General features: G+C 67.0%; 55 protein-coding genes (1 of these 55 running past the window's edge). 28 read left to right on the top strand and 27 right to left on the bottom strand.

The window, feature by feature from the left end; all coding sequences use genetic code 11:
* The 6 genes from B0T44_RS09710 to B0T44_RS09685 form a co-directional block, all read right to left on the bottom strand.
* On the bottom strand, positions 1-351 hold the 5' portion of the coding sequence (locus B0T44_RS09710) for an MspA family porin (RefSeq protein WP_077116916.1). 324 nt of this gene lie to the left of the window's left edge; only the first 351 of its 675 coding nucleotides appear in the window; the start codon lies at positions 349-351; its stop codon lies beyond the left edge, outside the window.
* Positions 352-828: 477 nt separating this feature from the next.
* Positions 829-1,026: a hypothetical protein gene (locus B0T44_RS09705; RefSeq protein WP_077116917.1), complete on the bottom strand. Its 198-nt coding sequence runs from the start codon at positions 1,024-1,026 to the stop codon at positions 829-831.
* A complete protein-coding gene (locus tag B0T44_RS09700) occupies positions 1,023-1,517 on the bottom strand; it encodes a MogA/MoaB family molybdenum cofactor biosynthesis protein (RefSeq protein ID WP_217697495.1) in 495 nt (164 codons plus the stop codon). Before B0T44_RS09700 ends, B0T44_RS09705 begins: the two co-directional genes overlap by 4 nt.
* A 59-nt stretch (positions 1,518-1,576) precedes the next feature.
* Positions 1,577-2,824, bottom strand: coding sequence for a S1C family serine protease (locus B0T44_RS09695; protein ID WP_077116919.1), 1,248 nt, complete (start codon positions 2,822-2,824; stop codon positions 1,577-1,579).
* Positions 2,825-2,969: 145 nt separating this feature from the next.
* On the bottom strand, positions 2,970-4,412 hold the full coding sequence (locus B0T44_RS09690; RefSeq protein WP_245839339.1) for a HAMP domain-containing sensor histidine kinase: 1,443 nt from the start codon (positions 4,410-4,412) through the stop codon (positions 2,970-2,972).
* 95 nt (positions 4,413-4,507) lie between these two features.
* Positions 4,508-5,194 (bottom strand): response regulator transcription factor, encoded by a 687-nt coding sequence (locus B0T44_RS09685; RefSeq protein WP_077116921.1) that lies wholly within the window; start codon positions 5,192-5,194, stop codon positions 4,508-4,510.
* 366 nt (positions 5,195-5,560) lie between these two features.
* Between B0T44_RS09685 and B0T44_RS09680 the strand changes: the two genes are divergently transcribed.
* The 6 genes from B0T44_RS09680 to B0T44_RS09655 are packed head-to-tail and all read left to right on the top strand — an operon-like array spanning position 5,561 to position 11,149.
* On the top strand, positions 5,561-8,581 hold the full coding sequence (locus tag B0T44_RS09680) for a sensor histidine kinase (protein WP_077116922.1): 3,021 nt from the start codon (positions 5,561-5,563) through the stop codon (positions 8,579-8,581).
* Entirely contained in the window at positions 8,578-8,988 is a 411-nt protein-coding gene (locus B0T44_RS09675) for a roadblock/LC7 domain-containing protein (RefSeq protein ID WP_077116923.1), read from the top strand. The genes B0T44_RS09680 and B0T44_RS09675 overlap by 4 nt, the downstream gene beginning before the upstream one ends.
* A gap of 7 nt (positions 8,989-8,995) precedes the next feature.
* Positions 8,996-9,370, top strand: a complete 375-nt coding sequence (locus B0T44_RS09670; protein WP_077116924.1) for a DUF742 domain-containing protein — start codon at positions 8,996-8,998, stop codon at positions 9,368-9,370.
* Positions 9,360-9,983, top strand: a complete 624-nt coding sequence (locus B0T44_RS09665) for a GTP-binding protein (protein ID WP_077117042.1) — start codon at positions 9,360-9,362, stop codon at positions 9,981-9,983. Before B0T44_RS09670 ends, B0T44_RS09665 begins: the two co-directional genes overlap by 11 nt.
* On the top strand, positions 9,976-10,818 hold the full coding sequence (locus B0T44_RS09660) for an MHYT domain-containing protein (protein ID WP_077116925.1): 843 nt from the start codon (positions 9,976-9,978) through the stop codon (positions 10,816-10,818). Before B0T44_RS09665 ends, B0T44_RS09660 begins: the two co-directional genes overlap by 8 nt.
* Before the next feature lie 25 nt (positions 10,819-10,843).
* Positions 10,844-11,149, top strand: a complete 306-nt coding sequence (locus tag B0T44_RS09655; RefSeq protein WP_081511854.1) for a hypothetical protein — start codon at positions 10,844-10,846, stop codon at positions 11,147-11,149.
* 581 nt (positions 11,150-11,730) lie between these two features.
* Here the strand turns inward: B0T44_RS09655 and rpmF are convergent.
* From rpmF to mrf, 3 genes are read right to left on the bottom strand one after another with little or no spacing between them, the layout of a single operon-like run.
* Positions 11,731-11,904 (bottom strand): 50S ribosomal protein L32, encoded by a 174-nt coding sequence (gene rpmF / locus B0T44_RS09650; protein WP_077116927.1) that lies wholly within the window; start codon positions 11,902-11,904, stop codon positions 11,731-11,733.
* A 1-nt stretch (position 11,905) separates the two neighbouring features.
* Positions 11,906-12,184: a type B 50S ribosomal protein L31 gene (locus tag B0T44_RS09645; RefSeq protein ID WP_077116928.1), complete on the bottom strand. Its 279-nt coding sequence runs from the start codon at positions 12,182-12,184 to the stop codon at positions 11,906-11,908.
* Positions 12,184-13,509 (bottom strand): ribosome hibernation factor-recruiting GTPase MRF, encoded by a 1,326-nt coding sequence (mrf, locus tag B0T44_RS09640; RefSeq protein WP_077116929.1) that lies wholly within the window; start codon positions 13,507-13,509, stop codon positions 12,184-12,186. The genes B0T44_RS09645 and mrf overlap by 1 nt, the downstream gene beginning before the upstream one ends.
* Before the next feature lie 114 nt (positions 13,510-13,623).
* On the opposite strand from mrf, the gene rpmB reads away from it, so the two are divergent.
* The 5 genes from rpmB (at position 13,624) to B0T44_RS09615 (ending at position 15,565) form a co-directional block, all read left to right on the top strand.
* Positions 13,624-13,860 carry a 50S ribosomal protein L28 gene (gene rpmB, locus B0T44_RS09635; protein WP_077116930.1) on the top strand — a complete coding sequence of 79 codons (237 nt, stop codon included), beginning with the start codon at positions 13,624-13,626 and terminating at the stop codon, positions 13,858-13,860.
* 14 nt (positions 13,861-13,874) lie between these two features.
* Complete coding sequence (gene rpmG, locus B0T44_RS09630; RefSeq protein WP_077116931.1) at positions 13,875-14,045, top strand: 50S ribosomal protein L33; 171 nt, start codon at positions 13,875-13,877, stop codon at positions 14,043-14,045.
* The gene (gene rpsN / locus B0T44_RS09625; RefSeq protein WP_077116932.1) at positions 14,045-14,350 is read left to right on the top strand and encodes a 30S ribosomal protein S14; all 306 of its coding nucleotides are present in this window, start codon (positions 14,045-14,047) and stop codon (positions 14,348-14,350) included. Before rpmG ends, rpsN begins: the two co-directional genes overlap by 1 nt.
* A 32-nt stretch (positions 14,351-14,382) precedes the next feature.
* Positions 14,383-14,637, top strand: a complete 255-nt coding sequence (rpsR, locus tag B0T44_RS09620; protein ID WP_043657579.1) for a 30S ribosomal protein S18 — start codon at positions 14,383-14,385, stop codon at positions 14,635-14,637.
* Between the two features lie 469 nt (positions 14,638-15,106).
* Positions 15,107-15,565, top strand: coding sequence for a hypothetical protein (locus B0T44_RS09615; protein WP_077116933.1), 459 nt, complete (start codon positions 15,107-15,109; stop codon positions 15,563-15,565).
* A gap of 315 nt (positions 15,566-15,880) precedes the next feature.
* Here B0T44_RS09615 and purH read toward each other — a convergent pair whose 3' ends face one another.
* The 6 genes from purH to sucC all read right to left on the bottom strand — a co-directional run bounded on the left by purH (position 15,881) and on the right by sucC (position 23,199).
* Positions 15,881-17,443 (bottom strand): bifunctional phosphoribosylaminoimidazolecarboxamide formyltransferase/IMP cyclohydrolase, encoded by a 1,563-nt coding sequence (gene purH, locus B0T44_RS09610; protein WP_077116934.1) that lies wholly within the window; start codon positions 17,441-17,443, stop codon positions 15,881-15,883.
* Entirely contained in the window at positions 17,440-18,087 is a 648-nt protein-coding gene (gene purN / locus B0T44_RS09605; RefSeq protein WP_077116935.1) for a phosphoribosylglycinamide formyltransferase, read from the bottom strand. Before purN ends, purH begins: the two co-directional genes overlap by 4 nt.
* Positions 18,088-18,152: 65 nt before the next feature.
* Positions 18,153-19,838: a cell division protein PerM gene (locus tag B0T44_RS09600; RefSeq protein WP_139347816.1), complete on the bottom strand. Its 1,686-nt coding sequence runs from the start codon at positions 19,836-19,838 to the stop codon at positions 18,153-18,155.
* A gap of 71 nt (positions 19,839-19,909) precedes the next feature.
* On the bottom strand, positions 19,910-20,887 hold the full coding sequence (locus tag B0T44_RS09595; protein WP_077116937.1) for a DUF5336 domain-containing protein: 978 nt from the start codon (positions 20,885-20,887) through the stop codon (positions 19,910-19,912).
* Positions 20,888-21,071: 184 nt separating this feature from the next.
* Entirely contained in the window at positions 21,072-21,986 is a 915-nt protein-coding gene (sucD, locus tag B0T44_RS09590; protein WP_077116938.1) for a succinate--CoA ligase subunit alpha, read from the bottom strand.
* Between the two features lie 46 nt (positions 21,987-22,032).
* A complete protein-coding gene (sucC, locus tag B0T44_RS09585) occupies positions 22,033-23,199 on the bottom strand; it encodes an ADP-forming succinate--CoA ligase subunit beta (RefSeq protein ID WP_077116939.1) in 1,167 nt (388 codons plus the stop codon).
* 566 nt (positions 23,200-23,765) lie between these two features.
* Here sucC and B0T44_RS09575 point away from each other — a divergent pair.
* Positions 23,766-24,965, top strand: a complete 1,200-nt coding sequence (locus B0T44_RS09575) for a M23 family metallopeptidase (protein ID WP_077116940.1) — start codon at positions 23,766-23,768, stop codon at positions 24,963-24,965.
* Between the two features lie 177 nt (positions 24,966-25,142).
* On the opposite strand, the gene B0T44_RS09570 is transcribed toward B0T44_RS09575, so the two are convergent.
* Complete coding sequence (locus tag B0T44_RS09570; RefSeq protein ID WP_077116942.1) at positions 25,143-25,568, bottom strand: hypothetical protein; 426 nt, start codon at positions 25,566-25,568, stop codon at positions 25,143-25,145.
* Between the two features lie 57 nt (positions 25,569-25,625).
* Positions 25,626-28,229 carry a DNA helicase PcrA gene (gene pcrA / locus B0T44_RS09565; protein ID WP_245839658.1) on the bottom strand — a complete coding sequence of 868 codons (2,604 nt, stop codon included), beginning with the start codon at positions 28,227-28,229 and terminating at the stop codon, positions 25,626-25,628.
* A gap of 393 nt (positions 28,230-28,622) precedes the next feature.
* On the opposite strand from pcrA, the gene B0T44_RS09560 reads away from it, so the two are divergent.
* Positions 28,623-28,922 (top strand): chorismate mutase, encoded by a 300-nt coding sequence (locus B0T44_RS09560; RefSeq protein WP_077116945.1) that lies wholly within the window; start codon positions 28,623-28,625, stop codon positions 28,920-28,922.
* A 127-nt stretch (positions 28,923-29,049) separates the two neighbouring features.
* Here the strand turns inward: B0T44_RS09560 and B0T44_RS09555 are convergent, their stop codons facing one another.
* A complete protein-coding gene (locus tag B0T44_RS09555) occupies positions 29,050-30,504 on the bottom strand; it encodes an NAD-dependent succinate-semialdehyde dehydrogenase (protein WP_077116947.1) in 1,455 nt (484 codons plus the stop codon).
* 112 nt (positions 30,505-30,616) lie between these two features.
* Between B0T44_RS09555 and pgi the strand changes: the two genes are divergently transcribed.
* Positions 30,617-32,263, top strand: a complete 1,647-nt coding sequence (pgi, locus tag B0T44_RS09550; RefSeq protein ID WP_077116949.1) for a glucose-6-phosphate isomerase — start codon at positions 30,617-30,619, stop codon at positions 32,261-32,263.
* A 96-nt stretch (positions 32,264-32,359) separates the two neighbouring features.
* Here pgi and B0T44_RS09545 read toward each other — a convergent pair whose 3' ends face one another.
* Entirely contained in the window at positions 32,360-33,814 is a 1,455-nt protein-coding gene (locus B0T44_RS09545) for a hypothetical protein (RefSeq protein WP_077116951.1), read from the bottom strand.
* Between the two features lie 9 nt (positions 33,815-33,823).
* Positions 33,824-34,585, bottom strand: coding sequence for a crotonase/enoyl-CoA hydratase family protein (locus tag B0T44_RS09540; RefSeq protein ID WP_077116953.1), 762 nt, complete (start codon positions 34,583-34,585; stop codon positions 33,824-33,826).
* A 75-nt stretch (positions 34,586-34,660) separates the two neighbouring features.
* Between B0T44_RS09540 and B0T44_RS09535 the strand changes: the two genes are divergently transcribed.
* The 4 genes from B0T44_RS09535 to B0T44_RS09520 all read left to right on the top strand — a co-directional run bounded on the left by B0T44_RS09535 (position 34,661) and on the right by B0T44_RS09520 (position 38,841).
* Positions 34,661-35,272, top strand: coding sequence for a TetR/AcrR family transcriptional regulator (locus B0T44_RS09535; RefSeq protein ID WP_077116955.1), 612 nt, complete (start codon positions 34,661-34,663; stop codon positions 35,270-35,272).
* Between the two features lie 20 nt (positions 35,273-35,292).
* Positions 35,293-36,909 (top strand): acyl-CoA dehydrogenase family protein, encoded by a 1,617-nt coding sequence (locus tag B0T44_RS09530; RefSeq protein ID WP_077116957.1) that lies wholly within the window; start codon positions 35,293-35,295, stop codon positions 36,907-36,909.
* Positions 36,910-37,232: 323 nt separating this feature from the next.
* Positions 37,233-37,763: a potassium channel family protein gene (locus tag B0T44_RS09525; protein WP_077116959.1), complete on the top strand. Its 531-nt coding sequence runs from the start codon at positions 37,233-37,235 to the stop codon at positions 37,761-37,763.
* Positions 37,764-37,965: 202 nt separating this feature from the next.
* Positions 37,966-38,841, top strand: coding sequence for an Fpg/Nei family DNA glycosylase (locus B0T44_RS09520; protein ID WP_077116961.1), 876 nt, complete (start codon positions 37,966-37,968; stop codon positions 38,839-38,841).
* Here the strand turns inward: B0T44_RS09520 and B0T44_RS09515 are convergent.
* The 5 genes from B0T44_RS09515 to cobF form a co-directional block, all read right to left on the bottom strand.
* The gene (locus B0T44_RS09515) at positions 38,834-40,402 is read right to left on the bottom strand and encodes a carboxylesterase/lipase family protein (protein WP_077116963.1); all 1,569 of its coding nucleotides are present in this window, start codon (positions 40,400-40,402) and stop codon (positions 38,834-38,836) included. The two genes, B0T44_RS09520 and B0T44_RS09515, sit on opposite strands and share 8 nt — an antisense overlap.
* Positions 40,403-41,863 (bottom strand): dihydrolipoyl dehydrogenase family protein, encoded by a 1,461-nt coding sequence (locus B0T44_RS09510; RefSeq protein ID WP_077116965.1) that lies wholly within the window; start codon positions 41,861-41,863, stop codon positions 40,403-40,405.
* Between the two features lie 4 nt (positions 41,864-41,867).
* Complete coding sequence (locus tag B0T44_RS09505) at positions 41,868-42,113, bottom strand: DUF2630 family protein (protein WP_077117046.1); 246 nt, start codon at positions 42,111-42,113, stop codon at positions 41,868-41,870.
* A 10-nt stretch (positions 42,114-42,123) separates the two neighbouring features.
* Positions 42,124-42,402 carry a hypothetical protein gene (locus tag B0T44_RS09500; protein ID WP_139347817.1) on the bottom strand — a complete coding sequence of 93 codons (279 nt, stop codon included), beginning with the start codon at positions 42,400-42,402 and terminating at the stop codon, positions 42,124-42,126.
* A 126-nt stretch (positions 42,403-42,528) separates the two neighbouring features.
* Positions 42,529-43,269: a precorrin-6A synthase (deacetylating) gene (cobF, locus tag B0T44_RS09495; protein ID WP_077116969.1), complete on the bottom strand. Its 741-nt coding sequence runs from the start codon at positions 43,267-43,269 to the stop codon at positions 42,529-42,531.
* Between the two features lie 247 nt (positions 43,270-43,516).
* Between cobF and B0T44_RS09490 the strand changes: the two genes are divergently transcribed.
* The 6 genes from B0T44_RS09490 (at position 43,517) to B0T44_RS09465 (ending at position 47,936) form a co-directional block, all read left to right on the top strand.
* Entirely contained in the window at positions 43,517-44,323 is an 807-nt protein-coding gene (locus B0T44_RS09490) for a thymidylate synthase (RefSeq protein ID WP_254893670.1), read from the top strand.
* Positions 44,320-44,844 carry a dihydrofolate reductase gene (locus tag B0T44_RS09485; protein ID WP_077116973.1) on the top strand — a complete coding sequence of 175 codons (525 nt, stop codon included), beginning with the start codon at positions 44,320-44,322 and terminating at the stop codon, positions 44,842-44,844. Before B0T44_RS09490 ends, B0T44_RS09485 begins: the two co-directional genes overlap by 4 nt.
* Before the next feature lie 146 nt (positions 44,845-44,990).
* Positions 44,991-45,317, top strand: a complete 327-nt coding sequence (locus B0T44_RS09480; RefSeq protein ID WP_077116975.1) for a cupin domain-containing protein — start codon at positions 44,991-44,993, stop codon at positions 45,315-45,317.
* Positions 45,318-45,369: 52 nt separating this feature from the next.
* A complete protein-coding gene (locus B0T44_RS09475; RefSeq protein WP_077116977.1) occupies positions 45,370-46,407 on the top strand; it encodes a Dyp-type peroxidase in 1,038 nt (345 codons plus the stop codon).
* The gene (locus B0T44_RS09470) at positions 46,404-47,204 is read left to right on the top strand and encodes a family 1 encapsulin nanocompartment shell protein (RefSeq protein WP_077116979.1); all 801 of its coding nucleotides are present in this window, start codon (positions 46,404-46,406) and stop codon (positions 47,202-47,204) included. The genes B0T44_RS09475 and B0T44_RS09470 overlap by 4 nt, the downstream gene beginning before the upstream one ends.
* A 201-nt stretch (positions 47,205-47,405) precedes the next feature.
* Entirely contained in the window at positions 47,406-47,936 is a 531-nt protein-coding gene (locus tag B0T44_RS09465; protein ID WP_077116981.1) for a hypothetical protein, read from the top strand.
* 173 nt (positions 47,937-48,109) lie between these two features.
* Here B0T44_RS09465 and B0T44_RS09460 read toward each other — a convergent pair whose 3' ends face one another.
* On the bottom strand, positions 48,110-48,742 hold the full coding sequence (locus B0T44_RS09460) for a TetR/AcrR family transcriptional regulator (protein ID WP_077116984.1): 633 nt from the start codon (positions 48,740-48,742) through the stop codon (positions 48,110-48,112).
* Between the two features lie 68 nt (positions 48,743-48,810).
* Between B0T44_RS09460 and B0T44_RS09455 the strand changes: the two genes are divergently transcribed.
* From B0T44_RS09455 to B0T44_RS09440, 4 genes are all read left to right on the top strand, one after another.
* Positions 48,811-49,371, top strand: coding sequence for a peroxiredoxin-like family protein (locus tag B0T44_RS09455; RefSeq protein WP_077116986.1), 561 nt, complete (start codon positions 48,811-48,813; stop codon positions 49,369-49,371).
* Positions 49,371-49,844: an anthrone oxygenase family protein gene (locus tag B0T44_RS09450; protein WP_077116988.1), complete on the top strand. Its 474-nt coding sequence runs from the start codon at positions 49,371-49,373 to the stop codon at positions 49,842-49,844. The genes B0T44_RS09455 and B0T44_RS09450 overlap by 1 nt, the downstream gene beginning before the upstream one ends.
* The gene (locus B0T44_RS09445) at positions 49,841-50,449 is read left to right on the top strand and encodes a YHS domain-containing protein (protein ID WP_077116990.1); all 609 of its coding nucleotides are present in this window, start codon (positions 49,841-49,843) and stop codon (positions 50,447-50,449) included. Before B0T44_RS09450 ends, B0T44_RS09445 begins: the two co-directional genes overlap by 4 nt.
* 232 nt (positions 50,450-50,681) lie before the next feature.
* Positions 50,682-51,518, top strand: a complete 837-nt coding sequence (locus tag B0T44_RS09440) for a hypothetical protein (protein ID WP_077116992.1) — start codon at positions 50,682-50,684, stop codon at positions 51,516-51,518.
* Between the two features lie 171 nt (positions 51,519-51,689).
* On the opposite strand, the gene B0T44_RS09435 is transcribed toward B0T44_RS09440, so the two are convergent.
* The coding region (locus B0T44_RS09435) for a non-ribosomal peptide synthetase (RefSeq protein ID WP_139795320.1) at positions 51,690-57,671 on the bottom strand (5,982 nt) is incomplete at its 5' end.

Raw genomic sequence — 57,671 nt, 5'->3', positions numbered from 1 at the left:
CAGCTGCGAAGCACCATGTGTGGACGAGTTGTTGGTGCCGTCAGCACCGGACGGGCCGTTGCTCGGTCCGACTTCGCCCTCCGGCGTCACCGTTACGTCGGCGATCGCGTTACCTGATACCCATACGACACGACCTGCGCCGTTGGCCGCCATGGACGGCGAGATCAAGGCGTGCTCCCCTATGCGTGTCAGCGTCACCCCCGGCCCGGCGCGATGGCCGTCCGGCAACGGCACGAAGGTATCGGCGTTGGCTGCACCGGTCGACAGCAGACCGATGGTGACAGCTGCGGCAGCTCCGATGCCAGCGACCCGGGCCTGGTTTCGCCCGATCGTGGCGCGATTCTCGCTCATACTTCCCTCATCAAATTGTGAACAGCAAACTGCAACCCTCGAGGCCGGACAAGTCCTCTCGGGCCGCGCTCAGTATGTCTCAGATTCGTTTCCTGCGTGTAACTACTTGTTATTCCGGTGCAGCACCGTTACCGCAAGGACCCGGCAGAACATCCCTCTGACCAGCCGTTTGCGCAGGCCAACCGAACATTGCCCGCGGGTAACAGAACGGGTAACTCCCGCTCCAACACTGCGCAAGTGATACAAATCACACAGTTAAAAATGCACATATTACCGCGCATGCATAAATGGACTTCGCCATTCCAGCTACCCCCGAAGCGGGAAAACAGACCGCGAAGTGCCACAATAAAATACGATCTACACCGTACGAAAGCGAGACGGGTCGAATGCAGATCGCTGCCACACGCCCAGCGCAGCGCCGGGGCGAACACCCCGGTCGCCAGCAGCGCAGCACCGGACGCGGCGGGCCGCCGCCTGCTAACCGCCGTGCCCGTGATGTGGTGGGACCTGAGAGCGCAGCCAGTTGTCGGAATCGCCGCCGGAAGGCCGGTCGTCACCGCGTTCGTCGGCCGTGGTTCGCGGCAGCACTTCACCGAAGATCCGGTCCAGACGCGCGGCGTCCCCCGCCCGGCGGTATGCCGTGCGGGGGACGTCGGAAGAATCCGGGTTGCTCACTCGTCCAAACCGGAGAGCTCACCGATCACGCGGCTCGCCAGCGGACCGAGGGTGGCCATACCGTCGCGGATCGCGGCGCGGGAACCCGGGAGATTCACCACGAGGGTGCTGCCGGAAACCCCGGCCAGCCCGCGGGACAGACCCGCATCCAGGGAACCGGCCACCCGCCCTGAGGAACGCAGCGCCTCGCTGATACCCGGCAATTCACGGTCGAGCACCGGAGCGGTCGCCTCGGGCGTCACGTCACGCGGCGACATACCGGTGCCGCCCACGGAGATCACCAAATCGACGCCGCCGATCACCGCGGTGTTGAGCGCGTTGCGGATCGCGACCTCGTCGGCCTGCACCGACACCGACGCGTCCACCAGGAACCCTGCCTCGGTGAGCAGTTCGGTGACCAGCGGGCCGAGCGAATCCTCGCCGCCGTGGGCGGTCCGATCGTCGACTACCACGACCAGAGCTCGTCCCGCGACAGCAGCATCGATATCCATGGTGCTCACCGTAGCGCCCACGCCGAGCTCAGGTCGCCATCCCCCGGTAACCAATTGCATCAGCGGCCCCCTTCCGCGGCAGCGGCGGCGAGGGTTACCTCGACCGTTTTGGCGTTACCGCCTTGTTCATCGGTATACGTCACCTTCACCTTGTCTCCTGGTTGTCGGGAACGAACGGCGGCGACGAGACCGTCGCCGGATTCGATGGAACGGTCGTCGAGCTTGGTCACGATCACACCGGGCGGGATCCCGGCCGTTGCGGCGGGCCCGTTCGGCATCACATCCAATACCCTTGCCCCGCGCAGCGTTTCGTCGCGCTGCACGGTCAGGCCGATCTGGGCGTAGGTCGCGTGCCCGTGCTCGATCAGCTCCTCGGCGACCCGGCGGGCCTGGTCGACCGGGATGGCGAAACCGAGACCGATCGAACCGCTCTGCTGGCCACCCAACCCGGACGAGCCCATGGTCGCGATGGCGGTGTTGATGCCGATGAGCTTGCCTTCGCTGTTCACCAGCGCGCCGCCGGAATTGCCCGGGTTGATGGCGGCGTCGGTCTGGATCGCGTCGATCACCGGATTCGGCACGGTCGGATCGCCGCCGCCCTCGCCGGTTGTCGACACCGGGCGGTTGAGCGCGGACACGATACCGGTGGTCACGGTGCCCGCCAGGCCCAGCGGTGAACCGATCGCGATCACGGGCTCGCCGACCTGCAGATCGGCGGAGGTGCCGAGTTCCACCGGGGTCAGACCGGTTTTCCCCTCGGCTTTGATGACCGCCAGATCCGATACCGGGTCGGCACCGACCATTCTGGCCGGTGCGGTGCTGCCGTCGGCGAAACTCACCTGCATCCGTGCGTTCGGCCCACCACCGGCGGCGACATGATTATTGGTCAGGATCAGCCCGTCGGAGGACAGGATCACCCCGGATCCCTCGCCTTCGGCGCGATTGCTGGCCACCTTGATCATCACCACCGCGGGCAGCACCCGCTGCGCGACCTCCTGCACCGAGCCCGCCGGTGCGGCGGCGGCGTTGTCGATCGCCGGTTTCGGCACGTCCAGCGCGTTGGTCACCGGGGCGGAGCCGTCGCCCGAGCCCGCGACCAGCGCGCCGACAACACCCCCGACACCACCGCTGACCAGGGCGAGCGCGGCGGCACCCGCGACGAGCCCGGTGCGCAGCGGGCGGCGGTGCGGCGGCTCGGGCGGGCCCTCGGGTGAATACGGCGGCGGTGTCACCGCCGGGTACGGCATCGAGGGCGGCACCGCGGTATGGTCCGGCCCCGGGGGCCGGTGGGTGAAATCCTCGGTCATGGTTTCTCGTTTCTTCTCACGTCCACCGTCCACAGTTGCGGTGGCGACTGAGAGCTGACTGAGACCGTGCTTTCAGTTTTCTGCGTATCACGAGCGGTGACAACCCCGGGCCTGCGGAGGTCGCGATCCGACGCCGAGCACGCGGTCACCGATTCACCTCACCCGCGCCGGGTGACGATACCGACCCCACCTCGCCCGGCAACACGATCCGGATGAGTGCGCCGCCGCGCGGTGAGGTGTCGATGGTGATGGTGCCACCGTGTTTGGTCACCACCTGTTTGACGATGGCAAGGCCGAGACCGGAACCCGGCATCGAACGTGAGGCCGTGGTCCGGTAGAAGCGTTCGAACACCAGCTCCCGCTCGGCGGGTTCGATACCGGGCCCCGCGTCGCCGACCGAAACTTCGAGCAGCCCCCGGCCGACCTCGGTCATGGCCACCCGGACCCGTTCGCCTGCCGGGCTCCATTTCGCCGCGTTGTCGAGCACGTTCAGGATGGCGCGCTCCAGCGCGGCCTCATGCCCGTAGACGAACCACGGCCGCAGCTCGGCGACGAAATCGATATTGCCGCGCCGCCGCCGCACCCGTTCCAGCGCCCGCTCGGCGACCTCGCCCAGGTCCACCCGCTCGTACACGGTTTCCGGCGCGTCCTCGCGGGCCAGATCGACCAGATCACCGACCAGGGTGGACAGTTCTTCGATCTGGGCCATCACATCCGCGCGCAGTTCGGCCATATCCTCGTCGGGCAGCTGCGGTGCGCCCGGACGGCTGGACGCGATCAGCAGTTCCATATTGGTGCGCAACGAGGTCAGCGGGGTGCGCAGCTCGTGCCCGGCGTCGGCGACCAGGCGGCGCTGCCGGTCCCGGGATTCGGCGAGCGCACGCAGCATGGTGTTGAAACTTTCGGTCAGCCGAGCCAGTTCGTCATCGCCGGTTACCGGGATCGGTGTCAGATCGTCGGTACGGGCGATACGTTCGGTGGCCGCGGTCAGCCGGGCGATCGGACGCAGCCCGGTGCGACCCACCGCGGTGCCCGCCGCGGCGGCGAGCACGACCCCACAGCCGCCGACCACGAACAGCAGCCAGGCCAGCCGGTCGAGTACCTCGCGGGTCGGTTCCAACCGCTGAGAGATCACCAGCGTCACACCGGAATCCATGCGCCGCGCCAGCACCCGCTGGTTGTTGTAGGTGCGCAGCGATGTCTGCCGCTTACCCTGGGCGACCTCGATTTCCTCGGTTCCGATAGGCGGTTTCGTCGGCTGCGGCGGCATGTACACCGGCAGACTGCCCGGTTGAGTGGACGGCGGCGACGATACCGAGAACGGATAGATCAGCGCGACGCCGATATCGTTGGAGAACAGCGTCGCGACACCGAGCGACTGGAAGGCCATATTGTCGATATCGCCGCTGATCATGGTCGCCGACCTGGCCCGCAGCTGGGCATCGACCGCGCCGTAGAGCGCACGGGCCACCATCGCGTAGGCCGCGATCGAGGTGACCGCGACCGCGATCGCCACCACCGAGGCAGCCAGCAGGGTGACCCGCCAGCGCAGTGAGACGGTCCGGGTCAGCGGGGTCGGCGGCCGCATCGTGGCCGGCTCGTCCGGCCACGATCTGCCGAGTGTCGCGACGGTGGGGCGTTTTGCCGCCGAACGTGGGGTGCGGGCCATGGTCGGCTACCTGGCTAAGGCGGTGTTTCGCGCAGCACGTAGCCGACGCCGCGGACCGTGTGGATAAGCCGGGGCTCGCCGTCGGCCTCGGTTTTCCGGCGCAGATACCCGATGTAGACCTCGAGCGCATTACCCGATGTCGGGAAGTCGTAGCCCCAGACTTCCTCGAGAATACGGCCGCGGGTCAGCACCCGGCGCGGATTGGCCATCAACATTTCCAGCAGTGAGAACTCCGTGCGGGTCAACGAGATCGCCCGTGCTCCGCGCGAGACCTCCCGGGTCACCGGATCCAGCGACAGATCCGCGAACCGCATCGCCTCCGATGCCTCGCCCTGATCCGGAGCGCGGCGGCGCAGTAGTGCGCGCAACCGAGCAAGTAATTCCTCCAGCGCGAAAGGCTTCGGCAAATAGTCGTCGGCACCCGCGTCGAGGCCTGCGACGCGTTCGGAAACCGAATCCCGGGCGGTCAATACCAGAATCGGCAGATCGTCACCGGTACTACGCAACCTACGGCATACTTCCAGACCGTCCAGCCGCGGCATCATCACATCGAGTACGAGTGCATCCGGACGCTGACCGGTTGCCTTCTCCAATGCGTCGACGCCATCGACAGCGAGGTCGACGGTGTAGCCGTTGAAGGTCAGCGATCGGCGCAGTGATTCCCGGACGGCGCGATCGTCGTCGACTACCAGAATGCGCATGTCACCAGTTTGACCACATCGACTGAGAGCCGACTGAGAGGGTCCCCGCGGCGCGCCGGATGGCGACCCGCGCGCGGGCGCGGTTTGCCCGACCGGGTGCCCATGTCACGACCACTGACTGTGACCAGCACATTTGTCCCTTTGCCGGGAAAACGTGCTAACGGGCGGCAAAAGGTATGAAAGGTGTTCCTGGCACCCATATTCGAGGTTTAACGGGCGGACTGCCGGATTGCCGTTGCCCCCGCTGCACGGTATGTTCCGAGCGGTAAAAAGTAGACCTCTGGTTCGTTCTCCGCGGTGTGAATCGAAATCGAGAACAGCCGCGCATGGCCGAGGTCGATCGTGATGCGGAGGCGACAGAGGCGGATGGAAGCACCGCGACCCTGGCAATTCAGCCTGTCCAACTGGTCGGTCACCCGCAAGGTCGGCATCGTGCTGGTGCTGCCGGTGCTACTGGCAGGCGTTTTCGCGGTGCTGCGAATCAACAACGAACTGCGCACCCTGGAGCTGCTCGACGCGGCCACCGAACAGGCCATCATCATCCGCCCGATCATCGCCTACGGCGCCGCGACCGAACAGCTCGCCGTCACCGCCACCGCCACCTGGGGCAGCCAGGGCGATCCGCAGGCCGATGCCGCGCTGGCCCGTTTCGATCAGGCGCTGGCCGATCTGGAGACAGCGGTGGAACGCAGCGCGGTCGCCCCTGAGGTCACCTCGGAGCTCTCCTCCGCCCTCGCCATCGGCACCACGATGCGCAACAGCCTGCGCAGCGGTTCACCGACCATGGTCGGCGATCAGGCCGACGAGATCGCGGTGCGTATCGGTAACGCGCTCGCGCTCTCCCCCTCGGTCGAAGACCTCACCATTCAGCGCTACTTCCTGCAGCTGACCACGATTCACAACGCCCGCCGACTGCTGACCACGCAGCGCATGGTGATCAGCTCCCCCGAAGCGGCGCGAAATCCGAGCATGCGGCCCCGGGTGCTGACCTCCGCGGGCGGCGAGCTGGTCATGATCTACCAGTACGGGCAGATCCTGCCGGATCTGGCGGGCAATATGCGCCCGCTGCTGGACGCGGTTCAGACCCGGTTGGCAACGTTCAGCCAGAACACGGCCGATCCGGCGAACAACCCGGCGGTCCTGGATTCGCTTCAGATCAGCTCGAACACCTACGACGTCACCGCCGCACAGTTGATGGACGTTATCGACAGTTCCCTGAAAGACAGCACCATCACCGCGCAGAACAGCGCGCTGCGCGAGACCGCGATCGTCATCGCGATGCTGCTCGCCGGCCTGGCGCTGGCGCTGGCGGTGGCGCGCACCCTGGTCGTCCCGGTGCGCAGGCTGCGGCGCGACGCGCTAGAGGTCGCGCATGTGATGCTGCCCAACGAGCTGTCGGTGGTGCGCGGCGGCGGCGCCACCCCGGAGATCACGCCGGTGGCGGTGCACAGCACCGACGAGATCGGTCAGCTGGCCCGCGCCGTCGACGAAATGCACGAACAGGCGCTGAACCTGGCAGCCGAACAGGCGCGACTGCGAGTGCAGATCGGCAACATGTTCGAAACCCTGTCCCGGCGCAGCCAGTCGCTGGTGGAACAGCAGCTGTCGCTGATCGAGGAACTCGAGCACGACGAGGACGACGGCGAACGCCTGCAGAGCCTGTTCCGGCTCGACCACCTCGCCACCCGGATGCGCCGCAACGGCGACAACCTGCTGGTGCTCGCGGGTACCGCGCTGCGCCGCGGCCAGCTGCTCCCGGTGCCGCTGTCGGATATGTTGTGGAGTGCGGTTTCCCAGGTCGAGGACTATCAGCGGGTGGAGATCGGCACCGTTCCCGACGGTGTCGTCGCTGGTGAGCCCGCCGTCGATATCGAGCATCTGCTCGCCGAGTTGATCGACAACGCCCTGCGCTACTCCCCTCCGTCCACCCCGGTCGCGGTATCGGTGTCGCGCGCGGTTGATGGCGGCTATCTGATCGAGATCACCGACCGCGGTCTCGGTATGTCCGCCGAGGACCTGCAGGCTACCAACGCCCGGCTCGCCTCCGGTGGTGAGGTCACGGTCGAAACCGCCCGCCGGATGGGTCTGTTCGTCGTCGGCAGGCTGGCCAAGCGCCATACCATCACCGTCGGCCTGCGCCGCACCTCCACCATGGCCCAGCAGCCCGGTATCACCGCCAGCGTTCATCTTCCCGGCGCGTTGGTCGCCCCGCCGATGGACGACAACCTGGACACGAAAACGTTCACCGGCCCGATAGAGCCGCTGCCGCAGCCGCGCACACTGGTCCCCGTCCCGAACCTGCCGCAGTCGGGGCCGACGCCGCCCACCGGTCCGTCCGGGGAGGTCAAGCCGTTCGGGCTGACCAGTTCGGGCCTGCCGCAGCGACGTCCGATAACTCGCCCTGCGGATGCCTCCGACCAGTCGTCCGGCACCGCCACTCCCGCAGGCGGTGTTCCGGTGAACCAGGGCGGCAACGGAGTGGATTCCGGCCCGCTGCCGCTGCGCCGGACCGACGACGGCGACGGCCCGGAGGGACCACGCACCGTCCAGTTCGGTCCGGCGACGCCCCTCCGCGGCCGTGATCCCCTGACCGGGCCGAACCCGGTGGTTTCCCGCGAGCCGGACGAAGAGCCGACCGGGCTGTGGGCCGAAACGCACAAAACCGAGGCCTACGCTCTGCCCGGCTTCCCACCCAAGGGCGAAGAACCGGAGCCCGGCGATTCCCCGGACATTCCGCATACGGCTCCCCCCGCCGAGCCCGACGCCGATCGCGAACCGGTACAGCGGACCACCGCACTGTCCGGATTGCCGATCCGCAAACCGGGCTTCGACCGGGACGAACCCGCTGCGGCGCCAGCGCCAACGGACAACGGATCGAGCACCGGTGAGTTCCGGGCAGTGGAGTCTCCGGCGACCTCGTCCGCTGCGGATACGGCTGCCGGGGAGCCGCCTTCGGCGAGAGTGGAGCCGCTTCCGACTACGACGGAGCCCGCATCGTCAGCTGGGGATCCGCCTTCGGCGACGACCTCGAGCAGCCGGTTGCAGCCGGTGGGTGGTGAATCACCGACGCCGATCTATCAGCGAATGGTCTCCGAATGGCTGGTCGAGCCCGCTTCCGTCCAGCCGAGCGAAGCCTGGTCCTCTCCCGCGGACGCGGGCTGGCTGGCCGCCGAGGACGCGAGCAAACCGACCACCACTTCCCGTACGGCGGGTGGTCTACCGATCCGCAGGCCGGGCGCTCAGCTGGTACCGGGCGGTCTGGCGCCCGTCGAGGACGAGAGCCCACGCGATCCAGAGGAGATCCGGAACAACCTGACCAGACATCTCAGTGGGGTCCGCAGCGGGCGGGCCGATGCGCAGCATAAAGACGACGGAGGGCTTGCATGACCAACCCGAAGAGCAACAGCACAGACGAGAATCTGAACTGGCTGGTAGCGCGTTTCACTCGGGATGTGCCCGGTGTGTCCCATGCCGTCCTGGTTTCGGCGGACGGTCTGCTGCAGGCGACCAGCCCGCATCTGCCTGCCGACCGGGCCGAACAGCTCGCCGCGGTCACCGCTGGCCTTGCCAGCCTGTCGGCCGGGGCTGCGCAGCTGTTCGACGGCGGCAAGGTCATGCAGTCGATTGTGGAGATGCAACGCGGGTACCTACTGGTGATGAGCGTCGGCAACGGTTCGCATCTGGCGGTGCTCGCCAACAAATCGCACGATATCGGCCGGATCGGCTACGAGATGGCGTTGCTCGTCGACCGCGTGGGATCCGTGGTGAGTGCAACCGCCCGAACTCCCGTCTGAGCGTGCGATGTCCCAATACGGCCCCGGCCCGAACAACCGGCCGATACATCGCGTCCGTCCGTACGCCCTGACTTCCGGGCGTACCGAGCCGGCCATCGATCTACCGTTGGAGGCGGTTGTCGAAACCATCTCCTACCATTCGCATATCGACTGGCCCTCCGGCGACATCCGCACCGAGATCCTGCGGCTCGGCGTGCATCGGCTCTCGGTCGCCGAAATCGCCGCGCACCTGGATCGCCCGCTCGGTATGGTCCGCGTCGTGATCGGCGACCTGGTCGTGGACGGGAACCTTCGAGTGCATTCGACGCTGAACGAACAGGCGAGCTACGACGAACGCCGTTCCCTGATGGAGAGGACATTACGTGGACTCCGTGCCCTATAGGAAAGCTGAGGGGGGCTCCGCGTCCAACGACAGTGACACCCGCACCGCCTCTACCAAGATCGTGGTTGCCGGCGGTTTCGGCGCAGGTAAGACCACGTTCGTCGGGGCGGTATCCGAGATCGTCCCGTTGCGTACCGAAGCGATGGTGACCAGCTTTTCCGACGGCGTCGACGATCTGGCGAAAACACCGGACAAGGAGACCACCACGGTCGCCATGGATTTCGGGCGGATCATCCTGCCGGGAAACCTGGTGCTCTACCTGTTCGGCACACCGGGGCAGCGTCGGTTCTGGTTCATGTGGGATGACCTGATCCGCGGCGCGATCGGTGCCGTGGTGTTGATTGATACCCGCAGGTTGGAGGACAGTTTCGCGGCGGTCGACTTCTTCGAGGCGCGTAAACTGCCGTTCCTGATCGCGGTCAACCGGTTTCCGGACGCGCCGCGTTTCCCGATGGCGGAGTTGCGTGAGGCGCTGTCGATCCGCGAGGGGGTGCCGATTGTCGATATCGACGCCCGGAACGCGGTGGAGGTGCGCCAGGCACTGGCCGCGGTCACCGAGTATGCGATCGCCCAGCTGAAGGAAAGCGAATTGGAGGCCGCTCAGCATGGCTGAGGTCCAGCTGTTTTCGCTCGGCTACTGGCTGGTCGCGCTGTCGATCGGGGTGTCGGTGATCGGCATGCTGGTGGGGTTGGCGTGCGCGGTGAACGGGCGGCGTTCAAAGAAGTTCCGCCCGGTATGGCTGGTCGCTGCGGCGGCGGGGATCGGCGGTGTCGGTCTGTGGCTGTCGACGGCGATCTCGCTGCTCGGTATCTCGGTTCCCGGCGGCGCGTTGCGCTATGACGTGACGCTGTTGGTCGCTTCGCTTGTGGTCGTCGTCCTCGCGGTGTTCGCCGGACTGCTGACCGCGGGGCGAGAGTTCCAGTTGCCACGGATGATCGGCGGCGCGACGGTGATCGGGATCGGCGGCGGGGCGATGGTGTATCTGGATCTGCTCGCGCTGGACGTGCAGGGGACGGCCGAGCTGACATTGTGGCTGATCGTGGTAGCGGGCGTCGTCGCGGTGCTTGCGGCGAATCTGTGCCTGTGGCTGTTCCAGGTGTTCCGGTTCGCGCTGGCCAGGGTGGGCACGATCGCGCTTTTCGCGGCCGGGGTTTCGGCGATCTACTATATCGGGGTCGCGGGTCTGAAGGTTTCGGTCGACAAGACCGGCGCCCTGCCCGAAGGCCAGGAACTGTTCGGTTTCGTGTTCCCGATGTTCGTTATCGGAATGCTCGCGTTGGCTGCCCCGATCTCCGCGGTGCTGGTGGCGCCGGATCGGCGCGAGTTCGCCGCGACCTCGGAGCGCAACGACCGCAAGGGTTCCGGCGATTCGGGAACGCCGCGACGGGATACGGCTGCCCCGGTGAACGGTAACGGCGGGAGCCCGATGCCCGAGCCCGCGCGCTGAGAACTACCCGGGAGGGGGATTGGCCGTGACTCCGGAGCAGGAGCAGATGCTGCGTGAGGTGTGGGCGCAGCTGGTGGAGTTGCGCGCGCAGATCGGCGAGTTGCGCACGGAGATCAGCGAGCTGGAGGCGACGGTGGCGGATCTGGCCGCGCGGGTGGAGCGGCTGGGTGAGGTGGAGTTGCCGTGGCCGCTGTCGCTGCTCGCGTTGCCGGTGGCGGTGCTGGTGGCGGTTTTGCGTCGGTTGGAGCCTGTGTCCGGGCAGTCATTGCCGTCGGCATGCCCGGACTGTGCTGCCAGGACGGGCGATAAGCCGCTCGGGGGCGGGGTGTGATCGTTCCGCGGGCTGTTCTGCGAGTGAGGTTGCTTGGCTGATGCAGGAGACCCGGCTGGGTGGATGGGCTGTCACCCGCTCAACTGCCGGGAAGTGCAGGAACCGCTCGGGGTGAATGTTTCGGCGAGGGCCGGAGATTGGCGATGAGCGGGTTCTCCCAGGACCGGGAGAACCCGCCCTCGCACATGAGGCTACAACCTCGGCTGGGGAAAATCATCAGTTCAGCAGGTCTTTTACTGTGCCGAAAAACAAACTCGCAGTCAGCAATTCAGAAGTTGGCAAACATTCCGCAATCTTTGATTCAGCCCATCACACGGTAAGTTCCCCAACTTTCGATAGCTGAAAAGTTGCCACTGACTTGAAAGATGCCGCTGCGGGAGCGGCTCCCAAACCTGTTCGCCCCCTGGGAATTCGCGTCAAGGGGGCTGGCAGACTACGCCGATCGGCACGAACAGTGCCATGACGAGCCAGATACCCGCTGTCGCAGGCAGCCTCAACGCCTCCCCCGCGACTACCCGCCCCGCACAGCACATGCCGAACCCGCAGCGTCATGCGCACAGGGTGCGTCCACATGCTTTTCGTCAGAGCCGTTCCACATCGATCAGACCGCGCCGCACCGCTTGCGCCAGGCGGCGCGGCACCTGATACACCGTGCCCGCGACCGTAACCGGCACCAGATCAGGCGGCGTAGCCCGCCAATTCGACCGGCGGCTACGGGTATTCGACCGTGACATCTTCCTCTTGGGCACCGCCATATCAGCTCTGCCCCTTACCCGATCGCACGACGGCCGTGCGCTTGCCGTACTTGCGCTCGAATTTCTCCACCCGGCCCTGGGTGTCGAGCACCCGGTTGGCTCCGGTCCAGAACGGATGCGAATCCGCGGTCACATCAACCACCAACAGCGGGTAGGTATTGCCGTCATGCCACCGCACAGTCCGCTCCGCGGTCGCGGTCGACCTGGTCAAGAACTTTTTGCCGGTGCTCGCGTCCTCGAAAACCACCGGATGGTAGTCCGGATGTATATCCGCTTTCATTACCTCTCCTTCCAGGCATGGTCGCCCGATTCACCACTCGGCGGCGTCGCCGCCGTTTCAGCCGATTCGCATAGGTCGGCGTGCCATTCACCGAACGGGTCTGTCCAGCGCGCCACCCGCTCCGGGGACCGCTCGACCAACCGCAGTTCGGCGTCGTCGACCAGCGCCCAGTGCAGGGCCCGCCGGATCTCCTCTGGATCGGCATCGTGGACCAGGATCACCAGTGACACGTCCCGGTCGCCGAAACGGTCGTCCCAGCGCAATGCCGCCAGCGCGAGCCGATCCGGGTCGGCTTTCTCGCGTTCGCCCGGCTCCATCGCAGCCAGCCATCGGCCCGCGCCGCCGACCCGCAACCCGCCGCCCGCCGATTCCAACCACACCACTTCCTCCGGTTGAGTGGCCAGCCAGAGCCGCCCGCGCGCGGTCACCACTCCCTCGAACAGCACATCAAGCGCCTCGTGCAACCGCACAGGATGGAACGGGCGGGCCGCCGCGAATTCGATGAGCGCGACACCGTATTCGGCAACCAGCGGGGGACTGTCACGCAGCAGCGGTGCATGCGCATCGAAAATCTCTCCGCGCCTGGAATCATCAGGTATCGCCGCGAGCAGTTCTTCGACCCTGGTGGCGGTGACCATACCGGAATCAGCGCGCAGCACCGGCGCCGCAGGCACCAGACGCTTCAGCACCGCGCCGAGCCGCTGATTCTCCAGCGGGCCCATGGTCGCGGTGCCGAAAAGCACCAGCGCGTCGGCGAAGTCGACCTGACCCACCGCCAGCTGCGCGACCGTCCGGTCATCGTCGGCGGTGGCCCGACCGCGTTCGGCCAGGGTTTCCTCGCCGGTGGCGTCGGACAGCCAGCTCGGCGCGTCCAGACAGGTCAGCACCGCTTCGACCCGAACATCACGCGCGGCGGGACCGTCGACCCGGCCGACCATACCTGCCACCACGAACTCGTCGATGGCCCGGCACACCTCCTCGGCCTCGAATGCCGGGTCCAGGGCGAGCACGATCCGCCGCACCGAATCACGGGCGGCCAGCGTGCACAACAACGGCAGCAGATCAGCGCGCAGTGTGCACGAGACGCAACCGTGCGCGAGCTCGAGCACCGAGCGTTGCTCGCGGTCGCGGTCACGCACCGTCCGCTGCACAATGCCCTCTCGCAGTTCCCCTAGATCGTGACCTACGACAACGGTTCCGGCAGCAGCGCCCAGCGCGGTGGCCACCTGGTCCACCCTCGCGGCGGCGGGACCGAACGTACCGGCGACCACCACTACCGGCGTCCTGCGATCGGCGCCGGGTGCGACGGGGGCGGGGTTATCCACAGCATGCCTTTCGATAATGATTTTCAATTACTTCGCCGCACACGGTACAGTCTCCAGCTGTCGTTGTCGAAAACGATTGTCATCTTCTTTTATAGCTACCCGGAGGGAGCCCACATGTCGGCGCACTGCCAAGTCACCGGCCGCAAACCCGGTTTCGGGAAAACGGTCTCGCACTCGCATAAGCGGACCAACCGGCGCTGGGACCCCAACATCCAGCGCAAGACCTACTACCTGCCCAGCGAAGGCAGGCGCATCACGCTCACGGTCTCGGCCAAGGGCATCAAAACCATCGACCGTGACGGAATCGAAGCCGTAGTGGCGCGGATCCGGGCACGCGGCGACAAGATCTGAGGAGAGCGGCAACGATGGCATCCAAAGCGACCGACATCCGACCGGTGATCAAACTGAAATCCACCGCGGGCACCGGCTACACCTACGTCACCCGCAAGAACCGCCGAAACGACCCCGACCGGCTGGTGCTCCGCAAATACGACCCCGTGGTGCGCAAACACGTCCAGTTCAGGGAGGAGCGCTGATGGCCAAAAAATCCAAGATCGCACGCAACGAACACCGCAAAACCATGGTCGCGCGCTACGCCGAACGCCGCGCCGAACTCAAAGAACTGATCCGCAAACCGAGCACACCCGAAGCCGACCGCAACGCCGCCCGCGCCGCCCTACAGCGGCTGCCCCGAGACGCCAGTCCGGTACGATTACGAAACCGGGACACCGCTGACGGACGACCGCGCGGTCATCTCCGGAAGTTCGGTCTATCTCGCGTCCGCGTACGCGAGATGGCGCACCGGGGAGAGTTGCCCGGTGTGCACAAATCGAGTTGGTAACCACAACTGATCTCGTCGGTAAGGAACGCCACATGGCAGTCAAGCGAGCACCGTCCAAGAAGGCCCGCGCCGAACAGGCCCGGCGGCCCAAGAAAAACCCGCTCATCGCAGCGGGCATCGAGACGGTCGACTACAAGGACGTGAACCTGCTGCGCACATTCATCTCCGACCGCGGCAAAATCCGCAGCAGGCGAGTCACCGGCCTGACCCCGCAACAGCAACGGCAGGTCGCCGTCGCCGTCAAGAACGCGCGCGAAATGGCCCTGCTCCCATTCACCAGCCGCTGAGCTGTATCTATGGTCGCGCCTCCGGCGCGACGGGTTTGCGGCTCCCTTGTGGCTCGCGTTTCAGCCCTCGCGACTTGCGCCTTCGGCGCGTGCGCTGCGAGGGCTGAAACGCGAGCCGGGCCGCAAACCGGAGGGGGTCGAATGAGGTGCGGACAAGAGCGGCTGATTCAAAACTATCCCTAGGGAACTACCGCACATGCACTGCCGAAGCTGAAACAAGAGCCAGGATGCAAGCCGGGCGGGGCTGGGTGAGTAGGGAAGGTCGGATGGGTTCAAGACCGACCCCCGGGCTTCGGCTCACGCGATGCCAGAAACGAAACGCTGCCCGGGCCGCACATTCGGTGAGCTGAGCTGTTGGGGAACGTTAGGCGGGCCCGTGAGCCGGGTGGGGGTGTGTGGGCCAACAGGTGGGAGCCCGGGAAGAACAAGTTGGGCTGCCTCACTGGGTGCACGGCATAAGGTTGTAGCCATGCTTGTATCGCGAGGGCGTACCGGAGCACTCATCGTCTTGACCGCGGTCGTCGTCGCAGGCTGCGGCGGCTCCGAAACCGATCCCGGAGCCGAAACCAGCACCATCACAACGGTGACCACCAGCACAACAGCGCCGAGCACACCCCCCGAAGATTCGAACGCCCAGCCCGGTCGGTTGTTCACCGCCGACCCGACCATCGTCGACGCCCATCCGATCCCGATCACCTCATGGACCCGTATGGGCGAGGACCGGATCGCCGTCCACTTCGAAACGGGCGTCCCCGAATGCTACGGCGTGGATTACACCCTTACCGAGACGGACACCGCCGTCACCGTGGAACTGCGCGGCGGCACCCGCGCCGACGCCGTCGGAAAGATGTGCGTGATGATGGCGGTTCTCGGCACTCTGGAAATCCCCTTGGACGCACCGCTCGGCGACCGCGAAGTGCTCGGTTGAGTTCGGCCGCTCGGTCGATTTCCGCATCTCCAGCGCCGGGCTGTGCGCCCCGTTCCGGACTCGCGTTTGTGAAGTCGACAGCTCGAGCCCCACGGCAACGGCCCCACATTGGCCCCGCCCGGTTCGCGCCCCGGCTCGCGCTTCAGCCCTCGCAGCTAGGGGCGCCGGGCGGACGAACGTCCGACCCTCGCTGGGAGCGCCGGGGCGGACGAACGTCCGACCCTCGCGCATGCGCCGAAGGCGCAAGTCGCGAGGGCTGAAACGCGAGCCATCAGGGGCCGCAAACCCCGCCGCGACGAAGTCGCGGCCAATATCTCAGTGTGCGAAGTGGCGGGAGCCGGTGAGGTATAGCGTGACGCCGGCTTCACGGGCCACGTCGATGGTCTCTTGGTCGCGGACTGAACCACCGGGTTGCACGATGGCGCGGACACCGGCCTGGATGAGTTGTTGTGGACCGTCCGGGAACGGGAAGTAGGCGTCGGAGGCGGCGACTGAGCCTTTCGCGCGGTCGCCGGCGCGTTGCACCGCGAGCCGCACTGCGTCTACCCGGTTCACTTGACCCATTCCAACGCCGACGGAGGCGCCGTCGTGTGCGAGCAGGATCGCGTTCGATTTCACGGCGCGACAGGCTCGCCAGGCGAATGCCAGATCGGCGCGGGTCTGTTCGTCGGCGGGTTCACCGGTGGCCAGCGTCCAGTTGGCGGGGTCGTCGCCTTCGGCGTCGAGTACGTCTCGCTGTTGTAGAAGCACTCCGCCACTGATCGGGCGCAGTTCGGCACCGGCAAGGGCGGGTGGTTCGGCGACCAGGATGCGCACGTTCTTTTTACGTTGCAGCACCTCGACTGCGCCGTCGGCGTAGGACGGGGCGATGATCACCTCGGTGAAGATTTCGGCGACCTGCTGTGCCATTGCGACGGTGACTTCACGGTTGGCTGCGATCACACCGCCGAATGCGCTCACTGCATCGCATGCGTGTGCCTTGCGGTGTGCTTCTGCGATGTCGGTGCCGATGGCGATACCGCATGGGTTGGCGTGTTTGATGATGGCCACGGCGGGCTCGTCGTGGTCGTAGGCGGCGCGCCAGGCCGCATCGGCATCGGTGTAGTTGTTGTACGACATCTCCTTGCCGTGGAGCTGCCGCGCTTGCGCCAGACCGTTGCTGCGGGTTCCGTCGGTGTAGAGTGCCGCCGCCTGGTGCGGGTTTTCGCCGTAGCGCAGCACTGCGGCTCGCTCCCAGGTTCCGCCGATCCACGACGGGAACTCGGTCTGGCTTTCCGTGGCGGGCGTGAGCGTATTCGCCATCCAGCTCGCCACCGCCACGTCGTAACTTGCGGTGTGCTGAAACGCTTTCGCGGCCAGCGCGGTCCGTTCCGGCAGCGTGAATCCGCCGCCGCGCACTGCGTCCAGCACTCGGTTGTAGTCGCCGGTGTCGACGACCACGGCCACCGAGGGGTGGTTTTTGGCGGCTGCGCGGACCATCGAGGGACCACCGATATCGATTTGTTCGACGCATTCGTCCGGTGTCGCGCCGCTGGCCACGGTTTGGCTGAACGGGTACAGGTTCACCACGACCAGCTCGAATGCCGCGACGCCCAGTTCGGTGAGCTGCTCGAGATGCTCGGGTTTACGGGTGTCGGCGAGGATACCCGCGTGCACCCGCGGGTGCAGGGTCTTCACCCGGCCATCCAGGGTTTCCGGGAAACCGGTGAGGTCTTCGACCTTGGTCACCGGGATGCCAGCGTCGGCGATCCGGCCCGCGGTGGAACCGGTTGATACCAACTCCACGCCTGCGGTGTGCAGACCGGTCGCGAGCTCGACGAGCCCGGTTTTGTCGTAGACGCTCACCAGCGCCCGGCGGATCGGTTTGCGTTCACTCACCGGAGAACTCGCTCATCTGGGATAACTGCCTTTCGTCCATCGGAGACAATGCCTCGCGTGGCGACGGCGGCGACAACCTCCGCCAGCAACCGTCGCTCCACAACTTTGATGCGTTCGTGCAGGGTGGCCTCGTCGTCGTCGGGCCGCACCGGCACCGCTTCCTGCGCCAGGATCGGGCCGGTATCGATACCCGCGTCGACCAGGTGCACCGTCGAACCGGTGACCCGCACGCCGTAGTCGAGCGCATCGCGCACCCCGTGCGCGCCGGGGAACGCGGGCAGCAGCGCGGGATGGGTGTTGATGATGCGGCCGCCGAACCGGTCCAGGAACGTGGGGCCGAGCAGTTTCATGAAACCGGCCGAAACCACCAGATCGGGCTGGTATGCGGCGACAGCTTCGGTGAGGGCGGCGTCCCAGTCGGCGCGGTCGGGGAAGTCTGGTAGCGCGATCCGGAAGTGCGGGATATCCGCGGCGTCGGCGTGGTCGGTCGCGCCGCAGTCCCGGTCGACTCCGACGGCGACGATCCGTGCCGGGTACCCAGGGGCGGCGGCCGCTTCGATCAGGGCGCGTAGCAGCGATCCAGTGCCCGAGGCGAGCACGACAACGGTGGCCGGGGGCGTGTCGGATCGGGCCGGGGAGGTCAGCGCTCTACTCCTGCTTGTGGTTCGGACGATCGGCGGCGGGAAGGCAACACCACCGGATATAGAGCCTAACGACCGCCGAATGGGTCACTGTCCGGCAGGTCCGCCTCGACCACCTCGGCGTCGACGATTTCCGCTGTTGCCTCCGGTCGGGAGCCTGGTGCGGGGCGGACAGAACCGCGAGTGGTCCGGTCGTCGTCGATCAGTTCGGCGTCCATCGTGATCATCGGGTCCTGGTCGACAGCGGCTATCTGTTTACCGGATGAGCGCACCGCGGCGGGCAGCTCGGCGATGGCCTCCTGCTCGGCCGGTCCGCCGGTGCGGCCGTATTCGCCGCGGTATCGGGGTAGCCGGGCCTGCTTCCGTTCCTCGCGGTGGCCCAGGTGGTCGTCGTCGGGATGGTCGTACGCGTCGTAGTAGTCGTTGGTGTCGTGTTCCAGGTCGTCGTCGTAGTAGTCGTCGGCATCGTGGTAGCGGTCCGCATCGTCGTAGTCGTCCGCGTCGTGGGCGTGCTCGTCGTAGTCGTCGTAGACATACTCGTATCCAGGGATGGGCGTACCGAATGGTGCGACGTACCAGCGGCCGAACACCAGCCCCGCATATCCTGCGACGACGAGCCAGGAGAAGGTCACCACGACCAGTACCGGCAGGTCGACACTCAGGCGGCCGAAACTGCCCAGTTCCCCGCCTGCGAGCACCGCGGCGAGCAATGCCACCGCGGTGACCATCCCCGCCGATGCGAGCAGCGCCCACGGCGCACGGATCCGGTCATCGGATACCCGGGCGGCGTCGATACCGCCCAGCACTCCCACCGCTGCGGGAATCAGCAGCAGCAGCGGCCACCACCCGGATGCCGGGCCGGACGGTACCGCCGCGAGCACTGGGACGGCCGGGACTTCTCCGCCGACCACCGAGAACAAGTCGATCGAGCTCTCCCCGAATCGCACCCCGGCGCCGACCAGCACGCTCGATGCCGCGATCACCGCATTCGGCAGATACAGCAGCGAGAGCAGGGTCAGACCGAGCACACCCGCGAAGTTGCCTGCGTGCTGGTAGGTGTCGCCGATCCGGGACCAGTTCGCGACGAAGGACAGCATCGTGATCGCTGCGGCGCACCCGAGCAACCGCCGCAGCGTATGACCGGCCAGATAACCGGCTGCCACAGCCCAATACGGCAACCACGGCAACAGCTGGTGCCGCAACCGGATACCGACACCGCAGGCCGCGGCCGCCAGGTGTAGCACAAGCACCCAGCCGAACGCCGGCAGCGGGTTCGGCGGCTGCAGCGCGATGGTGCCGGATGCGTCTTCGACGACGGCCAGGCAGACCGCGGTGATCAGCAGCGGCCCGCCGAGCGCTGCGCCCGCGAGCCAGCCCAGGTCGGCTCTGGTCGGTTCGGGCTCGACGGCGGCCGCGGATTCCCGCGCCGCGGCCCAGAGCAGGACCGCGGTCGGCAGCAGGGGCAGGATGCCCAGCGTTGTTGTGCCGATGACCAGCGGAACCTGGTGCAGCGCGAGCCAGCTTGCCGCGACCGCCCCGCTGAGGCCGGAAAGGCCGCTGCCCCCGGTCGCCAAGGTCACCAGCAACACCGCGACGATCGCGGCAAGCGCGAATGCTGCCGGCCTGGTGGCGACCAGGAGCAATACCCGCGCGCGCTCGGGAGTCAGAGAAAGAAAACCCGCCTCGTCAGATGGTTCCGGCGGACTGCGGAACCCAGAGGTCCGGCGGGTGGGCGAGTTACGCGGGGCGCTCATGGAATTCAGATTTGCAGCTCTCCCGGCGCGGGCGGTTCAGGCGCGCCGCACGCCGGGAGCACCGCAGCGACTTACTTGTTTTCTTCGGTGGGACGGAACGCCTTGGTGGCGTCGGCCGCATCGCCGCCCTGTTGGGGCTGCTGGCCCTGGCCGTAGGGCTGCTGGCCGTAGGGCTGCTGGGCGGCACCGAACTGCGGGTTCCCCGCCTCACCCGGCTGCTGGCCGTACGGCGAGCCCTGCTGAGCCGCACCGTACCCCTGCTGCGGCTGCTGCTGACCGTAGGGCTGCTGCTGACCGTAGGGCTGCTGCGGCGGCTGGCCGTACCCCTGCTGCGGCTGGCCCGGCTGGCCGTACCCCTGCTGCTGACCGTACTGCTGCTGGCCCTGGCCGTAACCCTGCTGCTGACCGTACTGCTGCTGGCCCTGGCCGTAGGGCTGCTGGCCGTAACCCTGCTGCTGGCCCGGCCCGTAACCGCCGGCGGGCCCCTGCTGGGAACCGGCCGGACGCGGAGCGGGCGCCTTCAGGATGCCCCCTTCGAACAGCACGACTGCCACCGCGAGACCCGTCAGGATCAGGCTGAACAGCAGCACGATCCACAGGCCGATTTCGGCCTTGGCACCGTCGGGGAGGGTGATGAACTGGAAGAGCACCGCGAAGAACGCGCCGGCAGCGACTGCCGCCGAGGCGCCGGTCCAGTTCTGTTTCGGCAGCAGCGACAGACCGGCGAGCAAGCCCGCGATCAGCACGAGCGCCGCGATGCTGATCGAGAATTCGAACAGGTTCGCCGAAGTATCGATGCCCTGGGTGTATTCAGAGGGCACGTCATCGGGCATATCGCTGCCGACGTACGGCAGGAAGCCGAGCAGGAAGGTGAGCACACCGAGTGCCGCGACCCCAATGGTCAGGAAGAAGGGCAGCCCTTTACTACCTAGGCCCGACGTGCTCGCACCTGCGCTGGCGCCACCAGGCGCCGACTGGCCCGGATTGGGCGGAACGGAGGGTGTCGGCGCGGGTGCGTTGTACCCGGAACCCCCGGTCGGGTAAGACATGTCGTCGTCTCCTAGATCGAGTCATACATGTGTTTTCACGGCTGAATTACGTCTGACGCTACTGCACCCACGCCCCGAGGTCATCCTCGAACAGCCAGCTGTGGATAGTGCGGGTGCGCGCTGCAGACATGACAGAGGCCGCGCGCTGAGCGGGCGGCCTCTGTCATGGGGAACGGATATCGGATCAGGCGGTGACGCTGGCCTGCTCCAAGATTTCGCGAGCAAGCGCGGCAGTCTCCGACGGCGTCTTGCCGACTTTGACGCCAGCGGCCTCCAGCGCGTCCTTCTTCGCCTGGGCGGTGCCCGACGAACCGGAGACGATGGCGCCTGCGTGGCCCATCGTCTTGCCCTCAGGGGCGGTGAAACCAGCCACGTAGCCGACGACCGGCTTGGTGACATTGTCCTTGATGTAGGCCGCGGCCCGCTCCTCGGCGTCGCCGCCGATCTCGCCGATCATCACGATCAGTTTGGTCTCGGGGTCTTTCTCGAACGCCTCGATGGCGTCGATGTGGGTGGTGCCGATGACCGGGTCGCCGCCGATGCCGATGGAGGTGGAGAAGCCGAAATCACGCAGCTCGTACATCATCTGGTAGGTCAGCGTGCCGGACTTGGACACCAGGCCGATCGGGCCCTTGCCGGTGATGTTGGCCGGGGTGATGCCGGCCAGCGCTTCGCCGGGGGTGATGATGCCGGGGCAGTTGGGGCCGATGATCCGGGTCTTGTTGCCCTTCTCGACGTTGTAGGCCCACGCGTAGGCGGTGTCCTGCACCGGGATGCCCTCGGTGATGACCACCAGCAGCGGAATCTCGGCGTCGATGGCCTCGATGATCGCGTCCTTGGCGAACTTCGGCGGCACGAACGCGATCGACACGTCGGCGCCGGTCTTCTCCATCGCTTCGGCGACGGTACCGAAAACAGGCAGTTCCACCGCATTGCCGTCTTTGTCGGTGTGTGCGACGGTGGTGCCTGCTTTACGCGCGTTCACACCACCGACCACCTGGGTGCCCGCCTTGAGCATCAGGGCGGTGTGCTTGGTGCCCTCGCCGCCGGTGATGCCCTGGACGATGACCTTGGAGTCGGAGTTGAGGAAAATAGACATGTTTGTTGTGTCCTAACTGGGCGAGCCCTGAGAGTCGGCGGTCGTCTTATCGGGCGGCTGCCAGTTCGGCGGCCTTGTCGGCGCCTTCGTCCATTGTCTGCGCCAGCGTCACCAGCGGGTGCGCGGCGTCGGCGAGGATCTTGCGACCCTCTTCCACCCGGTTGCCGTCGAGTCGGACCACCAGCGGTTTGTTGGCCTCCGAGCCCAGGATCTCCAGCGCCTTGACGATGCCGTTTGCGACGGCGTCACATGCGGTGATACCGCCGAAGACGTTCACGAACACGCTCTTGACCTGCGCGTCGTTCAGGATCACGTCCAGGCCGTTGGCCATCACCTCGGCCGAAGCGCCACCGCCGATGTCGAGGAAGTTGGCGGGCTTCACGCCGCCGTGTGCCTCGCCCGCGTAGGCGACGACGTCCAGGGTGGACATGACCAGTCCCGCGCCGTTACCGATGATGCCGACCTCGCCGTCGAGCTTGACGTAGTTGAGGTCGTTCTCCTTGGCCTTCAGCTCGAGCGGGTCGGTGGCCTCTTTGTCGGCGAAAGCTGCGTGATCGGAGTGGCGGAAATCGGCGTTCTCGTCCAGGGTGACCTTGCCGTCGAGGGCCAGGATCTCGTTGTCCGGGGTGCGCACCAGCGGGTTGACCTCGACCAGGGTGGCGTCCTCGGAGACGAAGACCTCCCACAGTTTCTGGATGGTCACCGCGGCGGCGTCGAGCACGTCGGCGGGCAGATGGCCCTGCTCGGCGATGGAACGGGCGAACGCCAGATCGACGCCCTTGACGGCGTCCACGGGAACCTTGGCCAGTCGCTCCGGCTTGGTGGCGGCGACTTCTTCGATCTCCATGCCGCCCTCGACCGAGCACATGGCCAGGTAGGTGCGGTTGGCGCGGTCGAGCAGGAAGGAGATGTAGTACTCCTCTGCGATGTCCTTGGCTTCGGCAACGAGGAGTTTTTTGACGATATGGCCTTTGATGTCGAGGCCGAGGATGTTCTGCGCGTGGGTGTGCGCGTCCTCTGTGGTCGCGGCGTACTTGACGCCACCGGCCTTACCGCGGCCACCGGTTTTGACCTGGGCCTTGATCATCACCGGCTTGCCGATTTCCTGCGCGATCGCGCGGGCGTCCTCGGCATTGTCGGTTACGCGGCCCTCCGACGAAGGCACTCCGTGCTTAACGAAGAGCTCCTTCGCCTGATATTCGAAGAGATCCATGTACTCACCGTCTCGTCTGCGTTGCTATGACAACGTCTTTATTGGCGGCCCGACGTCGGAAGCGGGTCGGGTCGGACTTTAATCACTCACGTGGACGGCCGATCGTGCACATACATCCTAAGTGGCGCAGGTCACCGCACTGCGGCCGGGACGTCAAAACCGCTGGCCAACACTACTGACGAGTAGCTTGTTGACAGGTCACCTGGTGAGAAACCGGAGGCGAAACGGCGGTAGCGTCTCCACTGTCCACCCCGGTAAGGACGCAACTGTGCCACCCGCCCGGAAGGTGAGAAATTCCGGACGTTACAGTGATCAATATCACAACAGCGTTTGAGACTCGTGGTACCGCTTGCCGCGCCGCAATCGTTTCGTTACCGTCGTTCCGGTCGATGTCACAACCCGATCACAGCGTTGTTGATCCCGGTGATGTTGTTCCCAGCGAGTAGGAGGACGGCAAGCTTGAGGCAGCACAGCGCTCCGCGGTCGCAGAGCCGTTCCATATCCGGTCCATCGGCGCCGCATACCGGCACCCGGCAAGACGCCACCAACACGATGCGGTTCCCCGGATGAACCACCACACCACCCTCGCGCCCACCCGCTCCGGTCTCGGTAACCGCCACACCGAAGCCACCGCGAACGACCCGGCCACCTCTGTCGACGGTGCAGCTTCCGACCCCCACGCCGGAACGAACGACTTCTGGGCCGCGAACGGATCCTGGGCCGATACCCAGGTCTGGCCTAAGACCAACAGCTGGCCCCAGAGCGATACCCAGACCCGGTGGACGGCCGAACAGAGCTGGTCCAAGAGCGCCGCGTGGGACGACAGCGGCGCGTGGGCCGAAGGTGGCGGCGCCTGGGCCGAAAGCGGCGGATCCTGGGCCGAAGGCGATAGCTGGAACGACGACACTTCCTGGCGGGACGACGATTCCCCGTACCAGGCCCCTGACGCAGCCGGCGGTACGGACGACTCGTCGCGACCGGAAAGCCTCGCGGCCCCCACCGTCATTCCCGCCAGGCACTCCCGCCACGGCGGTGGTGCGCATCGCGTACCCGCCCCGCCCACGGCACTCAAAGGCCGTGCCGCGGTTGCCGCGGTCGCCGCAGGCGCGTTCGTTGCTGCCGGGCAGTGCGCCCTGGCCTCCCCCGAGCAGAACCAGCAGGCTGTCGACTACGAGGCTTCGGGGCAGATCCACGAAATCGCCGCCCAATCGGTCAGCACCGCTGATCCCGCGGCCGTCTCCACCGATTCGCCCCAGGTGCTGAACGTCGGCGCACCGGTGAACCTCGAACAGTTCGAGGACATCCTGGAAAAGGGCGCCAAGTACGCCGAAGACCTCGCCGCCGCCGAAGCCGCGAAGCTGCGGCCGTTGTTCGCCCGCTTCGCCAGCGGCAACTTCACCTCCGGCTACGGCGCCCGCTGGGGCGTACAGCATCTCGGCATCGATGTCGCCGCACCGATCGGCACCCCGATCTACGCCGTCGCCGACGGCACCGTGATCGACGCCGGGCCTGCGGCCGGATTCGGCATGTGGGTGCGGCTGCTGCACGCCGACGGCACCATCACCGTGTACGGCCATATCGACACCGCCACCGTATCCCCTGGTCAGGAGGTGCTGGCGGGCGATCAGATCGCCACCATGGGCAATCGCGGCTTCTCCACCGGTCCCCACGTCCATTTCGAGGTCTGGCTCAACGGCGTCGACAAAATCGACCCGGTCCCTTGGCTCGCCACCCGCGGCATCAGCCTGGGCGTCCAGCGCGACTGAGCAAAACGGGACCTGAGCCCAGCCGGAGCGCAGGCCGCACGGCCAGAGCAAAAGCGGTAGAAAGGCGGTCTCCCGCACAGCCGTGCGAATGCGGAGGTACGCTCGGGCGACGCACCAACCTGCGTCGCCCGGCATTGTCGTCAGTACCGCGCGAGCGCTCTCACCGAGCTGTTGCGCTCACGGCGCGGCGGCGATCGCCAGCCCGATCAACACGACGACCTTCACCACTTCCAACCCGATATACCAGTAGTGCGCGTGCGAACGCGGCAGATCCTCTCCGGCCAGCACCCGGTCCGAGCGCCGCGACAGCGGCGGACGCACCACCGCAACCTGCACGGCGAGAACGACCACGGCGATACCGAGCCAGATCCAGGTAGCGCCCGACGGCGCAGCCACCAGCGCGGCCAGCACCAGCAGGACCGCCAGCACCACCTCGACGGCATTCAGCGCACGGAACACCAGCCTGCCTATCCCGAGCCCGAGCGCCACTGTCACTCCGGGCGCCCGAAACTTCACCGGGGCCTCCAGGAACGAAATGGCCAGGACCATACCGAGCCAGAGCATCGGGAAAAACCACAACAGATGCCACGCGACCGAATTCATGATCAGAACCTACCGCGCGGGATGTTCTCGATAGTAGGGACGAAAGACCCGAACGCCTCAGAGCTTCACCAGGGTGCGACTGAACTGTGGGATGAGCCGGATCTTGCCCGCGGTACCGAAATCGATGGTGACCGTGGCCATCGGGCCCGCACCGTCGGTGGCGATAACCCGGCCGAGGCCGTATTTGTCGTCGCTGACCCGATCGCCCACCGCCAGCACCAGATCCACGTTGTTACGGGACACGCCACGCGGGGCAGGCCGCCGCCCACGCATACCAGGCCGCGGATCGGTGACATCACCGGAGCCCCAGCTTTCGCCGCGAGTCCAGTCCTGTTCACCTCCGTCGTCGCGGCGCCGGCCCCCGCGGGACGGGGCAGCGGGCCCCTTGGGCTCCAACCGTTTCCAATCGATCAGATGGCCGGGAATCTCCTGCAGGAATCGCGACTCCGGGTTCGACACCGGCTGTCCCCACCCCGATCGCACCACGGCGCGGGTGAGGTAGAGCCTGCGCCTGGCCCTGGTGATCCCGACATAGGCGAGCCGGCGTTCTTCGGCCAGTTCGGCCGGATCACCCAGCGCGCGCATATGCGGGAATTGCCCGTCCTCCCAACCGGTGACGAAAACAACCGGGAATTCGAGCCCCTTCGCGGTGTGCAGGGTCATCAGAGTGACCACACCGGAGCCCTCCTCTGGTATCTGATCGGTGTCGGCGACCAGGGAAACTCGCTCCAGGAAAGCGGCGAGCGAACCGGGTTCCGGCTCGCCCTCACCCGGCTCGAGCACGATACCTTCCTGCTGGGCGGCCTCGGCGTTGTTGCGGGATTCGGAACTGAACTCCCGTGCCACGCTGACCAGTTCGTTCAGATTGTCCAGGCGCGCGCCGTCCTGCGGGTCGTCGGAGGCTTCCAGTTCCGCGCGGTAGCCGGTGCGCTCCAGCACCGCCTCCACCACATTGCCCACATCGGGGAAGTCGGTTTCCGTCGTCTGCCCTGCCGCCCGAATCTGCTCCAGCAGTTCGAGGAAGCCGGCGATGGCACGCTGCGCCCTGGTGTTCAGCAGTGCGACCTTGCCTGCGGCGGCGTCGCGCAGCGCCGCGGCGAACCCGATCCCGCGCTGCTCGGCGTGCACCACCACACATGCTTCGGCGCGGTCGCCGATACCGCGGCGCGGGGTGTTGAGGATGCGGCGCAGGCTCACCGTATCGTCGGGGTTCTCCAGTACCCGCAGGTAGGCGACAATATCGCGCACTTCCTTGCGTTCGTAGAAGCGGACGCCGCCGACCACCTTGTAGGGCAGGCCCATACGGATGAAGATCTCCTCCAGCGCCCGCGAATTGTTGTTGGTGCGGTAGAACACCGCGACATCGCTGTAGGCGGCCGCACCCGCGTCGACCAGCCGGTCTATTTCCCGCGCCACGAACGCGGCCTCGTCGTGTTCGTTATCGGCGACGTAGCCGGTGATCAGCTCGCCTTCGCCTGCGTCGGTCCACAGCCGCTTGTCCCTGCGGTTGGAGTTGCGGGCGATCACCGCGTTTGCGGCGGACAGAATGTGCTGGGTGGAGCGGTAATTCTGTTCCAGCAGGATGGTCTCGGCGTCGGGGAAGTCGCGTTCGAATTCCTCGATATTGCGGATGGTCGCGCCGCGGAAGGCGTAGATGGACTGGTCCGCGTCGCCGACCACGCACAGTTCGCTCGGCTCGACCGGCGGCTCCGCAGTGTCTGCGGCAGCGACTCCGGCGTGGCTGTGGCCGACCAGCTCGCGGACCAGGACGTACTGGGCGTGGTTGGTGTCCTGGTATTCGTCGACAAGCACATGCCGGAAGCGACGGCGGTAGTACTCGGCCACCTGCGGGTGCTGCTGCAGCAGTGCCACCGTTTCACCGATCAGATCATCGAAATCCAGCGCGTTGGCCGCGCGCAGCCGCCGCTGGTATTCGCCGTAGACGCGGGCCACGAGCCCGGGCAGTTCGGCGTCGGCGGATTCGGCGTCGGCTGCCGCCTGCTCCGGGTCGATGAGCTCGTTCTTCAGGTTGGAGATGGCGGTGGCGAGCAGCCGCGCGGAGTACTTTTTGGTATCGATCTCCATATCCCGGCTGATCATGGTGAGCAGGCGGCGGGAATCGTCGGCATCGTAGATGGAGAAGTTCGAGTTCAACCCGGGTACCAGCGCCGACTGGGTGCGCAGGATGCGCACGCAGCTGGAGTGGAACGTCGACACCCACATGTTCTGCGCGCGCGGGCCGACCAGGCCGATCACGCGTTCCCGCATTTCGGCTGCGGCTTTGTTGGTGAAGGTGATGGCGAGGATCTGGCCGGGCATGGCTCCGCGCGCAGCGAGCAGGTAGGCGATCCGGCGGGTCAGCACCGCGGTTTTGCCCGAACCCGCCCCCGCGACGATCAGCAGGGGCGATCCGGTGTGCACGACGGCCGCGCGCTGCTGCGGGTTGAGTCCGTCGAGCAGCCGCTCGGTTTCCGCTGCACGACGTTGCTCGGCGTCGGCGCGGCGCTGCTGTCGTTCGGCCTGTATCCGTCGCTGCTGTTCGCGTAGCCCGCCCTGCGGGTATTCGGCCGTCGTAAGCGCGTCTGCAGGCGCGTCGGCGCGGCGCGGTTCGGGCTCGGGGCGGGGACCGGCCTGCATCTCGGAAGCCACGGTGGTGTCCATCGCCTGTCCACGCTACCGGCGGTCGCCGACAGGTTGAACCCCCCGGTCCGGCGGGCGACAGTTCGTCGTCACGGGAGCGAAGAGAGGGTGGGCAGGGGCTGGTCGAAGCCGCGTACCATCGGAAATGTGGTCGCAGCAGATCCGCCAGCGTAAGCGTTTTGCATACCTTATCGGCCGTGGCAGACTGGCGGAATGGTCGGCCCTCCCGCGAAACGCCCGTTTCGGGCACCTATCGGGCAACTGGGATCGCGGACCTCGCACCTTAGCCTCCCATCTGGGGAGATGCTGGGGGGGCCAATGCAATGCAAGACCCGCTGGGTCTGTTTCACGGGTGAAAGAACTGATCGGTAACGAGCATAGGCCCGCATCCGATCCACGTTCTGACACGAGGAGATGAATATGAGCACCCCTGCCACGACCACCGGGTCTGATTCGGCACTGCCGCATACCGAAGCCGAGATCGAGAAACTTCGCAAGGAGATCGACCAGCTCGATGCAGAGATCCTCGCCGCGATCAAGCGCCGTACCGAGATTTCACGGATTATCGGGCGGACTCGGATGGCCTCTGGCGGGCCGCGTCTGGTGCACAGTCGTGAGATGAAGGTGCTGGAGCGGTTCAGCGAGCTGGGCCAGGAGGGCCATACGCTCGCGATGCTGTTGCTGCGCCTCGGCCGCGGCAGGCTCGGGCACTGAGCAGGCTCATTCTCTTCAGCTTTCGGATACCGTCGCGGCGATCGTAGGATTGCCGCCTTCCCATGACCGCCCCGGGTGTCTTTCCCTCGGGGCGGTCGTCTCGTTCCGGGCGCTTGTCAGCCGGCCGTCAGGTCAGGGCGATGTACTTCGTGGACAGGTACTCCTCGATGCCCTCGGTACCGCCCTCGCGGCCGAACCCGGACGCCTTCACCCCGCCGAACGGCGCCGCCGGATCGGAGATGACACCGCGATTCACCCCGACCATCCCGCTCTGCAACCCCTCGGCGATCCGCAGCGCCCGGTCCAGATCGCGGGTGTATACGTAGCTGACCAAGCCGAACTCGGTGTCGTTGGCCGCGGCCAGGCCCTCGTCCTCGGTATCGAACCCGATGATCGGCGCGACCGGCCCGAACACCTCTTCGCGCAGGATGCGCGCCTCGGCCGGGATATCGGTGAGCACGGTGGCCGGGTAGAACCAGCCCGGCCCGTCGGGGACCTTGCCGCCGATCCGGAGCGTGGCACCTGCCCCGACCGCATCGTCGACCAGTTCGACGACGGTATCGCGCTGGCTCTCGTTGATCAGCGGACCGAGCGTGGTCTCGGGGTCGGCGCCCGGGCCGAGTTTCACCCGCGACGTCATCTCGGCGACCAGTTTGGTAGTGAACTCGTCGAGCACGCCGCGCTGCACATGGAACCGGTTGGCCGCGGTGCACGCCTCGCCGCCGTTGCGTAGTTTCGCCAGGATCGCACCCTCGACGGCGGCGTCGATATCGGCATCGTCGAACACCACGAACGGGGCGTTGCCGCCGAGTTCCATCGAGGTCCGCAGCAGTCCGTGCGCGGACTGTTCGACCAGTTTCCGGCCCACCTCGGTGGAGCCGGTGAAGGTCAGTTTGCGTAACCGCGGATCGGTGAGCAGTGGTTGGGTGACCTGGCTGGAACGGCTCGTGGTGATCACCGAGAGCACCCCGTCGGGCAGGCCCGCTTCGCTGCACAGTTTCGCCAGCAGCAGCATGGTCAGCGGGGTCGCCGAGGCAGGTTTGACGATCATGGTGCAGCCCGCGGCCAGCGCCGGGCCGATCTTGCGCGTGCCCATGGCCAGCGGGAAATTCCAGGGCGTGATCGCCAGACACGGGCCGACCGGTTGTTTGTGCACCATGATCCGCCCGGTACCCGATGGTGCGTGCAGGTAACGCCCGTGCACTCGCACCGCTTCCTCACTGAACCAGCGGAAGAACTCCGCGCCATAGCGCACCTCGGCGCGGCTCTCCGGCAGCGCCTTGCCCATTTCCAAAGTCATCAGCAGCGCGAACTCCTCCGCGCGCTCGGTGACCTCCTGGTACACCGCCCGCAGGATCTCGCCGCGCTCTCTGGCGGGCGTAGCCGCCCATTCGGTCTGGACGGCTGCGGCCGCGTCGAATGCGCGCACCGCGTCGTCGGCGGTCGCGTCCGCGACCTGGGCGAGTACCTGCCCGTCCGCCGGATTGTGCACCGCGAAGGTGCCCGCCCCGGTGGCGTCGACTGGCCCGCCGATCCACAGCTGGGTCGGTACGGTTTCGAGTAGTTCGCGTTCGGACACCATGAGGTCAGGCTATGCCGTCGGCCACGCGGAGAACAGGATCCGCGCCGGTTCCCTCCTACCGTCCAACTGTTCTCGGTGCGGGTTCGCATAGCTGCTTGTAATCTCGGCGAACGTGAGCAGCGACATCACCGCATCGGCGGCCTGGCGGAAACTGCACGACCACTACGGCACGATCCGCGACCGTGCCCTACGGGATCTGTTCGCCGAGGATCCAGCGCGCGGCCGGGAACTGACGGTCACCGCGGGCGAGTTGCACATCGACTACAGCAAGCACCGCGTGACCAGGGAAACCTTACGCCTGCTCGGCGAATTGGCGGAGACGGCCGAGGTGGCGGCTGCGCGGGACCGGATGTATCGCGGCGAGCACATCAACACCTCCGAAGATCGCGCTGTCGGTCATATCGCGCTGCGGCTGCCCGCGGGCGAGTCGCTGCGGATCGACGGCGCGGACGCGGGGGCACAGGTGCATGAGGTGCTGCGGCGGATGTGCGAGTTCGCTGATGCGGTGCGCTCCGGTGGCTGGCGCGGCGCAACAGGGCAGCGGATCGAAACCGTGGTCAACATCGGTATCGGCGGATCGGATCTGGGGCCGGTGATGGTACATCAGGCGTTGCGTCATTACGCAGACGCCGGTATCGCCGCCAGGTTCGTCTCGAATGTGGACCCGGCGGATCTGGTGGCGAAACTCGACGGCCTCGACCCCGCATCCACCCTGTTCATCGTGGCGTCGAAAACGTTTTCGACGCTGGAAACCCTGACCAACGCCACCGCGGCACGGCGCTGGCTGGTCGCGGCGCTCGGCGAAGACGCCGTCGCCCGGCATTTCGTCGCCGTGTCCACCAATGCCGAGCGGGTCGCCGAATTCGGTATCGACACCGCGCATATGTTCGGTTTCTGGGATTGGGTCGGCGGCCGCTATTCGGTGGATTCAGCGATCGGTCTTTCGGTGATGGTCACCATCGGCCCGGAGCGGTTCACCGAATTCCTGACCGGAATGCACATCATGGACGAACATTTCGCGTCTGCGCCGCTGCACCAGAACGCGCCGGTGCTGCTCGGCCTGCTCGGGGTGTGGTACTCGAATTTCTTCGGAGCGCAGTCGCGAGCGGTGTTGCCGTATGCCAATGACCTGGCGCGGTTCCCGGCCTATCTGCAACAGCTGACCATGGAGTCCAACGGCAAATCGGTACGCGCCGATGGCACCCCGGTGAGCACGTCGACCGGGGAGATCTTCTGGGGCGAACCGGGCACCAACGGCCAGCATGCCTTCTATCAGCTGCTGCACCAGGGCACGCGCCTCATCCCCGCCGATTTCATCGGATTCGCCCAGCCGACCGACGATCTACCCACCCGCGACGGCACCGGAAGCATGCACGACCTGCTGATGAGCAATCTGTTCGCGCAAACCAAAGTGCTGGCCTTCGGCAAAACCGCCGACGAAATCGCTGCGGAAGGCACCACACCGGAACTGGTGCCGCACAAGGTGATGCCGGGTAACCGCCCGAGCACCACCATTCTGGGGCCGCAGCTCACCCCCTCGGTGCTGGGTCAGCTGATCGCCCTGTACGAGCATCAGGTGTTCGTCGAGGGAACGATCTGGGGAATCGACAGCTTCGACCAGTGGGGCGTTGAACTCGGTAAGCAGCAGGCCCTGGCACTGGCGCCGCTGCTCAGCTCCACCGAAGACCCCGAGTCGCAATCCGATTCGTCCACCGACGCCCTGATCCGCTGGTATCGCGAACACCGCGGAAGAGCTTGACCGCTGGACCGGATCCCATCGAGCCGCCGTGTCCTTGCTGTCAGCCACAAGGGGCCCGCAAACCCCGCCGCGATGAAGTCGCGGGCATAACACATCTCACCACCAGCTGAGCGGTATGCCGAGGTGTATCGCTGTCCGCTCGGCTGACCGTCGCACGGCAGCGGAAGAGGGCAGTAGGTCCGGCTCCAGGCTTATCAGAGTGAGCGTGTATTCGTCGGCGGCGCGGCACAGGTAGCCGGAGATGCGGGTGCGGGGGCGGCGGGCGAAGGTGAGGCCGGGATGGATGGCGCGGGCCGCGACGCCGGTGCAGGCATGCGGGCCGAGGTGGAGCACGGTCGGTGGGAGAGTACCGATATTGGAGCAGAGGATGTCTCGTTCGCCCGCGCCGCGCGACATCAGGTAGGCGACCCGGGCGGGCACTACCTGCAGCCATTCCTCGGGTAGTCCGCCTGGGCTGGACATGCGGTGCTCGTAGGCCGCCCGGCTCTTGTGCCGGATGGTGGCGGGGTCGTCGTCCGGGGTTATCGCGATATCGGTCATCGCCAGATCGTTGACGACCAGGCGGTCGGTACGGGTGTCGACGGGCAAGCTCGCCTGTATCGTCCGCTTCGGGAATCCACTCGCCCACAGAGTATTTGCCACGAACCAGATGAACAGGCTGTTCGCCGTGCCGCCCCGATCTGCGGCAATACGCTCCCACTCACCTACCGGACACCGAAGCACCACGCCCGGAGCCGGCATCTCGGAGTGTTCCTTGCCGGTTCCTTCCGCTCGGCGGGCCGCCGTGACCAGATGCTCAGGGAAACCCGCTACCCACCCGGTCGGCCGCCTCGCGGACCCAGCCGCGTAACCGGCAGGCCCGGCCTCCCGGCTCGCGCACCCGGCCACCCGGCCTGCAGGCTCGGCCGCTTTGCCCGAGCAGTCGATCGGCTGCCTCACGGTTACGGCCTCCTGGCCCACGGTTACGGTGCTGCCTGTGCCGGACCGGGCGACGGCTCCGAGCCAGGGCACAGCCGAGATGAGAGCGGAGGCGGTGCCGCGGATGATCGTGGACCATTGGCGACGGGCATCGGACCAGTCCGAGGCGAGCGGTTCGGTATCGGACCGGGTCGGTGGTCCGCCGAGAGCGTGGTCGACGGCGAGGATCAGCCCTCTGGCATCGGCGAGGACATGGGAACAGGTAAGAGCGACTATGGTGCCGCCGTCGTCGAGCGGGGCGGCGGACAGTCGCCAGCCGGGGCCGAGCCCGGGGTCAAGGTCGTGGCCCTTGCTGTCGGCCCAGCCGAGCAGCCGGGCGGCGGGGAGCGCGTGGTCGGTCAGGTCGAGGGGGTGGGCGCTGACATTGCGGCGCCAAAACGGACGCGCACCTGGCACACCGGACGGGACGACACGACGTCCGAGTGGACCGGTGCGCAGCGTCTCATGCACCTGCCGCAGCAGCGCGGGCTCGACCGGTTCGGCGGTGCGCCACAGGCCTTGCAGCGCGATCGGTGTGCCGAGTCCGCGGTGGGCGCGCAGGAATATCTCGTCGACGACGCTCAAACGAGGCATGGGCATGGTTCAGCCGGATGCGCCGTGCCGGCCTTCGCCGGCCACGAACCGTTCGACATCGGCCATTCCGCCTCGGCTCATGCTCTGCATACCGTGCCGGAATTCGTTGCGCAGCGCGGCGGCCTCGTCCAGTCCTTCCTGTTCCAGCAGCGACATACGGTCCGAGCGTAGGCACAGCTGCGGCAGGGCGGCCAGTTGGGCGGCGAGCTCCTCGGCGGCGCGGCGGGCGTCGCCGGTAGGGACGACTCGGTTCACCAGGCCCATCTGCAGCGCTTCCGTCGCGTCGACCGGGCGGCCGGTGAGCACCATATCCATGGCCCGGCCTGCGCCGACGATACGCGGCAGCCGCACTGTTCCGCCGTCGATCAGCGGCACACCCCAGCGGCGGCAGAACACGCCGAACGTGCTGTCGTGTTCGGCGACCCGCATATCGCACCACAGCGCCAACTCCAGGCCTCCTGCCACGGCGTAACCGGAAACGGCTGCGATCACCGGCTTGGACAATCGCATCCTGGTCGGCCCCATCGGCCCGTCGCCGTCCTCGGTGGCCCGGTTGGAGTTCTCGGTGCCCAGGGATTTGAGGTCTGCGCCCGCGCAGAAGGTGCCGCCGTCGCCCCACAGCACGGCGACGGCGGCGTCGGGGTCGGCGTCGAAGGCGCGGAACGCGTCGGCCAGCGCAGCGGCTGTCGGGCCGTCCACGGCGTTGCGCGCGTGCGGGCGGTGCAGGATGACCGTGGTCACGGGTCCGGTTTTTTCGACTCGTACGCTCACGATCTCTGACGATACGGGGGCGTTACTGCTTGTGACTGCTTGTGCGAAGAAGTGAATCTGTGCTTCACTTCTTGCGTGGTGTACCGCAGAACCCCCGCTGTACAGGCGCGTCTCGACGCGCAGGCCGCACTGATCGTGCAAGCCGCCACCCGGGTGCTGTCCCGGGACGGCTTCGCCGGACTGACCATGGCAGCGGTCGCCAATGAGGCCGCCGTGGCAACCGGAACCGTATACAAACATTTCGACGGCAAAGCCGAGCTGGTCACCGCGGTATTCCGCCGGGTCGTCAGCCGCGAGGTGGACGCAGTAGCGGCCGCATCGTCCACCGGCGCCGCCGCCGAACGGGTGAGCGCGGCCGTCGAAACATTCGCGCTACGAGCGCTGAAGAACCCGAAACTGGCCTACGTACTGCTCGCCGAACCGGTCGACACAGTGGTCGACGCCGAACGCCTGCGGTTCCGGCGCGCGTTCGCCACAACCTTCGAGTCGGCGGTCGCCGAGGGCGTCGCACTCGGCGAACTCCCCCCACAGGACGCACACACCACATCCGCCGCCATTGTCGGAGCGATCGGCGAAGTACTGGTCGGACCGCTGGCCGCCGAACCACACACAGAGACCGTGGTCCCCGAACTCATTTCCTTCGCCAGGCGGGCACTCGGCGTGCCCGCCTGCCCCGGAACCGCATAACCCGAATCAGGAGTGAGACGATGCACACCCACGAAGTCTTCAACCAGGTTCCGCCGATCGAACCGTTCGATCTGTCCCGCAACCCCGCCCTGTTGGAAGGGTTGTACCGGGAGGGAGCGAGCTGGGCCGAGCCGGAAGTGCGGGAACTCGGTGTGCTGGCAGGCAGCGAGCGGGCGCAGGAATGGGGCAGGCTGGCCAACGAATACCCGCCGGTCCTGCACACGCACGACCGGTACGGTCACCGCATCGACGAAGTGGAGTTTCATCCGCACTGGCACGAACTGATGACCGTCGCCGTCGAACACGGCCTGCACGGCAGCCCGTGGCGCGACGACCGGCCCGGCGCACATGTCGCGCGCGCCGCCAAGTTCTACACCTGGGGCGCAGCCGATGCCGGACATATGTGCCCGATCTCGATGACTTACGCGGTGATACCCGCACTACGGCACAACCCGGAACTGGCGGCAACATACGAACCGCTACTCGCCTCGCACACCTACGATTACGGTCTGCGCGAGCCATCCACCAAAGCAGGCCTGATCGCCGGAATGTCGATGACCGAAAAACAAGGCGGCTCCGACGTCCGCGCCAACACCACGACCGCAACCCCGCAACCGGACGGCTCCTACCGGATCATCGGCCACAAATGGTTCACCTCCGCACCCATGTCGGATATGTTCCTGACCCTGGCGCAAGCACCCGGCGGACTGTCCTGCTTCCTGCTGCCCCGGGTGCTGCCGGACGGCTCCCGCAACCCGATCCGCATCCAACGACTCAAAGACAAACTCGGCAACAAATCCAACGCCTCCTCGGAAATCGAATACGAAAACGCCACCGGCTGGCTCGTCGGCGCGGAAGGCGCGGGCGTGAAAACCATCATCGAAATGGTCAACATGACCCGACTGGACTGCGTTATCGGCTCGGCGACCGGTATGCGAGTAGGCGCCATACACGCCGTGCACCACGCCCGGCACCGCAAAGCCTTCGGGGCCGCACTGATCGACCAGCCCGCGATGCGCAATGTACTGGCCGACCTGGTGATCGAATCCGACGCCGCCACCACGGTAATGATGCGACTGGCCGGCGCCACCGACCGAGCGGCAAGCGACCCCGCCGAGGCCGCGCTGCGCCGCATCGCGCTCGCAGTCACCAAATATTGGGTGTGTAAACGGGCACCAGCACACGCCGCGGAAGCGCTGGAATGCCTCGGCGGCAACGGATACACCGAAGAATCCGGAATGCCGCGGCTGTACCGGGAAGCTCCGCTCATGTCGATCTGGGAAGGCTCGGGCAACGTCGCAGCGCTGGACGCACTACGCGCCATGGGCAGGCAACCAGAAACAGTGGAAGCGTACTTCAACGAAGTATCACTGGCCCGCGGCGAAAACCCGCGCCTGGACGACGCCATCGATCGAATCGGCAAAGAACTGACCGACCTCGCCGATATCGAATACCGGGCACGACGTATCGTCGAACTGATGGCACTGGTCCTGCAAGGCGCGCAACTGGTCCGACACGGGCACCACGCAGTCGCCGACGCATTCTGCGCCACCCGACTCGGCGACAACTGGGGAATCGCCTTCGGCACCCTCCCCACAGGCGTAAACACCGAAGCGATCATCGAGCGCTGTGTCTAATGGCCGCGAACCGGGCGAGGCCGCATCGGGGTACAGACGAGAGCTGCTGGCTCAGAACTGGCCTTGGCAACCACCGCACGCGCACTGCGGCCGTTGAAACACGAGCCGGGGTCGCAAACTGTGTGGGGTCTGGAGAAAAGGGGTTGGGGGTGTGCCCGTCGCTTCACGGCGGGCGGTGACGGATCAGCTGCCCACCGGGTCCGGGGTAGCGGTGTTCCGGCATGCGACCGCCGGGCGCTGGTGCAAGTCTCGACGTCGAAGATTCGTACCGGGCGACGGCGTGCCCGAGTGCGGCCGCCGGAACACCGGCCGATGATGAGCCCATGGCGCCCCGGCGGATCAGCAAACGCACGCACCTGTGGCGCAATTCGGTCACGATCGTCTGTGCACTGCTGTTCTACTACTGTGTGCCGCTCGGATGGGACCTGGGCGTCAGCCTGCCGGTCCAGGTGATGACACTGGTCCTGTTCACCGCGGGGGTGACCGGGCTGGGGTGGCTGGCGTATCGGCGGGTCGGACAGTACCTGGCCGCGACCTGGGATACCGGGCGCCGCGTCGACGGCCTGCTGCTGTTGATAACGCTGGTGATTGTGTTCTTCTCGCTGTTCTATTACCTGCTGGAACAGCGGCAGCCCGGCCAATTCGACGGGCTGGAAACACGCACCGACGCCCTCTACTACACCGTGGCCACGCTGGGCACCGTAGGTTTCGGTGATGTGAGCGCGGCTGGACAGGTGGCGCGGATCGCCAGTACGGTGCAGATCGTTTTCGACCTCGTCGTGATCGGCACCCTGCTCGCGGTGATGACGACCGCAATAACCCGGCGGATGACCGGACCGAACGCCACAGGCTGACAGGCCACGCCGATCGTTGTGTTGCCAGACCTCAGGGAACTGAAGAGCGCGCCAGGGCTGACGACGATTCGCGGCGCTTTCAGTGCTGCAGGGGGAGAGAGAACGGTTGGTGTCGACAACAGCAATACCGGTGCCACCAGGTCGTATCCGGCGTGGACGTGAGCACCTGGATCTGTCGGTGTACGCAGGTAGCCTGTGCTGCGTGCCTGAGCTACCGGAGGTGGAGGCGTTGGCGCAGTTCCTGCGGGAGCATGCGGTCGGCGCGGTGGTGGGGCGTGTCGATGTGGCGGCGTTCAATGCGGTGAAGACGTTCGAGCCCCCGGTGACCGAGCTGTCCGGGCGGGACGTCACCGATGCGGGGCGGTGGGGAAAGTTCCTCGGGATGGACTGCGACGGGATTTGGCTGATCACCCATCTTTCCCGGGGTGGGTGGCTGCGCTGGAGCGACAACCCGGGCAGCGCACCACCGAAACCCGGTAAGGGGCCGTTGGCGCTGCGGGTGCATTTCTTCACCCCGGAAGGCACCACCCCCGCCTTCGACCTCACCGAAGCAGGCACCACGAAACGGCTCGCGATCTACGTCGTGACCGAACCGGAGCAGGTGCCCGGTATCGCCCGGCTCGGTCCCGATGCGCTCGCCGTCACCGAAGAACAGTTCGCCGGACTGCTCGACAGCAACCCCCAGCGGATCAAAACCGCCCTCACCGAGCAGACCCTGCTGGCCGGGATCGGCAACGCCTACTCCGATGAGATCCTGCACATCGCCCACATCTCCCCGTTCGCCACCGCGAAAAGCCTCTCCGAGAACACAGTCGCCGAACTGTACGCGGCGATGCGCAACGTCCTGCTCGACGCGGTGCAACGCTCGACAGGACAGGACAGCCGGAACCCAGCCCGGTTGAAGGGCGAGAAACGGTCCGGGATGCGAGTGCACGGCCGGACCGGTCTCCCCTGTCCTGTCTGCGGCGACACGGTCCGCGAAGTCGCCTACCACGAGCGGTCCTTCCAGTACTGCCCCACCTGCCAGACCGGCGGGAAAATCCTGGCGGACCGGCGGATGTCGCGGCTACTCAAATAGCGCGGCTGTCCTCCGGCGCGAGATGGCCGTGTTCGGCGGCCTCCCGCCTGGCGTCGGCGAGTGTCGGCACCCGGACACCTTCCCAAGCGATGCGCTTCTCCTGATCGGGGTCGTGCTCGATGCGGCTGGGGGCGTCGATGATCAGGGTGCTGCGGCGTTTCTCTGTGTACTGCGGCCAGGACGGCAACGGTGCCCCGGTGTGCGCGAAACGCAGCCAGTTGTCCTGGAACTGCCGGGTCACCGACTGCAAGCCGCGCCTGCCGCCCAGCGCGGTGAGCGCCCGGAACACCGGTGCAGATCCCGCACCGAACACCGGGATCAGGTCGGTGGCGTGGGTGGCACCGAGCCCGGCCAGGTGCAGGGCGCGGGGGGCGAAATCGTAGCGGTAGGCGTAGGTGGGGGCGTAGCGGCTGTGGCCGGTCATGGCAGCCACCGAGGGACGCCAGAACACGTAGTCGCCGCCCGCGCGGATCGCGACGTCCTCACGCGGAAAACCGGGATAGGCGCCCAGCACCTTGCTCTCGGCTTCCCCCGAGTGGGCGAGCGCGGAACGCAGCCGTTCGGGCGTGGTCGGCAGCTCGTCGGCGAATTTCGCGAACAGTCTGCCCTCGTCGCGGCAGGTGCCGATGATGAGCGGAACTCGGTGCGCATGCCCGCCGGTGATGGCGTCGATCGGGGCGCGGGGCAGCAATTCGCCGTCGATCACCGGCGCTGTCGGGAAGAAACCCGGCTGTCCCCGCATCACCGATTTGGCGGTGCGGCCGAAGGCGCGACGAAGATCGTGCGGGTCCGCTTCGACCAGCACCTTGCTCGCGTTCTCCGGTGTGGCGCCGAGCCGATCCAGGCAGCGGTGCGCGAACGCGCGGGCGTCGTCGGGGCTCAAGCCCCAATCGGCGGGGGCGCTCTGTGCGATGGCGCGATGGAAAAGCCCCTCGGCCGCGGGAGTGGCCAGCAGGGTCAGTACGGCGTGGGCACCCGCGGATTCGCCGAAGATCGTGACATTGCCGGGGTCGCCGCCGAATGCGGCGATATTGGCCTGCACCCAGGTGAGAGCCGCGATCTGATCGCGCAGGCCGATATTCGCGTCGAAGGGGCGGGTTTCGGTGGCGAATGCACCGAAGTCGACGTACCCGAACACACCGAGCCGGTAGTTCAGCGACACCACGATCACATCGCCGCCGACAGCGAGCCGGGACCCGGAGTACAGCCCCAGCGCCGAGGTGCCGAACAAATAGCCGCCACCATGAATGAACACCAGCACCGGACGGGGCGAGCCGGACCGTGTCACGGGGGCGGTGACATTCAGTGTCAGGGAGTCTTCGCTCATTTCCTGGAACTGCCGCGGGCCGATCCGCACCCCGAACTTCGGTTGGATCGCGGCCGCGCCGAATTCGGTCGCATCGCGCACCCCTGCCCACGGCTGCACCGGCTGGGGGGCACGGAAACGCAGGTCACCCACCGGCGCCGCAGCGTAGGGAATGGACCGCCAACGAATAACACGGCGACCGCGGTGACCGCGGACGACTCCGTCAGTAGTCGTGATATCGGTCGAACCCACCATTCACCGATGGTAACCAGCGCGACGAGCCTCCAGCAGGCGTAGCCAGAATTCGCTCACCGCAGGGAAGGCGGGCACGGCGTGCCACAGACGTTCCAACGGCACCTGCCCGACCACGGCGATGGTGGCGGCATGCAGCTGCTCCCCCACATCCGGTCCGACGAAGGTCGCGCCGAGCAAGGTGTCGGTGCCGGTGTCGATGACCAGTTTTGCGTGTCCCGAATAATCGTCGCGGATCAGCGATGAACCGGCTACGGCGATATCTGTTTCCACCACTTCCACCGGGTAGCCCGCGCGGCGGGCTGCGGCTTCGGTGAGGCCGACGGAGGCGACCTCCGGGGTGCTGTAGACGACCTGCGGGGTCTGCCGGTGGTCGGCGGTGGCAGTGAACCGCGGCCCGGCCAGCGGGCGGTCGTCGGCGCGGGCGGCGATCACGTCCCCGCAGACGCGGGCTTGGTATTTGCCCATATGGGTGAGCGCGGCGCGGTGGTTGATATCGCCCACCGCATACAGCCAGTTGCCGTCGACGCCGCGCACGGCCAGATGGTCGTCGACGTCGAGGTGGCCGGACGGCAGGCCCACCGATTCCAGGCCCAGCTCCTCGGTATCGGGCGCCCGCCCGGCCGCGATTACGAGCTCGTCGGCCTCCAGTTCGGTGGCACCGTCGGCGGTGTGAACTGTGACGGTGACCGGGCCGCCATGGATCCGCCCTTCGCCCGTATCAGCGGCGCCACGGCGTGCCACGCGTGCCGGTTCTGCGCCGAACCGGATGACGACGCCGCGCTCGGTCAGGGCATCGGCCACCCGCTTTCCCGCGAACGGTTCCGCGGCGGCGAGCAACGCATTTCCGCGCACCAGCATGGTGACCTGCGCGCCGAGCGAAGACAGCCAGGTCGCCGCCTCGCACGCGACCACACCGCCGCCGACCAGCACCACCCGCCCCGGTACTTCGGCCATATTGGTGGCGTCCCGCGATGTCCAGGGCAGCGCGGCACCCAGGCCAGGTACCTCGGGGATATTGGGGCGGCTGCCGGTGGCCAGTACGACAGCATGGCGAGCGGTCAAGGTGCGCCCGTCGACCCCCACCTGCCGCGGCCCGATGAGCCTGCCCGCGCCGCGCACCACGTCGATACCGTTATCGGCCGCCCACTGCACCTGCCCGGAATCGTCGTGGTCGCGCCCGTGTATGAACGCATCGCGCCGCGCCAGCACGGCTGCCACACCGAGCCCGCCGGGATCGATTCCCGGCATCGCTCGCGCACCGGCCAGCACTTCCCCGGGCCGCAACAGCGCCTTACTGGGAATACACGCCCAATACGAGCATTCGCCGCCGAGGCGTTCGGGTTCCACGAGGACCGCGGTGCGCGCGCTGCCTGCGACGGCGTAGGCAGCGGCGTTCTCGCCCGCCGGGCCGCCGCCGAGCACGATGACGTCGTATTCGCCCGCGCTCTTATCGGAGGGCATGGCGTTACTGGAGGTAGCCTTCGACCTGTTTCGCGGAGCTGATCTGCGCGGACTCCGGTGGTTCGCCCGCATCCATCCGGGCCCGGCGCTGTCGCAGCAGATCCCAGCACTGGTCGAGCATGACCTCCATTTCGGCCAGCTGCTGACGTTCGGTCTTCGGGTCGAGATCGCCGCGAACCGCTCGCGACCGCAGGTCGTGTTCCTGCTCGACCAATTCCTTGATACGCCCCAGGATGTCCTGTTCGGTCATGCCCATAATGCTACGGATGCGACAGGCATTCTCCAGCGATTCGCGCTGCCGTCGTCAGTTCGGATTCGGGCAGGGCCGCGTAACCGAGCGCTATACCGCAAACCCGCTGCCGTCCGCTGTGATGGCGGGCCAAACCGTCGAGCAGGACGCCTGCGGCTCGACCTGCGGCGACCGCGCGACGTTCCGCGTCGACGGTGGGCAGCGGAACGACGAGAGGCGAACCGGCGGCGTCGCCGAGCACCGCGAGCCCGCGCCGCAGCAGTTCGGCCGTCACCACTGTCCTGCTCACCGCGAGCCGCACCGCAAGGAGATGGCCGCGACGACTGTCCTCGCACTGGGATCTAACCGAGGCATCGGTGAGGATCTCGTCGCGCCGGCCACCGGGCTGACCTGCATCCGGAAGCGGCGGCCGTACCTATTCGGATGCGCTCAGCAGGTAGGTGTCCATGATCCAGCCCTTGTCCCGGCGCAGTGCGGCGCGGCGACGCACGATCTCATCCGCGACCTCGCCGACCTTGCCTTCGATCAGGGTTTCCTCAGGCATGCCGAGATAGGCGCCCCACCAGATATGCGTGTCGGCCGGGGCGCCGGTGAAAGCGCAGTCGCCGTCCAGCATCACCACGGTCGAGCCGGTGCCGAGGCCGTCGTCGCGGAGGCGGCGACCGGTTGTGATGTGCACGGGCTCGCCGATGCGGTGCAGGACGGTGCGATGGCGGGCCGCCAGCGCCTGGACGCTGGTGACGCCGGGGATCACGGTGTAGTCGAAGTCGATCGCGCCGCGGTCGAGTACGCGGTGCACCATGCGCAGCGTGCTGTCGTACAGAGACGGATCGCCCCAGACGAGGATCGCGCCCACGCCGTCTACCTGGGTGAACGCCTCCTCCAGCAGTGCGGAACGGCGTTCGTGCCAGTCGCGCACCGTCTGCCGGTAGTCGTCGGGGTCGCGGTCACGCGGCGGGTCGGCGATTTCCACAATGCGGTAGGGGTGGTCGAGATGTTCGTCGAGGATCGTGGTGCGCACGTCCACGAGTTCCTGTTTCTCGGTGCCCTTGCCGATCACGAAGAACACCTCGACCTGGCGCATCGCCTTGATCGCCTGCACCGTCACCTGGTCGGGGTCGCCCGCGCCGATGCCGATCACGTACAGCTTCCGCATGCTCCCAGCTTCGCAGGCGGGGCAGGCGTCAGCCGTACCCGGTGGCGGTCCCACTGCTCACGCTTACATTGCACCGAACTCACGCCGGGCCGATATCACGGCGGGTCGTATCCGCACCAGGCCGAACTCGCGCGGGGCCATATCGCGCCAGCGGCCCCCGTCGCCACCCGCGGTAACCGCACCGCACCTCGGTGCGGTTGGCCTGCCGTAGCCGATGCTTCTCACCCCTCGAAGTAAGCTGCCGTGCGTGGCCAGCGCAGCAGACTCCCAGTACGAGAACTTACTCCGGCAGGTGCTGACGAGCGGGACCGCGAAGGCGGATCGCACCGGCACCGGGACCCGCAGCGTGTTCGGGCATCAGCTGCGCTACGACCTGTCGGCTGGTTTCCCCCTGATCACCACCAAAAAGGTGCATCTGAAATCGATCGTCTACGAACTGCTGTGGTTCCTGCGCGGGGACTCGAATGTGCGGTGGTTGCAGGACAACGGGGTGACGATCTGGGACGAATGGGCCGACGCCGACGGTGAGCTCGGCCCGGTCTACGGGGTGCAGTGGCGGTCGTGGCCGACCCCGGACGGGCGGCATATCGACCAGATCGCGCAGGTGCTTCAGACGCTGCGCACCGACCCCGATTCGCGGCGCATGCTCGTCTCCGCCTGGAATGTCGGCGAGCTGGACCAGATGGCGCTCGCACCTTGTCATGCGCTGTTCCAGTTCTACGTCGCCGACGGCCGCCTGTCCTGTCAGCTGTATCAGCGCAGCGCCGATCTGTTCCTCGGGGTGCCGTTCAATATCGCCAGCTACGCACTGCTGACCCATATGGTCGCGCAGCAGACCGGGCTGGTTCCCGGCGATTTCATCTGGACCGGCGGTGACTGCCATATCTACGACAACCACCTCGAGCAGGTCACCGAGCAGTTGACCCGCGCGCCGTACCCGTTCCCGCAGCTGCGGCTGCATCGTGCGGCATCGTTGTTCGACTACCGCTACGAGGATGTGGCGGTCCTCGGCTACGAGCATCATCCGGCGATCAAGGCGCCGGTGGCGGTATGAGCTCCGCGCGCACCGTCGGTTTGATCTGGGCGCAGTCCCGCGACGGGGTGATCGGCTCGAACAATGCGATCCCGTGGCGGGTGCCCGAGGATATGGCCCGCTTCAAAGAGGTCACTGCGGGGCATCCGGTGGTGATGGGCAGACGGACCTGGGATTCGCTGCCCACCCGGTTTCGGCCGCTGGCCGGGCGCCGCAATATCGTGGTGACCAGGCAAACCGGCTGGGCCGCCGAGGGCGCCGAACGCGCGGTTTCGGTGCGGGAAGCGTTGGAGCTCGCCACCTCCTGCAACGCCCCTGACACCTCTGATACCTCCCAGGTGTGGGTGATCGGCGGCGGTGAAATCTATCGTGACGCGCTGCCGTATGCGACCGAGCTGCTCGTCACCGACGTCGACACCTCCGTCGACGGCGACGCCTACGCCCCGCCGATCGGCCCGCAATGGAAAACCGATGACGACGACCGCTGGCTGACCTCCGCGTCGGGGCTGCGCTACCGCATCCGCCGGTTCACCCGCGCCTGAGCCACGTCCAGCCTCCTGGTCGACCAGCCGACTGGCCGAAACGCAGTCCCGCACGTGCCGGGTCGGGCATACTCGGCTTACAGCTCGCGAACACCAGACCTCGTGGCTGCGATCTGGCACAGGGATCTGCGAAAGGCAGGCAGTCCATGGACAAGAAATCGTTGACTGCGGTCGCCCGGCAGCAACTCAAGCTGGCCGCCACCAACACGAGCGGCCGCAGCTCCCAGACCATTTACGGCGGTCACGCGCAGGCACTGCGTCAGACCGTTATCGCGCTCACGGCCGGAGAGAGCCTCGCCGAACACGACACCAACGGCGACGCCACCCTCATGGTGCTCACCGGAACTCTCACCCTGATCAGCGGTGCCAACGAATGGAAGGGCTCGGCGGGTGATCTACTCGTCGTCCCCAAGGCGCGGCACAGTGTGAAGGCAGTCGACGATGTCGCGTTCCTGCTGACCGTCGCTATGTAGTGGCGGTCACGCCGCACGGTAGTCGGCGCCTGGATCCGGTTAGGCTGCCACCATGGGTGAGCCGCAGCCGATACTGGAACCGCTGACTCCGGCCGCGATTTTCCTCGTCGCCACCATCGAAGAAGGCGGTGAAGCGACGGTACGCGATCTGCTCGCGGATCTGGCGGGGCTGCGGCGTTCGGTCGGTTTCCGTTTACCCGGCGCCGACCTCACCTGTGTCGCCGGGATCGGCTCGGCCGCATGGGATCGCCTGTTCAGCGGTCCGCGTCCAGCCGAGCTGCATGAGTTCCCCGGCTACGACGGCCCACGCCACCGAGCCCCCGCCACACCGGGTGATCTGCTGTTCCATATCCGTTCCCAGGTGCACGACGCCTGCTTCGAACTGGCCATGGCGATCGGCGACCGGCTGGGTGATGCGGTCACCATCGTCGACGAAACCGTCGGTTTCCGTTATTTCGAACAGCGCGATCTGCTCGGTTTCGTCGACGGCACCGAAAACCCAGAGGGCGCGCTACCGGATTCGCCAGCGGGACGGGCCGCGCTGATCGGCGCCGAAGATCCCGATTTCACGGGCGGCAGCTATGTGATCGTGCAGAAATACCTGCATCCGCTGGGCGACTGGCGGGCGGTCCCGGTGCCGGAGCAGGAGAAGATCATCGGGCGCACCAAACTCGACGATTTCGAACTGTCCGACGAAGACAAACCCGCCGATTCGCATGTTGCAGTGACCACCGTCGTCGACCCGGACGGTACCGAGCGCCAGATCCTGCGCGCGAATATGCCGTTCGGCAGTGTGCGCGACGACGAATTCGGTACCTATTTCGTCGGTTACGCGGCCACCCCGAGCGTCACCGAAACCATGCTGGAACGGATGTTCCTCGGCACCGAGGACGCGACCCACGACCGGATCCTGGATTTCTCCACCGCCGTGACCGGCACCCTGTTCTTCGTTCCGCCGCAGGATTTCCTCGACGATCTACCCGACCCGCCGCAGGCAGCGACCGAACCGGCCGGGCCGACCCCGGACACCGACGCCGCCCACACCGGTTCGCTCGGTATCGGCACGTTGAAAAGGAGTATCACGTCATGAACAACCTCCATCGCGAACTCGCGCCGATCACCGCCGAGGCATGGTCGGCCATCGAGGAAGAAGCGACCCGCACTTTCAAACGGCATATCGCTGGGCGCCGGGTGGTCGACCTGTCCGGCCCGCATGGCACCGCCTACTCTGCGGTCGGGCTCGGACGCACCACACCGATCGACGCACCCGACGACGGGGTGCAGGCCCGCCAGCGGGTGGTGGCGCCGCTGGTGGAGCTGCGGGTGCCGTTCACGCTGTCGCGCGAGGAGCTCGACAATGTGGAGCGCGGCGCGCAGGACGCCGATCTGGACCCGGTGAAGGATGCCGCGAAGAAGATCGCGTTCGCCGAGGACCGCGCCATCTTCGAGGGCTACCGGGCGGCGGGTATCACCGGTGTCCGGGAGGCCGCGTCCAACACCCCGGTCCGGCTGCCCGAGGATCCGCGGACGGTGCCGGAGGCGGTCGCGCAGGCGTTGAGCGAACTACGTCTGGCCGGTGTGGACGGGCCGTACACGGTGCTGCTTAGCGCCGACCTGTACACCACGGTCAGCGAAACCTCCGACCACGGCCACCCCATCCGCACCCATCTGGAACGGCTGGTGCCCGGCGGCGAGATCATCTGGGCGCCCGCCATCCACGGCGCGTTCGTGCTCACCACCCGCGGCGGCGATTTCGAACTGACCCTCGGCCAAGACCTGTCCATCGGCTACCTGCGTCACGACGCGGAAACCGTGGAACTGTACTTCCAGCAGAGCCTGACCTTCCACGCCTACACCGCTGAAGCCGCGGTCGCCCTGCACGTCTGAGGCATACCGGTCCGGCTGCGGACGATAGACGGTCCTGATCGGCGGCGGATCCGGCCGAGCCCACGGCCCGGGCGTGGCCGGAGTGGCCAGGGTGGCCGACCGCTTCCGAGGGTGTACCGGCGACCGCCGCCTGAACCCGGTAGGTTGTGATCCGGCACACGTACGGCCCGGACCTACGGGCGCGCGAGTTCGGAGGGCGAGATGACAGCGGTGCGCGCAGGCGTGGTGCCCGCCCGGCGGGTGCTGGTCTACGGCATGGCCGGGGTGGCGGTCGCCGCAGCGATCTGTGGGGCAACGGTGGCGCTGTTCGGGATGCACCGGGTGTTCACCGGGCTGCTGGTGGGGGCAGGCGCGGCGGTCGCTGTTCTGGTGGCGCTGTTCGCCCGGGACGCGATCGTGCTCACCGAGGCGGCGATTCACCGGCGCACGCCGTGGACCGAGTCGAGTATCGGCTGGGATCGGGTGGTGGCGGGCCGGTTCACTCTCGACGAACACGCACGTTGGACGCTTGCGCTGGACCTGACCGACGGCGCCGAACAGCACGGTGAACTGGTGCTGCTGTCCATTCCGCCGGTGCGCGGCCCCGTATCGGGCGCCTACGACATGCGCAAACGCGAACAGGTCAATGAGATCCGCGCCCTGCTGCGCCGTAAACAGGTACCGGTAACGGTGCTGCCGGACATCGCGGGCGCACTGCACGAGCACTGGCAGATCGCCCCACCCACCCGCTGACGACGCCGTACCACAGCGCTGTTCTCGTCAGCGCCTGCTGTCGCCCGCGGAGCCCGGTTTCGATCCGTCGTGCCCCCTTCTCAGGCGGGGCGGCGTAGGCGGCGCACCGGTCGGAGGGACCCGGTCCCCGTTCGACCAGTCCGGCCCGGTTGTGACACCGCCCTTCCACGGACTCACGTATCGGTCGATGCCGCTCGACTCGAGGCCAGACCGCGCAAAACGATATCGAGACCACGCCGGAATTCCTCGTCGGCGGGCACGGATCTGGCGTCGGCGGCTGTCCGGGACAGATGCGGATAGTCCTCCGGCGAGAGTTCGGACATGGTGATGGTCCCCGCGCCGGACAGGGCGGCGTAGTGCTCGTTCTGCAGGAAACCGAGCAGATAGTCGATCAGGGTGCGCTGGGCGATCACCCGGTCGACGCCGCCATAGCCGCCATCGGTGAGTACCGAAAGCATGGTTTCGATCAGGCGCAGCGAGCCTGTGCAGGCTTGGCGGTGGCGCAGCACCAGGGGGACAACGGCCGGATGTTTGGCCACCGCTACCCGCACCCGGCCGAGCAGCAGCCGGATGCGGTCGGTCCAGTCGACGTCGGGAAGCGTGAGGTCGACCGAATGGAAAACATGGTCGACGACCAGCACTTCCAGCGCCTGCCGGTCGCTGACGTAGCGGTACAGGCCCATCGTCGCCATACCGAGTTCTTTGGCGACGGCGCGCATGGTGAGCGCGGACAGGCCGTCGCGGTCGATGACGGCGAGGGTGGCGGCAACCAACTGGTCGTTGCTGAGCGATCGAGGGCGGGGCACGGATTGACAGCGTACAAGATACGCGCATACTAGTCGTAAGCGTATCTTGTACACCTAAGGAGCTGTCCGTGCCGCCACCCGCAACCGTGCCCGCCCGCACCCTCGTCGCTGTCAGCGGGGACGAGGTGCCCGTCCCCGACCCCGACTGCCTGGTCCACCTGCAGTTCCGGCGCTTCGCCGGGTGCCCCGTATGCAATCTGCATCTGCGATCCGTCGTCGCCAGGCAGGCGGAGATCCGCGCCGCCGGTATCCGTGAAGTCGTCGTATTCCATTCCAGCGCCGAGGAACTCCGCACCTACACCGGCGACCTACAGCTGGACGTCATCGCCGACCCACAGCGAGACCTGTACCGCGAATTCGGCGTGGAATCCGCACCCCGGGCCCTGCTAGACCCGCGTGCCTGGCGCACCATCGCACGAGCTGTCGTTTCGGAAATCGTCGCCAACCGCCGCGACGAACGCCCCGCTCCCCCGGCCCGTCCGGAAGGGGGACGGCTCGGCCTGCCCGCCGATTTCCTCATCGCCCCCGACGGAGAGGTACTCGCCGCCAAGTACGGCGTCCACGCCGACGACCAGTGGTCGGTCGACGAATTGCTCGCCGTCGCACCGAACGTCATGGAGCGTTCTTGATGCGCGTTCGCCAACTCACCTTCGGCACGGCCCTGGTATCCAGCGGCCTGCTCGCGGGCGCCTTCGGGTACGGCGCAGTCAATGTGCTCTATGCCTTCCGCGAGGTGCCGTTGCATGTCCGGTTCACCTTTCACACGGCGCTGATGTCGGTCAACGGAGTCGTCATGCAGACGCTGATGGGCCTGACTATCGCCGGATGCCTGGCCCTGTCTTGGTCTACCCGCGGCCGGAACCGCTTGCTCGCCACCGCCGCCGCGATCCTCGCGGTGACGACCTTCCTGATCACCCGCTTCGGCAACGTACCGATCAACCAGCAGATCAAACAGTGGGCTGCCGGCCCCGTCGCCGGTGACTACGCCCAGGTCCTGTCCCGTTGGGAACTGTTCCATGTCGCTCGGGTCGGCACCGCGCTCGTGGTGTTCGGCCTCATCGTCTCGATCGTCCTGTCAGCAGTGAAGGAGTCCCACCCATGATGACCATCGAAATAAACGTTTCCGGCCGTGACTTGAGCGCCGAAGCCGAACGCGACCTCGCCGACCGCGTCCTGATGGCGTTGACGGTCGAAGAGGCCGCACCGGATTCGGTGATGAACAAAGCCCGCGAGTTCGCCCACGTGCTGGTCCGGCAGCCACACGCCTGGGCAACCGGTGGGCCCGATCCAGCTGGAGCGCCACGCTATCTGGTGCGACTCACCGTGCCCGGATCGTGGAACGACCGGGAATTCGGGACGCACATCATCCCGATGATCACCGACGCCATCGCCGCCACCGAACCCGACCCCGAACGCCTACGCCGCGAACCCCATTGCGTCGTGCAGATCGCCGGCCTGCGCGAATACTGCATCGGCACCCTCGGCCGTGCTCTCACCGGCACCGAAATCACCCGCCTGATGACCGAGGACTTCCGTGCGTCCGGCGAACAACTCCAAGCCCCGGAGGGCTGCACTATCGACCCGGTCTGCGGCATGCCGGTCGAATGGGACACCGCGAAATTCACGGTCACCCATGACGGTGTCGACTACGCCTTCTGCGCTCCGTCCTGCCGCAAGGTCTTCCTCGAAGACCACACGGCGGCCTGACCTGAGGGGCAATTCCCCGGATCGATCGCGACCTCGAACGGGCCACGCGGCGTGAGCTTTTCGTCGCTACCGCGCGGTGGCCTGTTCGCAGGTCCGGTCGGTCCAGCTTGTGGTTCACATCGCAGACACCTCGCTCATCCGCCGATAGAATCAGTGACGACGGCGGGCATGGTTTCGCTGCGGATTCTCGCTCCGTCGATTCTCGTCGAACCACAACAGCGGGTGAACAATATTGCGCGGTCGACTTTCCGAACTGTGGTCGACACTGACCGGGCGGATCTCGGCTGCCACCGACAGCGCGTCACAGACGATGCACGACACAGTGGACGACGCCCGCGATTTCGTCGTCGACTCGGTGAGCTTGTTCGGCTGGACGGACGACGACAGCAGAATAGCCTTCGACTCACGCCACGTTGCGATCGATAGATTCCAGCAGCCCACAGGCCGGATCCAGGTCATCTCACTGCTGACGCGGCCCGACGATATCGCCAAAACCCGTGACTGGCTGCAGAACACAGACCCGACGATGGCACGGCAGTTCCATTTTGTCTGGCCGACCACGCTCGTCGACAGCAGGCAGCAAATGCTCGCTGTGGAGGATTCCCCACAGACTGCCCCGTGGTGGGACCCCGACAGCGACGATCTGCCCGTTTTCGTGGCGGTGCACGGCAGTCCCACCGGTTACCCGGTCTCAGTACAGGACCTGCTGGGCTCATCCTCTGCCCTGCCCTACCGCGAGTCCGTCGGTTCACAAGAGGTTGCCACCGATGGAACCCAGTTCGGCAAGTTGCTTGTCGCGATGCGGGGCGAGATCGATGCGGCAGCGAGCAGCCCGCACAGTCCGATAGTGCTTTTCGGTTGCAATACCGGGCAGCGCGATGCCGAAGCAGGTCAGTGGGCGGCCGCGGAGGTGCACAAAGCAGGAATCCAACGGGATGTCTACGCGTCATCCGGGATAGTCCGCGTGCGACCGACCGGGAAGATCGTCATCGAACCGACGTTGGACGATTCCCGCGAAGACATCGAGCCTGCGTGGACGAGATACCCTTGGCGGACCGCGCCCGCCTGACCGGCTCCCTACGGCAGCAGATCCGTCGGATCGATCGAGACCTCGAACGGACTGTGCAGCGTGGCCTTTGAGCGCGAACTGCGTCCGCGGCGGATGAAACGAAGTTTCAATCCCACGTCTGTTGGTGCCCGTTGTGTACCGGGCGATCTGGTGAGACCGCCCGGTACACAATCAGGACATCACAACCCTGACCTCGTCACCCGCAGCGGAGGTGTCTTCGCCTGGAGCGGCGAACCAGTGGCTGACCTCGGCGGTTTCCAGTTCCTCGGCTACCTCGGCGCCGGTGGGCAGGACCGAGAGGGCGCCCGCGGTGGCGGCGGCGAGGAATTCCTCGACCGCGGACCGGCCGGAGACAGCAGTGGCGAACGTGGTCGATTCGTAGTCGATCTCGTTCGTTTCCCGCAGTTCTTCGGCACGGTCCAGTGCCTCGGTCTGGGTGAGGGTGCGCCAGCCGCCGTCGACAGGGAGGACGAAGGCGGGGTGGTCCTCGCCGAGGGGGCGGGCGCGGTCGGCGTAGGAGACCGGGTGGCCGGGGGCCGCGGCGAGTTCCGCGGCGGTATCGGCGTTGCCCGGGTCCAGGTGGCGGAGGCTACCGGCACCCGCACCGATGACGAAGACCGCAGCCGCAGCGGTGATCTCGTCCGCGGCAAGGTCCGCGGCGAACAGGCAGGCCGCACCCGCTTTCTGCACCGCCCAGGCAGCGACCACGGCATCGGTCGAACGCGGCAGGGTCACCGCGACGATATCGCCGGGGCCGACCTGGCGTTCGATGAGCAGCCGGGCCAGCTGAGACGAGCGGCGGTCCAGCTCCTGGTAGGCGATTTCGTCGTCGCCGACCAGCAGCGCGGGCGCCTGCGGATCCTCTTCGACCACCTCGGCGAGCACCTTGGCGACCGTGCGGGCCCCGACCCGGCCGACCGGCTCCGCGGCGGCGGTGCCTGCCGCCGCCCCGGAGTCGGCGAGCAGCTGGGCGCGTTCGCTCGCGTCGAGGATGTCGATATCACCGACCAGACGGGACGGGTCACCGACCAGGGCCTCCAGCACCCGCTCCAAACGGGTGGCCAGCACCTGCACCTCGTCGGCAGTGAACCGGCTGTCGAGATACTTCAGCGTCAGCTCGATCGTCGCTTCGGCGGTCACCAGCAGCGTCATCGGGTAGTGGGTGGCGTCGTTGACGCCGACACCGGTCACCGACATGCCGTCGATGGAGCTGGCGGCCGAAATGGCTTCCTTGTCCATCGGATACGACTCGAACACCATCAGCGTGTCGAACAGGGCGCCCTGTCCCACGGCCTGCTGGATATCGGTGAGGCCGACATAGTGATGGTCTAGCAGATCGGCCTGCTCGCCCTGCAACCGTTCCAGCAGTTCGCCGATGCTGGCCCGCTCGTCGATCCGCAGCCGCACCGGCAGCGTATTGATGAACAGGCCGACCATCGACTCCACCCCGGGCAGCTCGGCCGGGCGGCCGGACACCGTCGCACCGAACACCACGTCGGCGCGGCCGGTGAGCCTGCCGAGCAGGATGCCCCACGCGGCCTGCACCAGCGTGTTCACCGTGACACCGAGTTCCGCGGCGTGTTTGACGATGCGGCGAGTGCGGTCGGCGTCGATCTCGGTGACCAGTTTGCCGATCTCGTACTGTTCGGCCACGCGCGGCTGCGGGGCCAGCTGGGTCGGCTCGGTGACGCCGTCCAGCGCCGCCGCCCACGCCCGCAGCGAAGCGTCCCGGTCGCGCCCGGCCAGCCAGGCGAGGAAGTTGCGGTAGGACGGCACCCGCGGCAGCGTGGCCTGGTCGCCGTGCACCGCGTACAGCACCAGCATGTCCCGCATGATCAGCGGCATCGACCAGCCGTCGAGCAGGATGTGGTGGGTGGTGATCGCCAGGTGCCACTGCTGTTCGGCGCTGCGGAACAGCGTGAACCGCAGCAGCGGCGGCGACGCCATATCGAAATGCGTTGCCTGGTCTTCGGCGACCTTGCGGCGCAGTTCGTTCAGCCGCTCACCCTCGGGCAGATCCCGCAGATCCACCTCCCGCCACGGCGCCTCCAGCTGGTCGAGCACGACCTGCACCGGCTGGCCCGCGGAATCGGTGACGAACGCGGTGCGCAGGTTCGGGTACCGGTCGAGCACGGCTTGCGCGGCAGCGCGCAACCGCACCGGATCGAGGGTGCCGCCAAGGTCGACCACGGCCTGCATGGTGTACACGTCGACGGTGGCCTGGGTCATCAGCGCGTGGAACAGCAGACCGGACTGCAGCGGCGACAGCGGCCACACCTCGTGCAGCGCCGGGAACTGACGTTCCCACCGGTCGAGGTCGTCCTGACCGATGCGCACCAGCGGCATATCCGACGGGGTGAAACCACCCGCGTCCGGTCGCTTCCCGTGTTCGGCGAGCGCGGTCAGCGCAGCCACCCACAGGTCGGCGAATTCCTGCACCCGCTCGCGGGTCAGCAGCCCGGACGGGAACGCGAACGATGCTCCGAGCTGCGGCCCCTCGGGGCCGTCGGTGACGATGGCGTTGATATCGAGCGCCGCGTTGGCGGGCATCTCGTTGTCCATGTCCACGTCGAGGCGTCCCAGATCCGATACCGGAACCCAGCCGAGTTCGGTGAGTTCGGCGGGGATCTCCCCGGCCGACATCCGGCCCAGATAGTTGAAGCTGATCTGGCCGGGGGTCGCGGCGGGCAACTGCGCACCGGTTTCAGGGTTCAGGTACCGCAGCATGCCGTAGCCGAGGCCCTTGTCCGGCACCGCAAGCAACTGCTCCTTCACCGACTTCACGAGCGCACCCAAGGCTGCTCCACCGGAGAACGCCTCGTCCAGGTCCGCGCCGTAGAGATCGAGCCGCACCGGATAGGCGGCGGTGAACCAGCCGAGGGTGCGGGACAGGTCCGCGCCGGGCACGACATCCTCTTCGCGGCCGTGACCCTCGAGTTTGATCAGCGCGGCCGAGCCCCGCTGTTCGCCGCGCCAGCGGGCGATCGCCAACGCGAGCGCGGTGAGCAGGCCGTCGTTGACGCCGCCGCGGAACTTGGCCGGGATGGTGGTCAGCACCGCGTCGGTGACCTCGGCGGGCAGGCTCACCTCGACCCGCTCCACCGTGGCGAAGGTGTCGCGCGCCGGGTCGAAGGCACGGTCGCCGAGCAGCGGATCGGGGGTGCCCGACACCCGCTGCCAGTATTCGAGTTCTGCGGTCCGTTCCGGGGCGGTCGCCGCCTCGACGAGGCTGTGCGCCCAGCGCCGCATCGACGTGCCGTTGGCGGGCAGCGCGACCTGCTGTCCGGCCACCAGCTGCGACCAGGCCACCGCCAGGTCCGGGATGATGATGCGCCAGGACACGCCGTCGACGACGAAGTGATGCGCCGCGATCAGCAGCACATCGCGCCGTTCGCCGTCGAAGGCGAACCACACGAACTGCGCCATCACCGCCTGCGCCGGATCGAGCCTGCCCAGGGCGGCATCGAATTCAGCCGTCGCGACCTCGGCCAGTTCGGCTTCGCTGATATCGCCGGCCACCTCGACCCGGTGCACCAGGGCGTCGATATCGACCGCGCCCGGGCCCAGCGCCTCGAACTGCCAGTCGCTTCCGTCGCGACGCAGCCTGCTGCGCAGCGCGTCGTGATGGTCGAACACGGCCGCGATGGTGGCGACCAGCGTTTCCCGGTCGATTCCGGCGGGCAGCCGCAGCGCCATCGACTGCGAGAACCGCTGGTACGACGTCTCACCGGAAGCACTGCCCAGGATCTGCGCCATGATCGGCGTCAGCGGGATATCGCCGACACCGCCGCCGGGCAGTTCGGTCAGCCGCACCTGTTCACCGGTGCCGCGGGTGGCGATTTCGGCAAGCGAAGCCACACTGCGCCGTTCGAACACGTCACGCGGGGTGAACACCACACCGCGCGCCTTGGCTCGCGACACCAGCTGAATGGACAGGATGCTGTCGCCGCCGAGCGCGAAGAACGAATCGTCGACGCCGATCTGTTCCACACCGAGCACCTCGGCGAACACCTCGGCGATGATCGCCTCCACCTCGGTGACCGGGGCACGGAATTCGCGGGGAGCCAGTTCCGGTTCCGGCAGCGCCTTGCGGTCGAGTTTGCCGACCGGGGTCAGCGGGATCTCGTCGAGCACCACGATCGCCGCGGGAACCATATGCGGCGGCAGGCTGCGTGAAACGAACTCGGTGACCTCGGCGGTGTCGACGGTGCGGCCCGGCACAGCCAGCACGTACGAAACCAGAATAGTTGCCCCCGCTGCGGTTTCGCGACCGAGGGTGATCGCGAACTCCACATCCGGGTGCCTGCCCAGCGCAGTGTCGATCTCGCCGAGTTCCACGCGGAACCCGCGGATCTTCACCTGGAAATCGGACCGGCCGACGTAGTCGAGGTGCCATTCGACATCCGGTGTCGCGGCGTTACCCGCCCGCTGCCCCGGTTCGGCGTACCAGCGCACCACGTCACCGGTGCGGTACATCCGGGCGCCCTCGTTGCTCCACGGGTTGGCGACGAACCGGTCCGCGGTGAGGTCGGGACGGTTGTGGTAGCCACGGGCCAGCGCACCACCGGCCAGATACAGCTCGCCTGCCACGCCCGGCGGCACCGGGTTGAGGCGGGCGTCGAGCACCAGCGCGGTCATCCCGTGCACCGGGCGGCCGATGGTGATGTGCTTGCCCGGGGTGAGCCGCGCGTACGAGGAGATGATGGTCGTCTCGGTGGGGCCGTAGGCGTTGAAGTATTTACGTCCCGGCTCCCACTTGGCCAGCAGCTCCGGTGTGGTGACGTCACCGCCGACGGACGCCACTTCCAGCGCCTCCATATCGGACGGGTCCATCGTGCCGAGCACCGCGGGCGTGATGATCGTGTGTGTCACGCCTTCGCTGCGCAGCAGCTCGGCCAGATCCGGCCCACCGATGATGGTGGACGGCACGATCACCAGCGTCGCACCGGTGTAGCCCGCGCACACCCATTCCAGCACCGACGGGTCGAAGCTGGGCGAGCAGATGTGCAGGAACCGATGGTGGGGTTGCAGGTGGTACAGGTCCGTCGCCACATCCGCCAGGCCACCGATACCGGTGTGGGTGACCATGACGCCCTTGGGCAGGCCGGTCGAGCCGGAGGTGTAGATGACATAGGCCGGATGCCGCATGGCCAGCGAGGTGATCCGGTCGGCGTCGGTAACCGGCTCCGCCGATTGTGCGTCGATCCGCTCGTTCAGCTCCGGGTCGTCGAGCAGCAGCCACTGCACATCGCGCGGCAACTGGTCGACGTACTCGCTGCCGGTGAGGCCGAGCACCGCGCCGGAGTCGTTGATCATATGCCGCATCCGGTCTTCCGGATACGTCGGATCGACCGGCACGTGCGCGCCGCCCGCCTTGGTGACCGCCCAGAACGCGGCCACCATCTCATACGAGCGCGGGAACGACAGCGCGACGATACGCTCCGGTCCGACACCGCGGTCGATGAGTACGCGCGCCAGCCGCGAGGAGTACTCGTCGAGTTCGCGGTAGGTGATCGAACGGCCCTGGTAGCGCACCGCGATCTGGTCCGGGTTCAGCCGGGCCCCGTGGGTCAGCAGATCCGGCAGCAACCCGGTGGCCATGACGTCTTCGCCGTGCACATGGGTGAGCAGTTCGTATTCGGCCTCGTCCAGCAGCGGCAGATCGCCGACCGGCTGCTGCGGCGAGGTGGTGATCGCGGTCAGCAGCCTGGTGAAGCGTTGCGCGAACACCTGCACCGTCGCGTCGTCGAACAGGTCGCGGGCGAAGGCGAATTCGGCGTACATGCCCGCCCCGCCCGAGTCACCGGCGCCACCGGCTTCCCGCACGGTCAGCGACAGATCGAATTTGGCGAGGTCGACGTCGAAATCGACTGCTGCCACATGCAGGTCGGGCAGTTCGAAATCGGCCTCCGGCAGGTTCTCGAACGACAGCGCCACCTGGAACAGCGGATGCCGCGCGGTGGAGCGTTCCGGGTTGAGCAGTTCGACGAGCCGTTCGAACGGCAGGTCGGCGTGCGCGAACGCCTGCAGGTCGGTGTCCTTGGTGGCGGCCAGCAGTTCGGCGAAGGTGATCTCGCCGGGGACATGCGAGCGCAGCACCAGGGTGTTGACGAACATGCCGATCACATCGTCGAGTTCGGCTTCACCGCGGCC

It is taken from the genome of Nocardia donostiensis (assembly GCF_002081715.1).
Classification (GTDB): Bacteria; Actinomycetota; Actinomycetes; order Mycobacteriales; family Mycobacteriaceae; genus Nocardia; species Nocardia donostiensis.
This window is presented reverse-complemented; position numbering and strand designations above follow the sequence as displayed.

Excerpts from the sequence above, each read along its gene's own strand:
- B0T44_RS09700 (WP_217697495.1), bottom strand. The coding sequence starts at position 1,517 with ATGGATATCGATGCTGCTGTCGCGGGACGAGCTCTGGTCGTGGTAGTC.
- B0T44_RS09695 (WP_077116919.1), bottom strand. The coding sequence starts at position 2,824 with ATGACCGAGGATTTCACCCACCGGCCCCCGGGGCCGGACCATACCGCG.
- B0T44_RS09690 (WP_245839339.1), bottom strand. The coding sequence starts at position 4,412 with ATGCGGCCGCCGACCCCGCTGACCCGGACCGTCTCACTGCGCTGGCGG.
- B0T44_RS09685 (WP_077116921.1), bottom strand. The coding sequence starts at position 5,194 with ATGCGCATTCTGGTAGTCGACGACGATCGCGCCGTCCGGGAATCACTG.
- B0T44_RS09680 (WP_077116922.1), top strand. The coding sequence starts at position 5,561 with ATGGAAGCACCGCGACCCTGGCAATTCAGCCTGTCCAACTGGTCGGTC.
- B0T44_RS09675 (WP_077116923.1), top strand. The coding sequence starts at position 8,578 with ATGACCAACCCGAAGAGCAACAGCACAGACGAGAATCTGAACTGGCTG.
- B0T44_RS09670 (WP_077116924.1), top strand. The coding sequence starts at position 8,996 with ATGTCCCAATACGGCCCCGGCCCGAACAACCGGCCGATACATCGCGTC.
- B0T44_RS09660 (WP_077116925.1), top strand. The coding sequence starts at position 9,976 with ATGGCTGAGGTCCAGCTGTTTTCGCTCGGCTACTGGCTGGTCGCGCTG.
- rpmF (WP_077116927.1), bottom strand. The coding sequence starts at position 11,904 with ATGGCGGTGCCCAAGAGGAAGATGTCACGGTCGAATACCCGTAGCCGC.
- B0T44_RS09645 (WP_077116928.1), bottom strand. The coding sequence starts at position 12,184 with ATGAAAGCGGATATACATCCGGACTACCATCCGGTGGTTTTCGAGGAC.
- rpmB (WP_077116930.1), top strand. The coding sequence starts at position 13,624 with ATGTCGGCGCACTGCCAAGTCACCGGCCGCAAACCCGGTTTCGGGAAA.
- rpmG (WP_077116931.1), top strand. The coding sequence starts at position 13,875 with ATGGCATCCAAAGCGACCGACATCCGACCGGTGATCAAACTGAAATCC.
- rpsN (WP_077116932.1), top strand. The coding sequence starts at position 14,045 with ATGGCCAAAAAATCCAAGATCGCACGCAACGAACACCGCAAAACCATG.
- rpsR (WP_043657579.1), top strand. The coding sequence starts at position 14,383 with ATGGCAGTCAAGCGAGCACCGTCCAAGAAGGCCCGCGCCGAACAGGCC.
- B0T44_RS09615 (WP_077116933.1), top strand. The coding sequence starts at position 15,107 with ATGCTTGTATCGCGAGGGCGTACCGGAGCACTCATCGTCTTGACCGCG.
- B0T44_RS09600 (WP_139347816.1), bottom strand. The coding sequence starts at position 19,838 with ATGAGCGCCCCGCGTAACTCGCCCACCCGCCGGACCTCTGGGTTCCGC.
- B0T44_RS09595 (WP_077116937.1), bottom strand. The coding sequence starts at position 20,887 with ATGTCTTACCCGACCGGGGGTTCCGGGTACAACGCACCCGCGCCGACA.
- sucD (WP_077116938.1), bottom strand. The coding sequence starts at position 21,986 with ATGTCTATTTTCCTCAACTCCGACTCCAAGGTCATCGTCCAGGGCATC.
- sucC (WP_077116939.1), bottom strand. The coding sequence starts at position 23,199 with ATGGATCTCTTCGAATATCAGGCGAAGGAGCTCTTCGTTAAGCACGGA.
- B0T44_RS09575 (WP_077116940.1), top strand. The coding sequence starts at position 23,766 with ATGAACCACCACACCACCCTCGCGCCCACCCGCTCCGGTCTCGGTAAC.
- B0T44_RS09570 (WP_077116942.1), bottom strand. The coding sequence starts at position 25,568 with ATGAATTCGGTCGCGTGGCATCTGTTGTGGTTTTTCCCGATGCTCTGG.
- pcrA (WP_245839658.1), bottom strand. The coding sequence starts at position 28,229 with ATGGACACCACCGTGGCTTCCGAGATGCAGGCCGGTCCCCGCCCCGAG.
- B0T44_RS09560 (WP_077116945.1), top strand. The coding sequence starts at position 28,623 with ATGAATATGAGCACCCCTGCCACGACCACCGGGTCTGATTCGGCACTG.
- B0T44_RS09555 (WP_077116947.1), bottom strand. The coding sequence starts at position 30,504 with ATGGTGTCCGAACGCGAACTACTCGAAACCGTACCGACCCAGCTGTGG.
- B0T44_RS09545 (WP_077116951.1), bottom strand. The coding sequence starts at position 33,814 with ATGCCTCGTTTGAGCGTCGTCGACGAGATATTCCTGCGCGCCCACCGC.
- B0T44_RS09530 (WP_077116957.1), top strand. The coding sequence starts at position 35,293 with ATGCACACCCACGAAGTCTTCAACCAGGTTCCGCCGATCGAACCGTTC.
- B0T44_RS09525 (WP_077116959.1), top strand. The coding sequence starts at position 37,233 with ATGGCGCCCCGGCGGATCAGCAAACGCACGCACCTGTGGCGCAATTCG.
- B0T44_RS09515 (WP_077116963.1), bottom strand. The coding sequence starts at position 40,402 with ATGGTGGGTTCGACCGATATCACGACTACTGACGGAGTCGTCCGCGGT.
- B0T44_RS09510 (WP_077116965.1), bottom strand. The coding sequence starts at position 41,863 with ATGCCCTCCGATAAGAGCGCGGGCGAATACGACGTCATCGTGCTCGGC.
- B0T44_RS09505 (WP_077117046.1), bottom strand. The coding sequence starts at position 42,113 with ATGACCGAACAGGACATCCTGGGGCGTATCAAGGAATTGGTCGAGCAG.
- cobF (WP_077116969.1), bottom strand. The coding sequence starts at position 43,269 with ATGCGGAAGCTGTACGTGATCGGCATCGGCGCGGGCGACCCCGACCAG.
- B0T44_RS09485 (WP_077116973.1), top strand. The coding sequence starts at position 44,320 with ATGAGCTCCGCGCGCACCGTCGGTTTGATCTGGGCGCAGTCCCGCGAC.
- B0T44_RS09480 (WP_077116975.1), top strand. The coding sequence starts at position 44,991 with ATGGACAAGAAATCGTTGACTGCGGTCGCCCGGCAGCAACTCAAGCTG.
- B0T44_RS09475 (WP_077116977.1), top strand. The coding sequence starts at position 45,370 with ATGGGTGAGCCGCAGCCGATACTGGAACCGCTGACTCCGGCCGCGATT.
- B0T44_RS09470 (WP_077116979.1), top strand. The coding sequence starts at position 46,404 with ATGAACAACCTCCATCGCGAACTCGCGCCGATCACCGCCGAGGCATGG.
- B0T44_RS09465 (WP_077116981.1), top strand. The coding sequence starts at position 47,406 with ATGACAGCGGTGCGCGCAGGCGTGGTGCCCGCCCGGCGGGTGCTGGTC.
- B0T44_RS09450 (WP_077116988.1), top strand. The coding sequence starts at position 49,371 with ATGCGCGTTCGCCAACTCACCTTCGGCACGGCCCTGGTATCCAGCGGC.
- B0T44_RS09445 (WP_077116990.1), top strand. The coding sequence starts at position 49,841 with ATGATGACCATCGAAATAAACGTTTCCGGCCGTGACTTGAGCGCCGAA.